This is a genomic window from Christiangramia marina, from assembly GCF_048285865.1.
GTDB classification, from domain to species: domain Bacteria; phylum Bacteroidota; class Bacteroidia; order Flavobacteriales; family Flavobacteriaceae; genus Christiangramia; species Christiangramia marina.
The window spans coordinates 860,261-903,707 of record NZ_JBLVTK010000001.1; the positions used below are offsets into that span (position 1 = coordinate 860,261).

Here is a 43,447-nt window from a genome sequence, read left to right on the forward strand (position 1 = left end):
CTTAGCAAAATTGTATTGGCTTCTTTGCTGTTTTTGGGCTTTACTACGGCTCAGGCACAGGATGCTGACAACCCTTGGGCAATTGGTATTGGTGCCAATGCAGTCGATTTTTATCCAACCGGTGAGGATGCTCCTCTAGGTGGATGGTTCGACCAGTATTTTAATACCGGAGATCACTGGAACATTCTTCCATCGGTTTCTAAGCTTTCTGTATCCAGATATATTGGAGCAGGATTTGTAGGAGAATTGAGTGGTACTATTAACCAAATCGACAAGTATGGTGATAGAGGAGTTCAGGATCTTTCTTACTATGGTGTTGACCTTGGATTAGATTACAGCCTTAGAGCACTACTTAATGACGGATGGATTGATCCTGTTGTTGGAGTTGGTGGTGGTTACACCTGGATTGGTGACCAGGATGGGGAAGATATTTCTAACCTAGATGCTGCAACCCTTAACGGTAAAGTAGGATTGAACTTCTGGTTTTCAGATAACATCGCTCTTACTGTAGAATCTAAGTACAAGCACGTATTTGAAGCTGAAATGGCTTCTCACTTCCAACATGCTGCTGGTGTTAAGTTCATGTTCGGTGGAACTGATACTGACGGTGACGGAGTATATGATAAAGATGATGAGTGTCCAGAACAACCAGGTCTTGCTGAATTCAACGGTTGCCCAGACTCTGATGGTGACGGGATCGAAGATCGTCAGGATGCATGTCCTAACGAAGCTGGTCTTGCTGAATTTGACGGATGTCCTGATTCTGATGGTGACGGTGTAGCTGATCCTGATGATGATTGTCCTGAAGTTGCAGGTCTTGCTGAAATGAACGGTTGTCCTGATGCTGATGGTGATGGTGTAAGAGATGACGAAGATGAGTGTCCTGAAGAAGCTGGTCCAGCTGAAAACAATGGATGCCCATGGCCTGATACTGACGGTGATGGAATCCTTGATAAGGATGATGACTGTCCTGAAGTAGCTGGTGTTGCTGCATCTAATGGATGTCCAGAACCAACTGCTGAAGTAATTTCAGAACTTAACGAATATTCTAAGACTGTACTTTTTGACTTAAACAAAGCAACTATCAGAACTGAATCTGAAGAAGCTCTTAAGTCTATCGTAGATATCATGAATGAGTATCCACAAACTATCTTCCACATTGGAGGTCACACAGATAGCTCAGGAAGTGATTCTTACAACATGAATCTTTCTAAAGAACGTGCTGCTTCTGTAGCTACTTTCCTTGAAGAGAATGGTGTACCTTCTAACAGATTGACTTCTGAAGGATATGGTGAAACTCAACCAATTGCTACTAACAGTACTGCAAAAGGAAGACAGGATAACAGACGTGTTGAAATCTCTCTTGACAAAGACAAAGAAATGAAAGACAAGTCTAATGAAGAGTCAATGAACTAATTATTGAATTATTCATATAAGAAAACGCTCCGCATTGCGGGGCGTTTTTTATTTTAGGGCTATGAAATCATTCATCTGCGAAGTCCTGGAAAACCTAAGGGCTACCAATCCAAATATCTCTGAGCTGGTCATTATTCTTCCCAGCAAAAGGGCCGGTGCTTATTTACTTAAAGAACTGGCTGCGATCACAGAAGAAACCATCTTCGCACCTACGATCTATAGTATTGAAGAGTTTACAGAGGTCATCTCGGAACTACAGGGAATTGACAATACCGTCACACTTTTCGAATTTTATAACGTTTATAAAGAACTGACTCCTGAAAATGAACAGGAAACATTCGAAACCTTCGTGACCTGGGCGCAAAGTCTTATTCATGATTTTAATGAAATAGACCGATACCTGATCGATCATAAACCTTTCTTTGATTACCTCTCGGGTATACAGGATATAAAACACTGGTATCTTCAAGAAGAAAAAACAGAATTGATCGAGAAATACCTCGCTTTCTGGAAAAGACTTCCAGATTATTATAAATCCCTTGCCAACAGGTTGCTGGAAAAAGAACAGGGATACCAGGGCCTTATTTATCGGAAGGCATCAGAGAATATCGAGGAATATTCAGCCAGTATAACTTTAAAGCACGTTTTTATTGGTTTCAATGCTTTAAATGCTTCAGAACAGTATATCATTCAATTCATGCTGGAGAAGAATAAAGCTGAAGTTTTCTGGGATCTTGACGAGCATTTCTACAAAGATCGTGCACATGGTGCTTCTTTGTTCCTGCGGCAATACCTCGAAGACTGGAAATTTTACCAGCAGAACCCAAAGCCTGAATTCAACGATAAGTATTCCGAAGAAAAGGATATCCAGCTCATTGGCGTACCAAAAAATATTGGACAGGCGAAGTACCTTGGCGAGATCATTACCGCTCTCACTTCCGAAGAACTGGAGAACACGGCGATAGTACTTGGCGAAGAAGACCTCTTATTACCCGTTTTAAGCTCACTTCCAGATCATATAAAAGATTTGAATGTAACTATGGGTTTTCCCATAGATAATGCACCTGTAAGCTCTCTTTTTGAAAATATCTTTAATATTCATATCTCAACAAGCAAGGATCATTACTACAAAGATGTTCTTGGGATCGTAAATCATCCGGCTTTGTATGAAATTATTTCAGCTGATGCAGATAGGTTGATAAAGAAAATCAATAAAGACAACCTTGTTTATTTGAAGTCTGAAGAAATTCTGGGAGAATTCAAAGGTGAAAATCGAAGAATAGCTGAACTTTGCTTTAGATCGAAAAATGATTCGGTTACCAGGTTTTGTAAGGATGTACAGGAACTCATACAGATCCTCAAAGCACATTTAAAGGCGAAAGAAGATATGCTCTCTCTAGAGTTCTTATATCATTTCTACCAACTCTTCAATAAACTGGAAACTCTGAATGAGAAGTTCACCCACATAAAAACGATCAGGTCTTTACATGACTTTTATAAGGAACTGGTAAGTACTGAAACGCTGGATTTCCAGGGTAGACCTTTCAAAGGATTGCAACTAATGGGAATGCTGGAATCAAGGGCGCTTGACTTTGAAACTGTGATCATAACCTCTCTCAACGAAGGGACACTGCCTGCTGGAAAATCAGATAATTCTTTTATTCCCTATGATCTAAAACAAGAATATAAACTACCAACCTACAGGGAAAAGGATGCGGTGTATACATACCATTTTTACCGCTTATTACAACGTGCGAAAAAGGTTTTCCTACTATATAATACGGAGGCCGATGGGCTTAATTCTGGTGAGAAATCAAGATTCATAACTCAGTTAGAAATAGAAAATACTCCAGCACATCATATCACTCAGCATCTTATTAGCCCTATGGTACCAGCTAACCACCATAAGTTAAGAGAGGTGGAGAAAACTCCGCAAATAATGGAGAAGATCAGGAGTCTTGCTGCCTCAGGATTTTCACCTTCAGCATTAACTACGTATATGCGCAATCCACTGGATTTCTATAACCAGTATGTGCTGGGAGTGAGAGATCAGGAAGAAGTAGAAGAAACAGTGGCTTTTAATACCCTTGGAACAGTAGTGCATAACGCACTGGAAAACCTATACAAACCACTGGAAGGAGAATTACTATCCACAGAACTTGTTGAAAGATTCAAAAAAGAAGCAAACACCCAGATCGAAAAAGAATTTGCAGAAAATTATAGCAAGGCGCCATTAGATAAAGGCCGGAATTTACTGATCTTCGAAGTAGCTAAAAGATATATGCGCAATTTTCTGAATTTTGAAATTAAGAGACTGGAAAATGGTAGTGATATTCAAATATTACAGATCGAAAAAGATCTTAAAGTCCAATTACCAGTAGATCATCTGCAATTTCCGGTTTATTTGAGAGGTAAAGTGGACCGGGTTGAAAAAACGGATGGAGTGACCAGAATCGTGGATTACAAGACCGGAAAAGTCCAATCGAAAGACCTGATCGTAAAAGACTGGAGTGAAATAACAAAAGATTATGACAAATTCGCAAAAAGCTTTCAGGTTTTAACTTACGCCACCTTGATATCCCTTGAGAAAGATCTTAAATTCCCCGCTGAAGCAGGAATCATATCTTTCAAGAATCTTAGATCAGGAATTCTTAAATTTCAGCTGAAAATTGACAAAAAACCAGACTATTTGATTCAGGAAGAAACCCTGGAAAATTTTCAGAAAGAGCTAAAAAAATTAATAATGGAGATCTGCAATCCAGAAATTCCATTTATTGAAAAAGAAATTAAAAAACATTATGGAAGTTTCTAAGGAACAGAATATCATCATCGAGGGTCGTCACAACAAACCAATTCCAATGGACCTTATTTTTAAGGATGATGGAAAACCAAAACCAATGGTGATCTTTTGTCACGGATATAAAGGTTTTAAGGACTGGGGTGCCTGGGATAAAATGGGCGAGCTGATTGCTGAAGCAGGCTATTTCTTTGTGAAGTTTAATTTTAGTCACAATGGAACAAGTCCAGAAAATCCAACCGAATTCTACCAGATAGAAGCATTTGGGGATAATAATTATACCATTGAGCTGGACGATCTACAATCTGTTATTGACTCACTTCTATTACCAACTTTCAAATTCGGGCAACACCTGGATCCTTCAGATATTAGTTTGATAGGTCATTCCAGAGGTGGAGGAATCACTGTATTAAAGTCGGCTCAGGACAAACGAATCACCAAACTTATTACTCTTGCTTCAGTTTCAGATTTTGGATCAAGATTTCCGGAAGGAAAAAAACTGGAAGCATGGGAGAAGAAAGGGGTGCAGTACATCGTAAATTCAAGAACCGGGCAGCAACTGCCTCACCATTACCAGTTCTACAAAAACTTCAAGGAAAACAAAGAGAAGCTCAATATTAAAAAGGCGGCTCAAAAACTGAAAATTCCTCATTTGATCGCCCATGGAAGTAGCGATACCAGTGTATCTATTGGAGAGGCCGGGAATCTTTTTGAATGGAGTCCTGCTCCAAAACTATTATTAGTCGAAAATGCTGATCATGTCTTTGGGGTATCTCATCCCTGGAAAGAGGAACAAGAACTTCCAAAGGAATTTAAACATGTGATCAATAAAACGATCGAGTTCCTGAATGCTGATGCGGAGGATCTTTATGCCGAATATGCCGATAACGATTAATCCTGAAAAACAAAAAACCACTGAAATTCAGTGGTTTTTTTGTGGAGAATATCGGAGTCGAACCGATGACCTTTTGGCTGCCAGCCAAACGCTCTAGCCAGCTGAGCTAATCCCCCGTAGCTGAGCAAATGTAATGATTTTTCATAAATATGAAAATGTTTATTTTATTAGCACGAAATGATCAACAGAGCTAAAAATAGCGACCTCCAGGAGATCAAAAAACTAACTGAAGCCTGTGCCCAAGCGATGATCGAACTGGGAATCTATCAATGGAATGAATACTATCCTTCCATAGCAAAACTACAGGCTGATGTTGAAAAGAAGGAACTATTCAAGTTAGTTTCAAATGATGAAATTCTAGGCATCATTGTCCTGACTCCAGTGAAGGACAAGGAGTATGATCCTATTGATTGGTTGAGCAAAACAGAGAATAACCTTTATGTTCACAGGCTGGCTACACATCCTGAACATTGGGGTTCTGGATTAGGACAACAGTTAATGAACTTTGCCGAAAACCTTGCCAGAAAAGAGAATTATGAGTCGGTAAGACTTGATACCTTCAGTTTAAATAAGCGGAATCAGAAATTTTACGAAGCCCGCAGATACCAGCGATTGGGTAATATTTATTTTCCGAAGCAAAGCGGAGCTCCTTTTTATTGTTACGAGTTGCTTTTGTAATATAAAGGCTTCTATATTTGCTGCATATGGCCTCAAAACCGGGAAATTCAGTAAGTTTTGGTAATATTAATAAAATCGCGATCCCAGCGATCATCGCAGGTATTGCAGAACCTTTAATTTCACTAACCGATATTGCAGTTATTGGGAATGTGGAGGAAAACTCTATAGAAGCCCTGGCCGCAGCAGGAATTGTAGGTTCCTTTCTTTCTGCTATCATCTGGATCGTAGCGCAAACCAAAACTGCCATTTCAGCAACCGTTTCTCAGCATCTGGGAGCAAACCGATTACATGCTGTCAAGACTCTAATTCCTCAAACTATCCTTTTTAATTTTCTGTTCAGCCTGGTAATTTATGCTACCACGGCGATCTTTGCTGAAGCAATCTTCAGCGCGTATAACGCTGATGGTCTTATTCTACAATATTCTGAAAATTATTATAAGATCAGGGCACTTGGATATCCCCTTACACTGGTAACATTCGCGATCTTTGGCGTTTTTCGAGGTTTACAGAATACGCTCTGGGCAATGAAATGCAGTCTTACCGGAGCGGTGGTAAATATAGTACTGGACTATATTCTGGTTTATGGAATTGAAGGACTGGTGCCAGCAATGCATCTTGAAGGTGCTGCGTATGCCAGTCTTGCTGCGCAGGCGACTATGCTTATCATGGCTCTCTTGTTCTATTTCAGGAAAACACCATTTCATTTGAAGTTGAGTCTAAAGATCAATCCGCAAATGAAACCTTTATTGCTTATGGCAGCAAACCTGTTCATAAGAACTGCTGCACTTAATTTTGCGATTTACCTGGCAAACGCTTACGCCACAGATTATGGTAAGAACTACATCGCGGCACAGAGCATTCTTATGAACATCTGGCTGTTTTTCAGCTTTTTCATAGATGGATATGCCAATGCGGGAAACGCAATAGGCGGAAAATTACTGGGTGCCAGAGATTATAAAAATCTATGGGAACTGAGTAAGAAAATAAGCAAGTATGCGGTACTTATTGCGCTCATTCTAATGGGAATTTGCTTCGCATTATATGACCAAATTGGCTTGCTATTCAATAAAGAAGCAAGTGTACTGGCATTATTCTCCTCAGTTTTCTGGATAGTTTTGATCATGCAACCCGTAAATGCAATTGCCTTTATGTTCGACGGAATCTTTAAAGGACTGGGAGAAGCAAAATATTTGCGAAATGTCTTACTGGTCGCGACTTTCCTTGGCTTCACTCCTGCCCTCTTGCTTGCAGATCATTTCGGACTCAAACTTTATGCGATCTGGATCGCGTTCTTTGTATGGATGCTCATTCGAAGCAGTACATTAGTGATATATTTCAGAAGAAAATATCTTCACAAAGAAGTCTAAAGACGATCAAGAGATATACTTAGAAATCTTATTTTTGAGTAAAATCGTAATACATTATGAGTACCAACCGCGAGAACGGAAGTTTATTTACCAATATAGACCAGAAGATTGCAACACTGGAATTTGGCCACCCAGCCAGTAATTCATTTCCGTCGGTGCTTCTGAAGAGACTGGAAGATGAGATCCATAGCCTTTCTGAAAATAAGGAGGTGGCTGTGATCATTTTAAAATCTGAAGGTGAAAAAGCCTTTTGTGCCGGTGCATCTTTTGATGAACTTATCAATATCGATAATCTTGAAAAGGGTAAGAAATTCTTTTCAGGTTTTGCAGGAGTGATCAATGCGATGAGAGTTTGTAAAAAACTGATCGTTGGAAGAATTCATGGTAAAACAGTTGGTGGAGGTGTTGGACTTGCTGCTGCCTGTGATTATGCATTCGCTACGGAAGCCGCTTCGATCAAACTTTCAGAATTAAGCATTGGAATTGGTCCTTTTGTGATCGCTCCGGCGGTAGAAAGAAAAATGGGTACTGCTGCACTGGCAGAACTCACTCTGGCTGCTCATGAATGGAAGAATGCATATTGGGCCAAAGAAAAAGGTCTATTCGCCCGCGTTTTTGAATCCACTAAAGATATGGACAAGGAATTATCACTATTTACTGAAAAGCTCGCTTCCTACAACCCTCAGGCACTTACTGAAATGAAACAGATCCTCTGGAAAGATACCGACCACTGGCCACAACTGCTGGAAGAAAGAGCTGCTATTTCTGGAGAACTGGTACTTTCAGATTTTACAAAAAATGCACTTTCAAAATTCAGAAAATAGATGAATTGGATTCAATTTATCAAACCGGAAAAAGATGAAGCATATGAGCTGGGTTACACAATAGGAACTTTCCTTGGTGAGAACATCTATCTGTTAATTGCCCTTGTTATTGGATTGATCGCAGTAATATTCATGTGGAAATACGTTAAAAACACACCCGATGCAGGAACACCTCCCGAAAGATAAAGATCCAAACGAGTCCCAGGAATGGGGCTGGACGTTTCAGGAATTTATCACAGAAAACCTGTGGTACCTACTGGCAATACTATTTTTAATAGTCATATTCGTTTACGCGCGTTACCGCTGGAGAGTTCGTAACAATCGAAAATACAAGAACTAATGGAGCAGGATACCTGGGAATTTCTGAGTTTTTTAAGCGGAATGGGTTTCTGGATCCTTCTCGCCATCATTCTTGTCGTAGTCGTACTTTACAAAAAGTTTAAAAAGTAATTACCTCGTTTTCAACCAGCCCGTAATGCTCAGCCTTGGAACTCTGACGGTTTTGACTTCATGTTCCAGCTCCTGACTTTCAAAAATCACCATTCTACCAGGTAAAGGATAGATTTTCAACTCCTCTTCCTTGCCGTTGTTGTTAGTATAAATACTTAATTCGCCGCCATTTTCAGGGGTCCAGTCTTCATTATTCAGGTAACAAACCATGGATAATTTACGTCGCCCGTCATTTTGAAAGGTATCTAGATGCCGCTTGTAGAAAGTTCCTTCCGGATATAGCGCATAATGAAACTCTTTATGGAGTATTCCCATAAAACAGGTACGATTCAGGTATTGCACCAGATCATTAACCTTTTCAAAAAAAATGGATTCTGCAGGTTCTGCTGTAGCCTCATTCATCCATAGAATAAAATCTCCCCGAACCGATTTTTCAATAAGCTCATTGGTTCTATTCCCAATTGCAGCTTTCTTAAAAGCATCTTCCTTATGTTTTGCAATGAGTGTTGACCTGAGCAGGTCTACCTCAGCAGGATTGAAGAAAGTATCAACGATGCTATATTTTTGCTGCGCTATGTCATCAATGATCGTCTCGTAAAGCTCATTGAGCTCGAAATCTACCTGTTCAAATAATTCCTTTTCTTTAAGGATCATGTGCGAAAAATTTCGCAAATGTAAATTTTAATTCAATTCGTTGGTGTTAAAAATTTCGCCTTAAAAATTCCAATTATCTTTGTGCAAAATAACTGTGTAATGAGCAAGATTCGAATCACCAAACAATTCACTTTTGAAACCGGTCACGCCTTGTATGGATACGATGGTAAATGTCGTAACGTGCATGGGCATTCCTATAAGCTTGGCGTCACAGTTATTGGCGAACCTATCACAGACCTCGAACACGTAAAATTGGGGATGGTGATCGATTTTGGGGATCTTAAAAAGATCGTGAAATCTGAGATCGTAGACCAGTTTGATCATGCGACCGTATTCAATAAGAATACGCCACATTTAGAGCTGGCAAAAGAGTTAAAATCCCGTGGTCACCATGTGATCCTGGTCGATTACCAGCCTACCAGTGAGAATATGGTAATCGATTTTGCAGCCAAAATTTCCAGACATTTACCTGAACATATTAAGCTTCACTCTTTGAAATTACAGGAAACTGAAACTTCATTTGCAGAGTGGTATGCCAGTGATAATAATTAGGGCGCACCCCTTCGGGCCGGGCTATACGCTACAAGTCCCGTGAAAAACGGGAGCTTTTCGCTGCTATCCCTTGCGCATATACTGAATTATGCCTTTTTCAATTCTCCAAGTTGCAGAGCTTTGTCATAATTGGCACTTACAGATTTCTTTAGACCAAGGATCTTAGCACTATCTACCCGCTGTAGTGTTACCATGCTTTCACCTTTTTTGTTCTGCGAGATCTTCACCACCTCAACCAGGGTGTTTTGAACCGACTTATAATTAGCCACTCCACCTTTCTTCACAACGAAGTTAAGCTTTGGCATATTCACGGCTGTATATGTAGTATTTTCCGGGGACTGTATTAGAAGACGATCACCAATTTCCGGATTAGTGTCGATATTTGTGGCATTTACCTGATAACTCACTAAACCACAAATCATTAAAAAAGCGATTGAAAATAGTTTCGTAAATTTCATATTAGCAATATTTATGGATTTAATCTCTAAAATAATAATTTCTGAGCTTCTGGCGATGCGTTTTTAGAATGCTTTAAGTCTTACTTTAAAAATGAAGTTTCAGTAGAATTTCTATCTTCGCTGTAAGTTGTAAAACATGAAAGTTTCCCCGGGAAAAAAAATATATTTCGCCAGTGATAATCATCTTGGTGCACCTACTCAGGAAGAAAGCAGGCCGCGCGAAGCCAGGTTTGTGAAATGGCTTGATGAGATTAAAGAAGATGCAGAGGCAATTTTCCTTCTGGGAGACCTCTTCGATTTCTGGTTTGAATACAAACACGTGGTTCCTAAAGGCTTTGTTCGAACTCTTGGAAAACTTGCTGAAATTAGAGATTCAGGGATTCCTATTTATTTTTTTGTAGGAAATCATGATTTATGGATGCAGGATTATTTTCAGCAGGAATTGAATATTCCAGTCTATCATAAACCTGAGGAGTTCGAATTTTCAGGCAAAAAATTTCTCGTTGGTCATGGAGATGGATTAGGACCCGGAGATCATGGCTATAAAAGAATGAAAAAGGTATTTACCAACCCACTTTCCAAATGGTTTTACCGCTGGCTTCATCCTGATCTTGGAGTTCCCTTAGCACAGTATTTTTCAGTAAAGAATAAAGCGATCTCAGGAGAAGAAGACATGAAGTTTCTAGGTGAAGAAAAAGAATGGCTTATACAATACTGCAAGCGTAAACTGGAGCAAAAGGACTATGATTACTTTCTTTTTGGTCACAGGCATTTACCTATGGAGATCGATCTGGACGGCAAAGCAACCTACATCAATACCGGCGATTGGATCAATCATTACACCTTTGCGCAATTCGACGGAAAGGATCTTAAGCTTGAAAAGCTCGTTTTCTAAATACTTTCTCGTATATCCTTCAGTCTAAGCTGAATCGTGGTATTACCATTCCAGGTATTTTCATCGAGACTAAAAACAGCGTCAAACGTCTTTCCCTGTTCTATCAAATTCAGTTTTTCACCAAGGTTAAAGCCAATCACATCAAATTTTACGTTCGAGCCTTCCTGTTTTACCTGGCATTTAAGATGAGTTTTATCTGCGCCCACACATTTTCCGAAGCCAGTATCAGTTAAGTTCCGGGTAAGAAAAACAGGCGACATATTTCCTGGCCCAAAGGGAGCGAATTGCTTCAGGATCCGGTAGAATTTTGGCGTAATATCTTTAAGGTCCAACTCGGCATCTATGGCAATTTCAGGAGTAAGAAGCTGCCTGTCGATCGTTTCGGAGACGACCTCTTCAAATTTTCTTTTGAAATTATCGTATTCGGCTTCAAGAAGGGTCAATCCTGCTGCGTACTTATGTCCACCAAATTGCTCAATATGTTCACTACAGGCTTCCAGAGCTTCATAGACATCAAAACCTTTTACAGATCTCGCAGAGGCGGCAAGACGTTCCCCACTCTTTGTAAAAACGAGCGTTGGGCGATACCAGGTTTCGGTTAACCTGGAAGCTACGATCCCAATCACACCTTTGTGCCACTTTTCATTATAGACTACGGTGGTTAGTCGGTTTTCTTCCTGAAGCTCCAGAATTTGCTGTTTCGCTTCTTCTGTAATACTTTTATCGGTACTTCGCCGATCGGTGTTATAGGTCTCAATTTCTTCCGCATAAGTTGCAGAGATAGCTTCATCTTCTTCAGTAAGCAGATTTACCGCATGCAAACCATGTTTCATTCTGCCCGCAGCATTAATCCTTGGAGCTACGATAAAAACAACATCTGTAATACTTACATTTTTACGTTCACCTAGCAAACTCTGAATCCCTTTTCGGGGTGCGACATTGATCACATTTAAACCATGATAAGCGAGAATCCTGTTTTCGCCAGTGATGGGAACAATATCTGCTCCAATGGCCGTAGCAACCAGATCGAGGTAAGGAAGTAATGTTTCTTCAGGTTCATTATTCTTAATTGTAATCGCCTGGATTAATTTAAAACCAACACCGCAGCCACATAGTTCGTCATAAGGATAATTGCAATCGCTCCTTTTTGGGTCAAGTACCGCAGCAGCATCTGGAATTTCCTTGCCTGGGCGATGATGATCACAGATCACAAAATCGATTCCCTTTTTTTTGGCATAAGCTACTTTATCGATCGCCTTGATTCCGCAGTCTAAGGCAATAATGAGACTCACGTCATTATCTTCAGCATAATCGATTCCCTGGTAGGATACACCATAACCTTCAGCATACCTGTCTGGAATATAAGTGGTCACATTGGGATATCTGAATTTCAGAAATGAAGACATTAGCGCGACACTGGTAGTTCCATCTACATCATAATCTCCATAGACCATGATATTCTCTCCAGCTTCCATCGCCTGTTCTATCCTGACCACCGCCTTGTCCATATCCTTCATCAGGAAGGGATCATGTAAACCATCTAATTGTGGCCTGAAAAATTTCTTTGCTTCTTCAAAGGTGGTAATTCCCCGCTGAACCAGTAATTTCGATACTGCCAGTCCGGTTCCAAGCTTTTCGGCAAGAGCCTGTGCTGTGATAGGATCGGGTTTTGGCTTCAGAGTCCAGCGCGTCTTCATAGTCGTTCAAATTTCAGCCGAAAGTAATAAAATTCTACTTCTAATCTAAGCGGCTTATTCCCCTATTATCGAGCTGATCTTTTTCTGAAGTGCAGGAACTATGGCCGACTCAAATACCGGATTTTTCATTCTCCAGAATCGGTTTACCGGGGAAGGATGCGGCAACGGCCAGTAATCTGGAAGGTATTGCTGATACTCATGAACTTTAGCCGTTAGATTATTGTTCTTTCCAAGGTAATAATTGGAAGCATACGCACCAATAAGGATCTTCAGCTTCGCATTTTTTAAATACTGAAGAACCTCCTCATGCCATAAAGGAGCGCATTCTTTTCTGGGCGGTAGATCGCCAGTCTTTGCTTTCCCGGGATAGCAGAAACCCATAGGTAGAATAGCAAAATTGTCGTGATCATAAAAGGTATCGTCATCAACTCCCAGCCATTCCCTTAGTCTTTTACCACTCTCATCTTTCCAGGCTACACCAGATTCGTGCACCACTCTTCCCGGCGCCTGGCTAATAAGAATGATCTTAGAATTTGATGTTGCTTCAATAATAGGTCTTGGCCCAAGTGGTAAATGTTCTTTACAAACCTTGCAGTCTCGTATGGTGGATAATAAGTCTTCCAAATCAGGCTTTTCCTGCAACTATTACTACCAACTCTCCCTTTGGCGGATTTGCGGTATAATGTGCATGAACATCAGGAATACTTCCACGAACGGTTTCTTCATGCATTTTGGTGATCTCACGGGAGACGGAAACACGACGATCCTCACCAAAATATTCCTGAAAATGGCCTAATGTTTTAAGTAGTTTATGTGGTGATTCGTAAAAAATCATCGTGCGGCTTTCTTCAGCCAGTATTTTGAGTCTCGTTTGCCTTCCTTTTTTCACCGGAAGAAAACCTTCAAATACGAATTTATCGTTTGGAAGTCCGCTATTAACCAGCGCCGGAACAAAGGCCGTGGCCCCGGGAAGGCAATCTACTTCAATACCAGCTTCCACACAGGCTCGGGTTAATAAGAACCCAGGATCTGAGATCGCAGGAGTTCCGGCATCACTAATAAGTGCGATGGTCTGGCCAGCTTTAATTCGGGAAACAATATGATCTACTGTTTTATGCTCATTATGCATGTGGTGACTCTGCATGGGAGTTTGAACTTCCAGGTGCTTTAGTAGTTTACCACTATTTCGGGTATCTTCAGCCAGAATAAGATCAACTTCCTTAAGAATACGAATCGCTCTCAAAGTAATATCCTCGAGATTCCCAATTGGCGTGGGAACCAGGTACAGTTTACCCATAATAATTTATTTCCCGAACTTGTTTTCTATATGAGCTCTAAAACGCTCTTCGTATGCTTCCTTACCCTGCCAGTTGTTATAATCTGGCTTTACAACCAGGTCTATGAATTTTGAAGCTTCTTCCAGGCTGGTAAAAGTATTTAATTGAGATAGTACGCGGTTATAATCTGCCGTATCCCCACCAAAAAGATGCTTTATATAGGCAAGACGCTCATTTAGACCGATATTAATCCCTTTTCTCAATCGATCATTTAAGGATCTTGGTTTATCATTGGCTGGAACATGCTTTACCGGCTCAAAATCTGGTAAATTATCATAATCCACACCTATATTTCTGAAATCTTTCTTCTCCTCAACCTGTTGTGAATAGGGTGCCGAATTAGAAACTTCTGGCGCATCGTTAATATGATTCATAAAAAGATCTACAGACTGACTTTCAGGTGGCATTTGCGCTACAATATCTTTGATTTTTTCAGTATTAGGTTCGGTAATCGCGTCTGAATCTTCATTGAATTCAGTTCCATCCGGATAAAATTCATCATATGCAGATAATTGTGCTGGAGGCTCAGGCAGATCTTTCACTTTAGGTTTCGGAGTAGCCACTTCTTCCCGTTTTGTAAATTCTTTTTGCTGAGGAACTTCTTCGGAAAGATGTTTTTCAGTAAAAGCCAGAACAGTCAGTTTTTCATAGAGATGCAAAGCATTTTCCTTGAGCTCCATCGTGTTGAAATTCCCTTTATTCTGAAGGATTTTTTCCGCGATCTCCGCCAGATCAGCCTCAATTTTCTTTTTCATCAGTTTAATTTTATATGTTTTCTATCGGTCAGAAGCAATTCGCAAATAATGATATTTATAGGTAGGCAAATTTGGTTACGACTCATTTCATAACTTTCAAGATTCGCCCCGTCTCCGGGTTGTATTTTTAATAAATTTGTTCCACCTTTATACGAAAGAGGTATTTCCCGTTTCGATTTGAAAAATACAAAATGTTTCTCGAAAATACAGTAAATCACGAAGAGCAATTTGGGTGGATTGAGGTTATTTGCGGGTCAATGTTTTCCGGAAAAACGGAAGAATTGATACGCCGACTCAAACGCGCAAAATTTGCAAAACAGAATGTTGAGATCTTCAAACCTGCCATTGATATTAGGTATGACGAGGAAATGGTCGTATCTCATGATTCCAATGAAATAAGATCTACTCCTGTACCTTCTGCTTCCAATATCCGTTTGCTTGCAGATGGATGCGACGTAGTAGGAATCGACGAGGCACAATTCTTTGATGATGAGATCGTGACGGTTTGTAATGATCTCGCCAACCAGGGAATTCGGGTGATCGTGGCCGGACTGGACATGGACTTTAAAGGAAATCCTTTTGGCCCTATGCCCAATCTAATGGCTACTGCAGAGTACGTTACGAAAGTGCATGCTGTTTGTACCAGAACGGGAAATCTTGCTCAGTTCAGCTATCGTAAAGCTATCAATGACGACCTGGTTTTTCTGGGTGAAAATGAAGAATATGAACCATTGAGTCGGGCTGCTTACTACAAGGCTATGCTGCGGGAGCGAGTGAAGAAGCTTGATGTTAATGCTGAAGAATTGAATGCTAAAAAGACCGAAGAAAATGCCTGAAGCCAAAGAGACCGTTCTTGAGATTGATCTTGGAGCACTGGCACATAATTACAGATATTTAAGAGCAAAGATCGATGACGGAGTGAAGTTCCTGTCTGTAGTGAAAGCTTTTGCTTATGGGAACGATTCAGTTATCATTGCCAGAAAACTTGAAGAGCTTGGCACCGATTATTTTGCCGTTGCCTACGTGGAAGAAGGAATCCATCTTCGTAAAAATGGGATCACCAAACCTATTTTAGTGTTGCATCCACAATTCACACATTTCGAAGATATTATCGAGCATTGTCTCGAACCTAATTTATACAGCGAAAAAATTCTACGCTCTTTTGTAGAGACTGCTGAAGCTAAAAATCAAAAAAATTACCCTGTTCATATCAAGCTGAATACCGGCTTGAACAGACTTGGTTTTGATCATCCAGAGATTGGAACTGTCAAAGAAATCATTAGTAGTACTTCCAGCCTGAAGATCGCTTCTGTTTTTTCCCATCTCGCTGCAAGTGAGGATTGGAAAGAACGTGATTTCACGGTGGGCCAGATCGATCTTTTCAGGAAAATGACCTGGGAATTAATTGCCGACCTGGACTACGAACCAATACTCCATATTTGCAATACTTCTGGCGTGATCAATTACCCGAAATCGGCTTTTAGTATGGTGCGTAGCGGGATAGGCTTATATGGTTATGGAAATGATAAAAATATAGATCCTGAACTAAGACCAATTTCTACACTTAAAACGATCATTTCCCAGATTAGAAGTCTGGACAAAGGTGATACGGTAGGTTACAACCGCGCGTTTAAAGTGGAGAAACCTACTCGCATTGCAACATTGCCATTGGGTCACGCTGATGGGATCAACAGGATCTATGGAAAGGGAAAAGCCGGAGTCTTTATAAATGGACAATATGCTCCTATCGCTGGTAACGTTTGCATGGATATTATCATGGTAGATGTCACCAATATTTCCTGTGAAGAAGGTGATGAAGTGATCGTCTTTGGAGGACCTCAGCATCCAGTGAAGTTTGCTGAAGCTGGAGGCACTATTTCTTATGAATTGATCACTGGAATACAACGCAGGGTCTCGCGATTAGTGATCCCTGAATAATTAATATACCAGACTTTTCAAAATTTTTATAAATTTGGAAATCAACTAACAACTATAATTCATGAGTTTTTTTTCAGATTTTAAAGCATTTCTGCTTAAGAAGGATATCGTAGCACTGGCTACTGCAGTAATAATTGGAGCTGCTTTCAACAAGGTTATCTCTTCTGTTGTTGCAGATATTTTTATGCCTATCATTGGTTTACTCACCGGTGGAGCAGATCTAACCCAGCAATTTATTTCCCTGGATGGAGTAGAATACGAAAGTCTTGAAGCTGCAATAGAAGCTGAAGCTGCAATCCTTACCTACGGAAATTTGATACAGGCGATCATTTACTTTATTATCGTTGGTCTCTTCATTTTCATATTCCTGAGAGCTTATGAGAAGACCAAGAAGAAAGAAGAAGTTGCAGCTCCAGCAGGACCATCGAAAGAAGAAGTTTTACTTACTGAGATTCGTGACGAACTAAGAAAGAACAATATTTAATACGTACGCTTACCGCTACATTACTCATTCTTAAACTAAACCCCTGGCAAAAACCAGGGGTCTTTTTTTAACAATAATCCAAAATTGGTTCAATTTTCTAAAATTCCTGAAATTTTTATAGGGGAAGCAGTCAGAATAATTTCCAAGCAATAACTTTGCAATTCACTTTTTAAAGTAAGCAAATTATGAAAGTAGCTGTAGTTGGAGCAACCGGGATGGTAGGAAGCGTAATGCTTAAAGTACTGGAAGAACGTAATTTTCCACTTACCGAACTTATTCCTGTAGCTTCTGAAAGATCTGTAGGTAAGAAATTGACCTATAACGGTAAGGATTTCGAAGTAGTAAGTCTTGAAACCGCAGTTTCCATGAAACCGGAAGTAGCCATATTTTCAGCTGGTGGAGACACTTCATTGGAATGGGCTCCAAAATTTGCTTCTGCAGGAACTACAGTGATCGATAATTCTTCAGCATGGAGAATGAATCCGAAAAACAAACTTATCATTCCCGAGATCAATGCTAACCTGCTTTCAAAAGAAGATAAGATCATTGCGAATCCTAATTGTTCTACAATACAGTTGTTAATGGCTTTAAAACCGTTGCATGATGCGTATACTATCAAGCGAGTGGTCGTTTCAACCTACCAGTCTATCACTGGAACTGGTGTGAAAGCCGTACAGCAGCTGGAGAACGAGTATGCGGGTAAGAAAGAAGAAATGGCTTATCCTTATCCAATTCATAAAAATGCGTTACCACATTGCGATGTATTCCAGGAAAATGGATACACCAAAGAGGAGATGAAGTTAACGAACGAAACCAAGAAAATTCTCGGTGATGATTCCGTAAACGTGACGGCAACTGCGATTAGAATTCCGGTGGTTGGAGGACATTCAGAATCGGTGAACATCGAGTTTCATAAAGAATTTGAGGAAGCAGATGTTCGAAAGATCCTGAGTGATTTCCCAGGGATCACCGTACAGGATAACCCGGAATTGAATACTTATCCCATGCCTATTTATGCGGAAGGAAAAGATGATGTTTTTGTAGGTAGAATTAGAAGAGATCATTCCCAGCCAAATACACTAAATATGTGGATCGTTGCTGATAATCTCCGTAAAGGTGCCGCGACAAATGCAGTGCAGATCGCAGAATATTTAGTGGAGCAGAAACTACTGTAATCCACAATTTTAAAATTTTACTTAAAAGCCTGAAACTCTACAAATTCAGGCTTTTTTATTCTTATTTTAGGTGTCTAAACTAAGAATTGTATGAAGAAAATCTATTCAGGCATTATTGGGCTGGGGTTAGTTGCCGGCTCACTAAGTGCGCAAAGTCAAAACCAAAGCAAATTGAACTATCCTGAGACCAAGAAAGTTGATACTGTAACAGATTATTTTGGAACCGAGGTAAAGGATCCATATCGCTGGCTGGAGGATGATCGTAGCGAGGAAACCGAGAACTGGGTAAAAAGACAGAACGAGGTAACTTTCGATTACCTTGAGAACATTCCGTACAGAAATAAACTCAAGGAACGTCTTACCAAGTTATGGGATTATGAAAAATTGAGCGCTCCTTTTACTGAAGGTGAAAAGATCTATTTCTTTAAAAACAACGGACTTCAGAATCAAAGTGTTTTGTATCGCCGTGAATCAGAAAAAGCGGAAGCAAAAGTATTTTTAGATCCGAATAAATTCAGTGAAGATGGTACTACTTCTCTTGCGGGAATGAGCTTTTCCGAAGATGGAAAAAAGCTGGCCTATGCTATTTCTGAAGGTGGAAGCGACTGGAGAAAGATCATTGTCATGAATGCTGATGATAAAAAAATCCTTGGCGATACCATTAAAGATGTAAAGTTCAGCGGAATTTCCTGGAAAGGTAATGAAGGTTTTTACTACTCCAGCTATGACAAGCCTGATGGAAGTGAACTTTCAGCAAAGACAGATCAGCATAAATTATATTATCATAAACTGGGAACTCCGCAAAGTGACGACCAGATCATCTTCGGAAATTCTGAAGCACAAAAACGTCGTTATGTTGGAGGAAGTGTTACTGAAGATAATCGTTACCTGATCATTTCAGCACGTAATTCAACTTCTGGAGGGGAACTTTACATGATGGACCTTCAGAAGGAAAATCCGGAACTGGTTACAATTTTAGATAATCAGGATACCGATTCTTATGTGATCGAAAATGAAGGTAGCAAATTATTTATCGTGACCAATCTTGATGCTCCAAATAAGAAGATCGTGACCGTTGACGCCAGCGATCCAAGTCCGGAGAACTGGGAAGATTTTATTCCTGAAACCGAGCATGTATTGAGTCCTTCAACCGGTGGTGGATATTTCTTTACAGAGTATATGGTAGATGCCATCTCAAAAGTGAAACAATATGATTATGACGGAAAACTTGTACGTGAAGTAGAACTTCCAGGTGTAGGTTCTGCCGGAGGTTTTGGAGCTAAAAAAGACAAAGATGTACTTTACTACAGCTTTACAAATTACGTGACTCCGGGTACTATTTATAAATATGATATTAAAAATGGTACTTCTCAAGTTTACAATAAACCAAACATAGATTTTGATCCGGAACAGTTTACCAGCGAACAGGTATTCTATGAATCAAAGGATGGTACGAAGATCCCAATGATCATTACCTACAAAAAAGGAACTCAGCTTAACGGAAAGAATCCAACGATTCTTTATGGTTATGGAGGATTTAATGTGAGCCTGACTCCAGGTTTTAGCACTGCGATGAGCGTATGGCTGGAGCAAGGCGGTGTTTATGCTGTACCTAACCTTCGTGGTGGTGGTGAATATGGGAAAGCATGGCATGATACAGGTACAAAGCTTAAAAAGCAAAATGTATTTGATGATTTCATTGCTGCTGCGGAATACCTGATCGACAATAATTATACTTCCAGCGATTATCTTGCTGTAAGAGGTGGTTCTAATGGCGGACTTCTGGTAGGAGCTACGATGACTCAGCGACCTGATCTTATGAAAGTGGCATTGCCTGCAGTTGGAGTAATGGACATGTTAAGATATCATACATTCACTGCCGGTGCAGGTTGGGCTTATGATTATGGTACTTCGGAAGATAATAAAGAAATGTTCCAGTATCTATATAACTATTCTCCAGTGCATAGTGTTGAGGCGGGTACCGAATATCCTGCGACGCTTGTAACTACTGGAGATCATGATGACCGTGTAGTGCCTGCGCATTCTTTTAAATATGCTGCAGAACTACAGGATAAGCAAGAAGGAACTAATCCTACGCTTATCAGGATCGAGACAAATGCCGGTCATGGTGCAGGAAAGCCAACCAGTAAGATCATTGAAGAATATGCAGATATCTTCGGGTTCACTTTATATAATATGGGGTTTGAAGCACTTCCAAATGAACTAAAAGAGATTTCTAAAGATTAATATTGTTGATCAACTGGATCACAAAAAAAAGCGCGGCTCTTCAGCCGCGCTTTTTTTGTTTTATTTCAGGAAGCTTTAATTTACCTGTTTTAATTCCCCAGACTCTTCGTCAACTAGAAACCCTTTCTCACCTTTATGCAGGATCTCTTCATCATCATCTGAGAAAGCTTCAAGCAATTCATACTCTCCAAGCGCTTCGTCTAAACGTCTTATTTTCTCTTCATCATTACAAGCTTTGCCTTCGATAGTATAATTACCATTTTTATAGGTTGTTCTTGTTCCAAGTACCTGAACGGGAAGAATTTTTTCCAGATATTTCGTGTAGACTTCGAATCCGCCGGTGACTACAAACACCTTGATACCCTGCTCATCAAATTTCTGAATATCTTCCAGCATTTTATTTCTGAAGAATTCCGGGTATTCCAGGTTCCAGAATTGCTCCGCATACTTTTTCACCGTTTCAGGATCAAGATCTTTGAGATAATCGTAGAAGTTCTCCTTGAAATCAGTTTTGCTGACAAGCCGCATGTTTCCGAGCATTTTCAACCATCCAAGCTGGGCAAGTCTTATCAACTTATACCCATTTTTATAACATACGAATTTGAAAAATTCATCTTTGGAAGATTTTTGATATAAGGTCTTATTGAGATCGTAAACGACTATTTTTTGCATTCGATGATTCTATTCTAATTTATGTTCTTTAGCTTTAAGATAAGTTACATAAATAGCCATATCCGGAAACTTATATTATGATAATTTCAACAAGAATTTAACCTATGCTTCAGCTTAAGAACGTCTCCTTCACCTATGATGAGCCTGTATTAAAGAATATCAATATGAACATAAAACCGGCTGAGAACATCTCGATCATTGGTGAAAGTGGCTGTGGTAAAAGCACCTTGCTTAAACTCATCTACGGACTCCTACATACAGAAGGAAAGATCACCTGGAAAGATAAAGAGCTTCTGGGTCCTAATTTCAACCTGGTTCCCGGAGAAGATTTTATTAAATACCTCGCCCAGGATTTTGATTTGATGTTACCACTAAGCGCTGCTGATAATGTTGGGAAATATCTAAGTAATTTTTATCCTGTCAAGAAAAAACGCCGAATCAAAGAATTGCTGGAGGTTGTAGAAATGACCGACCTTGCTGATAAAAAAGCGAAATTACTAAGTGGCGGGCAGCAGCAAAGAATCGCTTTGGCGCGTGCTCTGGCTAAAGAACCAGAAATCCTCTTGCTCGATGAACCGTTTAGCCATATTGATCACTTCAGAAAAAATAAGTTGAGAAGAAAGCTATTCGCTTACCTGAAGGAGCAGAATATCACCTGTATCATTGCCACACACGACAGCACCGATGCACTGGCTTTTGCCGATAGAACCTTTGTTCTAAAAAACTCAAAGATCTATGCTCAGGGAACTCCGCAGGAATTATATGAACAACCGAAAAATCACTATGTCGCCAGCCTGTTTGGAGACGTAAACTATATTCCTGTCACATTACTGAAAGCAGATCATAAAAAGAGTGACAAAGTTGTGGTATATCCTCATGAATTAAAGATCGCAGAATCTGGCATCGAAGCTACAGTAAGCAAATCATATTTTAAAGGAGAAGTTTTCCTGGTCGAAGTTTCAGCAGGAAATAGTACGATACTAATAGATCACCATGAAGAATTAATCGCCGGCAAAAAGATTTGCTTTAAAGTGAAAGATGGAGTGTTGGAAAGCCGAATTAAATAATCTTTTTAATTAGGACATTTTGCTGATTGAAAGTGTAGCTGTCGTTCTCAGTTTTTCCAAGCATGGCGATGGCAACAGGAGCTTTGCTACCTATGGCATAGAATCTTGTATCCTGAACGATGATTTCCCCAGCTGGAATAGAAATAAAATAATTAGCATTTTCAGTAAATATGATACTGCCTGCTTTTGCAATCCCAGAGTCTGCCTGTACATTGATCCGCTTTAAAACAGACTGCATTTGCTCATATTGCTGTAATTGGTTGCTGAGTTTGTTCCATTCAATATTGATCATCTCTCTGCCAGTTTCAAACTTGTCACCGGCACTACTCTTGGATTCATTTTCCAGATCCTGTTTTAGTCCCTGCATCGCATTTTGCAAAGCAGCTGTTTTCTGCTGAATAAAATGCTCACATTTTTTTAGCAACTCCTGTTTAAGCGTTTCCATTTAGTCTAAGCTAAGTTTACCAAGATTTTGCATTTGTCTTACGATCCAGTTTTTTCTATTGTTAATAAAAGAAGATGCGGGACTTGCACGATATACCCTTGGATTCGGTAAAACAGCGGCAATGGCCGCAGCTTCATACGCACCGAGCTTTACCGCGTCCTTACCAAACCAGTGCAATGACGCCGCTTGCGCTCCGTAAACTCCTTTACCCATTTCAATACTATTCAGGTAGACTTCCAGAATTCGTTCTTTACCCCAAATTATTTCGATCAGAAATGTAAAATATGCTTCCAGACCTTTCCGAAACCAGGTTCTTCCCGGGTACAGGAAAACATTTTTCGCAGTTTGTTGTGAGATTGTGCTGGCTCCACGAATCTTTCTTCCATTGCGATTATCTTCCATAGCTTCCTTGATCGCTTCAAAATCAAAGCCACTATGAGTAGGGAAATTCTGGTCTTCACTAGCGATAACCGCTTTTTGGAGATGGCCTGATATTTCATCCATTGCTACCCAGTCGTGCTTAATATCTTCCTGTGGATTTTCAAAGTAACGTATCACCATTAAAGGAGTAAAAGGAACTGGCACCCATTTATAGATCACTACGATAGTAATACTAAACAGGAACAGTCCAAGAAGTATCTTGATGATAAATCTGAAAAATTTTCTGATCATGAATTCAATGTTATTTCGGCCAGGTCTCTTCCAACCAGGCTACCAATTGCGATGCCCATTCCGCCAAGGCGAACTCCGCAGCTTACATTTCTGGAAAGTGCCTTCACTATAGGTTGCCTTGAGGATCCAATCCCCATGATTCCGCTCCACTTTCTGTCTATTTCAAATTTGGTTTCAGGCAAGATACAGGTTTTTAATAAGTGCTCCAGTTTGTTCTGGACAAGCAGGGTTGTGCCCATGTGTTCGGTCTCTTCAGCTTCGAAATCCAGGTTACGACCACCTCCAATAAGCACTCGATCACCGATATTTCGAAAATAGTAATAACCTCTGTCCAGATGAAAAGTGCCTTTAAGGTTCAAATTTTGGATGGGTTTGGTGATCAATACCTGTGCACGGGCAGGTTTTACATCTTCAAGTCCAAGGCTGGATGCAAACCCATTAGTGGCGATCAATAATTTTTTAGCTGAAATTTGAAATTTATCTGTTTCGATCCTGACGGAATGTTCTTCATCGAAAAACGAATTTACTTTGATACCGCTGAGCACCTGTATATTTTCACAAGATACTTTTTTCAATAGTGTTTGCATCATCTTACCGGTATCGATCTGTCCCTCAAATTGATTCTCAATAAGTCTCGGCATGATATCACTAAAGCCAAAAGAATTGGAAGTTTCTCTAAAAACGGACTCTCCAAAAACAGGATTCAGAATTTTATTAATTCGCGGAATAGCCTCCATACTGTGCTGGTACAATTCTTTATCTGCTCTGGTAAAAAGCTCGTATCCTCCGTTCTGCTGAAAATCGATCTGTGTATCACCCAGATTTTTCCGAAGTAATGAGAGTCCGTTACGACGCTTTTCTACTAGCTCAACCACTTCATCTTCAGATAAAGTTTTAAGATCATCAAGGATTTCAGAAATACTTCCGAAGCAGGCAAAACCGGCGTTTTTGGTGCTAGCTCCTTCTGGAAGCAGCCCTTTCTCAAGAATAATAATTTTAGCCGATGGTCTTGATCTTCGCAGGTGCAGAGCACAGTTTAAACCTGTGATCCCATTGCCTATAATACAATAGTCGATATTATTGAACCAGGATTCATGTTCCCAGAAGGAAAGATTCATGTTCGTTTTCAGTTTCAGGTCAAATTACAAAAAGTTGCGCATAAAAAACCCCGGAAGTTCCGGGGTTAGTTTTTATTCTTCCAGAGGTTTCATTTTAAAATCCTCCATGAATTTAGTAGTATAATTACCTTCAATATAATCTGGATGATCCATCAACTGGCGGTGGAATGGAATCGTGGTTTTCACACCCTCGATCACAAACTCGTCCAGTGCACGCTTCATTTTGTTGATCGCTTCCTCTCTTGTTTGAGCGGTAGTGATCAATTTCGCGATCATTGAATCATAATTTGGAGGAATCACATAGCCACTATAAACGTGGGTATCGATACGAACTCCGTGTCCTCCCGGTGCGTGAAGATTAGTGATCTTCCCAGGTGATGGTCTAAAGTTATGATATGGATCTTCTGCATTGATTCTACACTCGATAGAATGCAACTGCGGAATATAATTCTTTCCTGAAATGGGCACTCCAGAAGCTACAAGGATCTGCTCACGAATAAGATCGTAATCGATCACCTGCTCTGTAATTGGATGCTCAACCTGGATACGCGTATTCATTTCCATAAAATAGAAATTTCTATGCTTATCAACAAGGAATTCAACAGTACCAGCACCCTCATATTTAATATATTCAGCAGCTTTTACTGCAGCATCACCCATTTTCTTACGGAGCGTATCTGTCATAAAAGGTGACGGAGTTTCTTCAGTAAGTTTCTGGTGACGTCTTTGTACAGAACAATCTCTTTCAGAAAGGTGACAGGCTTTACCGCTGCTGTCTCCTACGATCTGGATCTCGATATGGCGAGGCTCTTCAATAAGCTTTTCCATATACATCCCATCATTTCCAAAAGATGCGGCTGCTTCTTTACGGGCAGATTCCCAGGCTGGTTCCAGCTCTTCTTCTTTCCAGATAGCTCGCATCCCTTTACCTCCACCTCCGGCAGTTGCCTTCAGCATCACAGGGTATCCAACTTCCTTAGCCAGTTTTTGGCATTCTGTAAAATCCTTTATTATCCCTTCAGATCCAGGAACACAAGGAACACCAGCCGCTCTCATTGTAGCTTTGGCTGTTGCCTTATCTCCCATCTTACTGATCATCTCTGGTGAAGCTCCAATGAATTTAATATCATGCTCTTCACAGATCTTGGAAAATTTAGCATTTTCAGAAAGGAAACCGTATCCTGGGTGGATCGCATCAGCATTGGTAATCTCTGCTGCAGCGATGATATTCGAAATTTTAAGATAGGAAAGGTTACTTGGTGGTGGTCCAATACAAACCGCTTCATCTGCAAATCTAACGTGTAGACTTTCAGCATCTGCAGTAGAGTAAACCGCTACCGTTTTGATTCCCATTTCCTTACAGGTACGAATCACACGAAGTGCAATTTCTCCCCTGTTTGCAATCAATATTTTTTTAAACATACCTAGTTGCTTTTAAAGTTCTGAAGCCCATAAATGGGCTTACAGGTGTTAAAATGGGCAGTAATTTATGACGGATCTACCAGGTAAAGTGGTTGATCGAACTCGACAGGAGATGAATCATCTACCAGTACTTTTACGATCTTTCCAGATACTTCACTTTCGATCTCGTTGAAAAGTTTCATCGCTTCAATGATACAAAGCACATCACCTTCTTTTACAGAGTCTCCTACCTCAACAAATGTTGGCTTGTCTGGAGATGGCTTTCTGTAGAATGTCCCGATAATAGGAGATTTTACAGTGATGTATTTAGAATCATCATCTGCGGCCTGCTTTTCTTCAGCAGCTGGAGCAGCTTCCTGAGGAGCAGTTTGTTGAGCTGGAGCCTGCTGTTGTGCTGGCATTTGCTGAAGTTGTTGTCCTCCCATAGGAACCTGTTGTACTATGGTAGTTTCCTTATCGTCTGAACCTGTTTTAATTGTGATCTTTACATCACCTGTTTCAAGTTTAACCTCACTTGCGCCAGATTTGGCCACAAACTTAATCAGATTCTGAATTTCCTTTAAATCCATAATATTGGTGTTGGTTTTTATGAGTTATAAGCCCATTTAAGGTAAGTAGCTCCCCAAGTGAAGCCACCTCCGAAAGAGGCAAATATTAAATTATCTCCTTTTTTAAATTGTTTTTCGTAATCACTGAGTAACAAAGGTAAGGTTGCAGCAGTAGTATTGCCATACCTCGCTATATTCATTAATACCTTGCTCTCCTCTGTAAGGTTCATTCTCTTGGCAGTCGCGTCTACAATGCGCTTATTTGCCTGGTGAGCCACCAGCCAGTCTACATCTATATTCGTAAGATTGTTTCTTTCCATGATCTCGGCACTAACCTCAGCCATGTTCGAGACAGCAAATTTGAAAACGGTCTTTCCATCCTGCTGTACATAATGAAGTTTTTTAGCGACAGTTTCTTCAGATGGTGGTAATAGAGATCCACCTGCAGCAATTTTAAGAGAATTACGTCCAATGGAATCACATCTTAGTAATTCATCCTGTAATCCCAGACCTTCAAAATTAGGTTCCATTAGCGCCGCTCCCGCTCCATCACCAAAAATAATACAGGTTGTTCTATCTGTATAATCAAGGATAGAGGACATCTTATCTGCACCAATAACCAGAACCTTCTTATATCTTCCAGATTCTATGTAAGCCGCTCCGGTAGACATTCCATAAAGGAAACTAGAGCATGCCGCCTGCAGATCGTAGCCAAAGGCATTTACAGCACCAATCTCAGAAGCCACATGAACGGCTGTAGCCGCTACAGGCATATCTGGAGTTACTGTTCCCAAAATGATTAAGTCTATTTCTGCCGGATCAAGATTTGTCTTATTAATCAAATCTTTGGCTGCCTCTACGGCTAGGTAAGAAGTTCCCTTAGAGGGATCTTTGAGTATTCGTCTTTCTTTAATTCCTGTCCTGCTGAGAATCCACTCATCTGTGGTATCCACCAATTCTTCCAACATTTTGTTGGTCAAAATATCTTCAGGTACATAAGCACCTACAGCCGTAATCGCTGCTGTGATTTTGCTCATAAATTTGGATTTAATTCACCCCTCATCGGCAGGAAATATAATATCTTCATTCTTAGAAAATTACTAAATATTAATCAAACCGGCGTGCAAATTAAGGTCTTTTTGGGACTTAATCAACTAAAAACAAAAAACTCCCACAACGTGAGAGTTTCCTGTAATTCTTGAAGCTCTAAGACTTTACTAAGCCTCTACTTCTTCTGCGTTATCAATTAAGATCTGACCACGGTAGTAAAGTTTACCTTCGTGCCAGTGAGCTCTGTGATACAAGTGTGCTTCACCTGTTACAGCATCTACAGCAACTTTTGGAGCTGAAGCTTTATAATGTGTTCTTCTCTTATCTCTTCTGGTTTTCGAGATTTTTCTCTTTGGATGTGCCATGGCTTCCTATTAATTATTCGTTTAATAAATTTTTTAATTTGTCCCAGCGAGGATCTATATCATCCTCATTTCTCTTTTTCTGACTTTTCAAACTGTGTTCTTCCAACTTATCAAGTACATCAGATTCTAATGTGCCGTCTTCAACACCCGGATGAATTCTCTTTGCCGGTACTCCAAGTACCACCAGCTCATAAATATATTGCTGGATATTCACCTCATATTCTCCATGGGGAATAATAAGTAGATCTTCATCTTCATTGTCGAATTCATCGCCAAACTTAATCACCAGAAAAAGCGTGTTTTCTATTGGTTGATCATAAGGCTCATTAGTAAGATCGCAATTAACATTTACTGTTCCCCCTGCGTTGAAAGTAAGCTCCATCATAGTGCTTTTCTTTTCAAACAGCAGGTCGATCTTTACATCTGCACTATTGAATTCCTCGTACTCAAAATGTTTAAAGAACCTGTTATCTAACTCATACTCAAACTGGTGCTTCCCAAGCTTTAATCCCTTGAAGGGGATCGTAAACTCCGCTAAATTCCTCATCTCTCCTCAGTTTTGAGTGCCTCACGTTTCCGTTAAGGCGGGTGCAAAGATATAAAAATTAATGAATTATGCTCTTTTTATAAACAAATTTTTGTTTATATCTTCCTGCCTTGTTTCTTCAACGGATTTTCTGTGAGCACCTTATATTCTTCACGAGCTTTATAGATCTCGATCCCTTTGAATACAGCCTCTTTAAAAGAATTAATATTTGCTTCGTTCTTCCCCGCAATATCGAAACCTGTTCCATGATCTGGAGAAGTTCTAACCTTTTTCAATCCTGCTGTAAAATTTACTCCTCTTCCAAAGGATAGCGTTTTAAAAGGAATTAAACCCTGATCATGATAAGAAGCCACAACGGCATCAAAATTCCTATAATTTTTTGAGCCGAAGAAACTATCTGCAGAATAAGGGCCGAATACCAATTGTCCTTTATCTCTCAGCTTTTGAATTGTAGGCTTTAAAGTTTCCTCGTCTTCTTTCCCAATCACACCATTATCACCGCTATGCGGATTGATGCCCAGCACAGCGATCTTAGGTTTCTGAACCCTGAAATCCTGTTTTAAGGTCTTACTGATGGTATTAATCTTTGATTCTATGAGTTCCGGAGTTATGACGGAAGCGATATCTTTCAACGCAACATGATCTGTAAGTAAACCAACCTTCAGGTTATCTGTGATCATGAACATTAGGCTTTCACCTCCCAGTTCCCTGGCTAAATAATCTGTATGTCCCGGAAACTTAAAATCTTCAGACTGAATAGTCGACTTATTAATAGGTGCGGTAACCAGCACATCGATCTTATCATTTTTTAATGCTGAAGTAGCCGCAGCAAGAGATTTAAATGCAAAACTACCAATCTCATTATCTTCTTCACCAAACTTGATATTTACATTCTCTTTCCAGACATTCATCACATTGATCTTTCCATCAATTGCTTTCGAAGGATCGTCGATCCCCTGGAAGTTCAATGAGAGCTTGTAATGTTTTTTAAGAAAATTGATGATCTTAGAAGATGCGAATATAATAGGAGTACAAAATTCCAGCATTCTCGCATCGTCGAAAGTCTTCAGTACGATCTCACTCCCAATCCCATTCAGATCTCCAATACTAATCCCCAGTTTGATCATTTCCTCCTGTTTCATAAACTTTCCCGATATAATATTTTAATTTTACACACAAATGTAACCATTATTATAGAATAGCATGTTCACAGGGATCGTAGAAGAAATAGGAAAAATTGTAGCTATAGAGAAGTTGGAAGGCAATATGAATCTTAAGGTTTCTGCGGAAATGACTCCGGAGTTAAAGATAGACCAGAGTGTTTCTCATAATGGTGTTTGTCTTACAGTGGTTTCTATTGAAGATAATACATATACAGTTACCGCAGTTCAGGAGACCTTAAACAAGACAAGCATAGGAAATCTGAAGACTGGTGACGCTGTGAACCTGGAACGCGGAATGAAACTAGGTGCACGTCTTGATGGGCATATAGTGCAGGGACATGTTGACCAGACAGCGACTTGCACAGAGGTGAAAGAAACAGAAGGTAGCTGGCTTTTTACATTTGAGTACGACCCGAGGATTGGAAATCTTACGATTGAGAAAGGATCTATTACAGTTAATGGAGTAAGTCTTACAGTGGTGAACAGTAAGGCGACAGAATTTTCTGTAGCGATCATTCCGTATACTTATGAGCATACGAACTTTAAAGATCTGCAAGAGGGAGATACCGTTAATCTTGAGTTTGATGTGATCGGGAAATATGTCAAGCGAATCACCGAGCTTTCCTAGGCGAGATCAAATTTTCTAAACTGGTAACAACCAACTACCAGACCCGCACCCATTAAAATATATACATAACCATCTATTGGAAGGCAAAGCCCTACAGGTGGTGGAACGCCATTTCCGTTTCCATTACCGCCGGGACCGTTCCCGTTCCCGTTACCAGGATCACATGGGGGACCTTTACGATTTTCATTGTTGCTTTTCGCCATAGGTTCTGGAGGTGACATCTGGGCATAGACCGATCCGGCAATTCCAAAGAATAAACCTAAGCTAAGAAGCAAAATTCTCAAACGGCTCATAATTAAAAGTATAACACCTAAAGCTTCAGGCTGCTAACCCGAAAACACATACTATTAAATGAACGATATGTCATTTGTTAGCGAGTGAATTTCTGAAATATTTACGTAAATACGTAAAGATCAGTTTAGAATTAAAATTTCATCTATGCATCACCCTAAATTACAGTGACATAAAAACTCTCTGTCCTTTCAAAAATAGGCAATAAAAGCCTTTGTAACAATAGACTGCGTCTATATTTTACTTTCGGGTCAGAACTTCTACTTCAGCAAAACCGGGGATTCTGTTTTCCAGTTCTGCGTGAGAAGCTATACTTTTCAGTGATTTTATATTAGGCAACTGAATAATCGGTATTCACTTAAGCATTATTCAGAACAATATTTATTCATAGCGCACGAATTGAAGGTCGGGTTCAAAATAAATGTTTTAGTTTTAAGGTTCCAATGTACAGCCCCAACATTTGTAACCAATGAATAATATTCCCATTCCTGAGAATGACAAGAGAAGAAATCTCGAAGTCGAAAAATACAAACCACAACAAAAAATCGATGATGAAGATCTTGATTTTTTGAGCGCAATGGCTGCTGAGATTTGCGGTACTCCCAGTGCCCTGATCACTTTAATTGGCCAGAATACACAATATATAAAGTCGGCTTATGGTATGGACCTCGAAACAAGAGAGTTGCCGAGGGAGTTTACTTTTTGTGCTCATACTATTAGCTCTCCGGAAGGATTTATGGTGGTAGAAGATGCAAGGGAAGATGAGAGATTCAGAAATAATCCATTTGTAACGGGAGAAAATCCAATTCTTTCCTATGCAGGTGTTCCGCTTTCCAATTCTGCCGGTTATTCCATAGGTTCTTTATGCACTATAGATTTTAAACCTAAAAGCTTTTCCGAAGAACAAATAGAAAAGCTTAAAAAGGTAGCGAACCAGGTGATGAAGTCAATCGAGCTTTCCCGAAGGACCAATGAGTTGAAACAGCTCAATGAAAACCTGCTCAGGGAGCAAACAAAAAACAATTATATAATCGAAGGTACCGAGACTGCCACTTTTGACTGGGATATCGTAAATGACCAGATGAGCTTTAGTGATGTCTGGTTTCAAATTTCCGGCTACTCTCGAAGCGACTTCCCTAACCAGATGGTTGATTCATGGAGAACGATCGTGCATCCTGAAGACCTCCAGCCTCTTCAGCAGCAAGTACAACTACATTTTGAAGGAAAGAAGAAAAAGTTCAGCAGTGAATTCAGAATAAAACACAAAAATGGGGAGTATCTATGGATATCAAGCCAGGGTAAGATCTTCGAAAGAGATGCCTCTGGAAGACCAACCAGAATGTATGGCTTACATCGTGATATTAGTGAAAAGAAGAAAGTGGATGTTGAGATACAATTTAGAGAAAAACTGCTTGAATCTCTATACAATTTGTCTCCATTAGGGATCGCCTTAAACGATTACGAAACTGGAGCTTTTATCGAAGTTAATAACAGACTGGTAGAGCCTACAGGTTACAGCCAGTCGGAATTTCTAAATCTCACCTATTTTGAGTTGACACCGGAGGAATATCTGGAGATGGAGAAAGAGCAACTTAAAGAACTGGATGATACAGGTAAGTACGGGCCTTATGAAAAAGAATATATAAGAAAAGATGGAACCAAATACCCGGTATTGTTGAGAGGGGTTTTAGCCAAAGATCCCAATGGTAGGAAGATCATTTGGAGTTTTATTGAAGACATCTCTGAGCAAAAAGAAAATGAAGAGTTACAGGAATTGAACCTTCAAAAGATCGAAAAGTTACTTTCCATTACCGAGAAGCAGAATGACAGATTGAAAAATTTCGCACATATCGTTTCTCATAATTTACGTTCTCATTCCAGTGGTATATCATTATTACTTGATTTCTTAAGTGAGTCCAACCCGGAGATCAAAGTAGAAGAACCTTTCAAACATCTTAAAACAGCCTCAGGAAACCTGGAATCTACCATTCATGATCTTAATGATATTGTGAAAGTAAATGTATCCGGACAGGAAGATTTCCAAATCGTGCAATTAAAAGCTGCAGTAGACAAAATCGTGGAAAGCGTAGAACCTCTTACGAAAACCGGAAATATTGATATAAGTACTGAAATTGAGGAAACAGTTAATGTGTATGGTCTCAGGGCTTATATTGAGAGTATCCTGCTGAACCTGGTTACTAATGGAATCAAATATTCTTCGCCAGATAGAGATAGTACGATTAAGATCACTGCAAAAGAGGATCTTCAGAATAAGCTGGTAAGAATCGAGATTGAGGATAATGGAATTGGTATCGACCTGGATACGCACCGCAAGGATCTTTTTAAAATGTATAAAATCTTTCATAAACATGAGGATGCGAGAGGCGTAGGTTTATTCCTGGTAAAAAATCAAGTTGAAAATATGAACGGATCTATTGATATTGAAAGTACCGTAGATGTTGGAACAAAATTTATAATCAAACTACCTAATGAGTAAAATTAATTTAGCCTGTCTTGTTGAAGATGACCCGGTTCATATCTACCTTTCTAAAAGATACCTGGAATCTTCGGGATATATAGATAATATCCAGATCTATAACAATGGAAAAGAAGCCTACGACGGACTCAAAGCCGATTGGGAAAGCAAGAAAACACTCCCAGAAATCATTCTTTTAGATCTCACCATGCCGGTATGGGACGGATGGAAATTTTTAGATGAATTTACCAAATTACCTATTGAGAAGCAGATTACAATCTATATCTTGACCAGTAGTATCAATGAAGCCGACAGGCAAAAGGCTTCTGATTATAATGCGGTAAAAAATTATCTGGTGAAACCAATAACCATGCAGGCTTTGGTGGAGCTTATTGAAAGAATGGAAGACTGATGGCGAATACCAAATTTGATAGAATTTTTATAATTGATGATGAATCAATCATCAACTCGATACAAAAACTTTTTATTCAGGAATTTTTTCCTGAAAATTCTCTGGAAAGATATGATGATTCCAGCCTGGCGCTGGATAAACTTACTAGCCTGGATGAGGAGGTAAAAGAGGTCTTGATTTTCGTTGATCTCAACATGCCTATCCTTTCCGGGCAGCAATTACTGGACAAATTACAGGAATCTGGAATTCATTATAATGTAATTGTTTACGTACTTACCTTTTCCAGTGATGCTGAAGAAGTAGAGAAAATCCGCTCGCATCCATATGTTCGGAAAGTAATTAGAAAACCTCTTACGAGGGAGAAACTAGCAGAACTGGATATCGTGAGGTCTAGGGGTATTTAAGTCGTTCATATTGTAACAGACTCATAGATACATTTACCCCTTAACAATTGAGGTCTATTTTATCCATTACACTGCCTTTATGAGGGCAACGCTTATCCCATAATCGTAGTTGTCCTCTTTTGACTATAAAAACAAATATTCCAGTCATAGAATGGCGATTTGTGATCTTCGATTTTAATATCAGTTTCTTTACTAACTGTACATATCTACCACTGTTCCAATAAATAATTGACTTAATCAGCAAAACCTTTAACGCATATTTAGCAATTCTTTTACAGTATAAATTTTATAAATTAAGGCTTCAGAAAAATATAAACAATGCATCAGTTTTTACTTAATCATTTCGCTCTTTCTGTCCGTGACGTCGATAAGTCTTTCGATTTTTATCAGAAGGTGTTTCAGTTTAAAGAGATCGAGAATACGGCTTCTAATTCCAGAACTCGCTGGCTCTCGATTGGTGAAGGCAGACAATTACATCTTATCCCTCGACCTGATGCCGCAATAAGAACAAATAAAGCGGTGCATTTCGCATTTTCAACCGCAAATTTAGAGACCGTGATAGAGCACCTTAGAGAGTTGAGTATTCCATATTCCGACTGGCTGGGAACCCCGGAAAAGGATTATGTGAGGGATGATGGGATCAAACAGATCTATTTTCAGGATCCTGATTCCTACTGGATTGAGATCAATAATGATATACCGTAATATCCTGATTTATACGGCAGATTCCAGAACAAATTGCATTGGTTCTGGAAATAATAAACCTTCAACACGATCCATCATAAGGTCTGCCGAAATCTTACCTTGTTCAGATCCATTTTGAGATAGAAATCTTATTTTAGAGGATGACATTTGCAAAGTATTGCCCTGATTGAGACAAACTACTTCAACTTCTTTGTTACGTTTGCTTCGGATGGAACTCAATTCTTCTATTTTTAACGCCAGCAATGCATCACATACGATCAATGCATCAGGAAGCTCTTCCTGAATAAAATGTTTGTAGGATTTTGAACCGGTAGTGGCTTCAGCATTAAAAAATAGATCCGGCTGCCCGGTGTTTTGAATTGCATTATAATAACCGGTTTTGCATTTATTAAAAGCATCTTCATCCATACAACTCGCTATAAAACCAACTCTTTTATAACCATCCTTCTGTAGCTTTAAAACTTGCTGTTCAACCATGAGATCCAGGTTGATTGAGATCTTATCGCAATCAATGTTGTTTGAAATACGATCGAATAGCACAAGAGCTTTTTTAAAATCCTGTACTGAAGTAAGATGGGAAAACTTCTTTTTTTGATAGGTTTCTACGGCGGGTGATATGATAATGCCATCGACCTGTGACTGCACCAGTTTATTTACGCAGCTTACTTCTTTATGGTAAGATTCATTGCTAATGCAAAGGATAAGCCTGTAATTTCGGTCGTCGGTTTGCTGCTCGATAGCATTAAGTGCATCTGTATAAAATTTGGAATCAAGCGTTGGCATCACCACGCCTATGCTCTTAGTTTTATAACCTTTCAGGATCTGTGCAGAAACATTGGGAATGTAATGTTTAAGTGCAGCCGCTTCATGAACTCGCTTTTTAGTGTTCTGACTGATTTCAGGACTATTATTAAGAGCTTTAGATACTGTACTTGCAGAGAGATTCAGCGATTCTGCAATATCCCGGAGTGTAATCGATTTTTTCATAATTTCCAGCATTTTCAGTCTACTCGCTCTTATATCCCAGATTAAAATTGAGATAAGAAACTTTCAGCTTTTTCCACCATATCCTTATTTCCACATATAAATGGAATTCTTTGGTGTAATTCCTCTGGAATAATATCCAGAATCCTTTCGGAACCATTAGTAGCCTTCCCACCAGCTTGTTCCGTTAGAAAGGCCATTGGATTACTTTCATATAGCAATCTTAATTTTCCCTGCGGCGCTGTAGTTCCCTGCGGATAAAGGTAAATTCCACCCAGTAACATGTTTCTATGAAAATCTGCCACCAGCGATCCGGTATATCTGGACGTAAATGGACGTTTTTCCTCTTCATCCAGCTCTTGAACCCATTTCAAATATTTTTTGATTCCGTCTGGAAAATGCACATAATTCCCTTCATTAATAGAATAGGTGTTTCCTTTCTTCGGAAATTTAATATTGGGATGCGATAGGAAAAAAGAGCCAATTCCAGGATCGAACGTAAAGCCATTTACACCATTTCCACTGGTATAGACCAGTATGGTGGAAGTCCCGTAGATAATATATCCGGCAGCAACCTGATTTCGTCCCGGCTGAAGGAAATCTTCGGGAGTAACCGGACTACCAACTTCAGAAATCCTTCGATAAATACTGAAGATCGTACCAACGGTAATATCAACATCGATGTTTGAGGAACCATCTAGAGGATCTATAAGGATAATATATTTCGCTTCCCGATGAATTTCATCATCAAAAATAACCACATCTTCCAGTTCTTCTGAACCAAGTCCGCACACTTCGCCTCTATTCCTGAAAGTGTCTATAAAAATGTCATTGGCAATAACATCAAGTTTGGCCTGAGCTTCCCCTTGAACATTCTGCTTTCCTATCTTCCCGAGAATTTCAGCAAGCCCTGCCTTATTGATCTGTTGGTTAACGAGTTTACCGGCAAGTTTTATAGAGCTCAACAAAGCACTTAGTTCACCTTTGGCGTATGGAAAATCCTTTTGATTCTCGATGATAAATTCTCCTAGTGTAAAATGTCTTTCCATAAAACTGCAGATTGTTTTCTGAGAATAATGAGCCTGATTATTTTTTTAATTTCTTGATGGTTTCCATGCATTCCCTTGTCACAGCCTCAATCTTTTCCAGGTCAAACTTTCCCGATTCGTTTTTGATAAACAGTTTGGAACCCATTCCCACACAGGTACAACCGGACTCAAACCATTTGGTGAGGCTTTCTGTTGTTGGAGCCACGCCACCAGTGGGCATAATACTCGTCCATGGTTGCGGTCCTTTAATAGCCTTGATAAACTCTGGTCCATAAATAGCTCCTGGAAAAAGTTTGACGATCTCACAACCTGCTTCTTCGGCCTTTGCGATTTCTGTTAAAGAACCACAACCCGGGAAAAACGCGATCTTTCGGCGATTGCAAACGATCGCTATATCTTCTCTAAACACAGGCGTCACGATAAAATCTGCACCTAACTGAATAAAAAGAGATGCGGAAGCAGCATCGGTTACCGAACCAATTCCAATCGCCATATCTGGATAATTCTCACGAACATAGGTTGAAATCGCTTCAAATACGGTGTGTGCATTATACTCTCTTGCGGTAAACTCAAGAACTCTTGCACCACCTTTATAGCAGGCATCAATAATCTCTTTTGAAGTTTTCACGTCCTGATGACTGAACAAAGGGACCATCCCTGTTGTTTCCATGAGCTCATACACCTGAAGCCTTGATAATTTTGCCATTATATGATCATCTTTTAATTAATGCTGATAATTCTCCATCCATGATCGCATGTACCTCATCGAGACTGGCGATATTGATATCTCCACTCATGGTATGTTTATAAGCGCTCGTTGCTACCGCGAAATCGAGAGTTTTTTGAAGACTCAAATTATTATACAGGCCGTAAATAATCCCGGCCATAAAAGCATCCCCGGTTCCAAGTCTGTCTACCACAGGCAGAATTTCCTTAGTTTCAGAGTTGACAAGCTCTCCTTTTGCATACATAATTCCACCAATCTTCTGGTGCGAAGCATTCAGCGAATATCGCAAGGTCGTAGGTAGATATTCCAGCTCTTTACAAACTTCAAGAACTTCCTCGTAATATTTGCCTAAGGTTTCTGGCTTGAGGTAGTCTGGTTCGATTTCCCGTTTCCCAAGCATTTTATACAATGTTGCCAAATCTCCAAGAATCACGTTGGTGATACTCAAAATTTCTGGTAGTATTTCCTCAGGATTTTTACCCCATTTCCATAACGTAGATCTGTAATTGAGATCACAGGAAATTTTTAATCCCATTTCACTGGCTACTTTACAGGCTTTCAGGCATTCCCTTGCTGCTGTTTCTGAAATTCCTGGAGTAATACCAGACCAGTGAAACCAAGATGCATTCGCAAAAACCTGCTTCCAGTCAATCTCACCTTCTTGAATTTGAGCCACTGCACTTTCAGCCCGGTCATATATGACCTTACTGTGTCTTATGGCGCTACCTTTTTCCAGGAAGTAAATCCCGAGTCGGTTTCCTCCTCTGGCTACATATTTGCTTCCAACCTGATACCTGCTCATTTCAGAAATCGCTTTATCTCCAAAATCGTTAGCCGGTAGTTTGGTTACAAACTGCGTGGGTAGGCCCCATCTTTGCAGGGATGCCATAGTATTGAACTCGGCGCCACTATAAGATGCATCGAATGAGCTTGCCTGAAAAAAGCGTAAATTATCTGGTGGCGATAGCCGCATGAGCATTTCTCCAAAGGCTACGATATTTTTCATAGATATTGATTTCTGAAAAGTAGTTTTCCACGAAAGGTGACTGGATCTACTTTCACTAACTTTCTTTTAATACTAAATTCCAAGAGCCTGTCCTCCACCAACCTGAACGGTTTCAGCAGTCAGGAATGCAGCATCTTTGCTCACTAAGAATGATACTACAGAGGCTACATCTTCTGGCTGTCCCAAACGACCTAACATGATATTGTTTTTCCAGGAAGCAAATACTTCAGGTTTGGTTGATTTGATTTGTGAATGGAAAGGAGTATCGATCGTTCCCGGAGAAACGGCGTTAACGCGAATTCCGTATTCTGCAAGATCCTTAGCAAGTGCTCTGGTTAAAGTATGCACGGCTGCTTTTGAAGTTCCGTAGATACCAGCACCAGGACCACCAGCATTCCATCCCGCATTCGAAGTGTAATTAATAATAGTTGGATGATCTCCTTTTTTCAGAAATGGAATAGCAGCTCTTGAAACAAAGAATGCAGAATCTAGGTTAAGTGCCATAACAGACCTGTAAAACTCAGTCGTCATTTCTTCAAATCTGGATCTTCCACCAAGACCTCCAGCGTTGTTTATAACCGCATCGATCTTACCGTACTTTTCACCAATTTTTGCAATATTAGCATTCACCGCATCTTCGTCAGTAACATCGAAACCATAATATTCTGCAGTGATACCTTCTTTCTTAAGTTCTTCTATTTTTTCAGCACCATGATCGTCCTGAATTCCGTTCAGGATCACAGTATATCCATCCTGTCCTAGTCTTTTAGCCACGGCAAAACCAATTCCACCTGTTGCACCGGTGACAACCGCTACTTTCTGATTTGAGTCTTTCATAATTCAATAGTATTTAAGATTATTAGTAGTTATTTGTGTGTTTGATTTCAACCGGCTCGATCTTCCTTATCAGGATATAGATGGAGAGTACTGCGAGTGGAGCAAGAATCGCAATGATGATAAATGCCGGCGTATAGGAAATCTCTGTGATTTGTGGGATAAGCCAGTTCATGATAATTACTGAAACTGCAGCAACCGTTCCTGCCAGACCTGCAAGCGTTCCAACTGAAGGACCCTTAAGAAGATCGCTCGATAGCGTCTGAATGTTTCCTATGGCGAACTGAAAACCAAAAAGTACAATGGAGACGATGTAGATAAATGTCATTGCATTATCGCCATCTACCAGGAAAATAATTCCCATTAGCCCCAAGAATATAAGGGCGCCACCTATGAGTATTGATAATTTTCGGGCGAAGTCAAGAGAATATTTCTCCATAAGTGTTCCAGAAAACCATCCTCCTGCCAGGCTACCTGCCATACCTCCCAGATAGGAGATCCATATAGTAGACCCAATTTCTTCAATGCTAAATCCAAATTCAGAATTTAGATAGAGAGGCATCCAGCCTACGAAAAGCCACCATATAGGTTCTATGAAAAATCGTGAAACCAAAACTCCCCAGGATTCTCTATAACTTAATATTTTGGCGACTGACATTCCCTTTTCCTTTTCGTTCACCTCATCTGGCTCGATCCTCCCCGAGAGAATTAGATTACGTTCTTTCTCTGTTAACCAAGGATGTTTCTTTGGTGTTGATTTATTGATTATGAACCAAGGAATGATCCACACGAAACCAAGTAATCCTAAAATGATAAAGGTCGTTCTCCATCCAAATTGTGCATACAGGAAAGCTATTAAGGCAGGAGCAACAACACTTCCCAGAGAAGCCCCAGCATTAAAAATTCCCTGTGCAATGGCTCTTTCCTTCACCGGAAACCACTCGCCATTACTTTTAACGGCACCAGGCCAGTTCCCTGCTTCACCAAATCCCAGCATGGCTCTTACCATGGAAAGTGAAACCAGACCTCGGGCAAAAGCATGCAGAATAGCTGCTGCAGACCATAAGGTAATCGAGAATATAAAGCCTAATCGGGTCCCAATTTGATCGTATAATTTTCCTGAAAGAAATTTACCAAGGGCATACGTGATCATGAAGACATTAAGCATTACTGCATAATCAGACTCATCCATCCCAAGATCTTTCCCCATCTCGGGCCACATGACACCAAATGCCGTTCTATCTATATAATTGATGATGGTAGCCAATGCGATCAAAGCAATAATCCACCATCTTAAACCCTTTAATTTCATATTATTAAATTTAAAGCCTGTAAGTGAGACTCGATTTTCAGGAAAAAGATCCCTGGTACCATAGATTTTATACCCATGGAGGTTTATTTTTAATTAATACGGAATGAGGATATAGCTTTATTGGAAGGTATATCAAGTAATCCCGGTTTAAACTTTTCTCTCAATTAATATCTGAAGGGAGCGTGCAATCCCTTATGCTTTCAGATATCTACGTTATAGCAATACTTATATAAACTTTTGAAGTGAATTTTCATTTGTTCCTTTGCCTTGACCGGATCTTTAGCTTCAATAGCATCCAGAATAGCTTTATGTTCTCCGATTCCTAGAAATGCCTGATTTTCATCACAAACATGATATTTAGCAAAATTCGTGATGATCTCTGGAGTAATGGTAAGCATGAACGTATTCATGGTACTGTTTCCACTGGCTTTCGCAATTGCCAGGTGGAATAAAAGATCTTCCTGTACGGCATCTTCCCCGTTTTCTGCTTTGACTGTATACGCCTCCAGAGTCTCTTTCATGTGTTCCAGTTGCTCTTCAGTACGCCTTAGGGCAGCTAAACGAACTGTTTTGAGTTCCAGAAGAATCCTGGTTTCCACCAGTGATTTAAAATCTGGATCTGCCAGGCTTAATATATCGGAGATCATCCCATTAAGAGCAACCACACCAATATTGGCTAGATAAGTACCACTTTGTGGAACACTTTGTAATATTCCGTAGAACTCCAGTGTCTGTATAGCTTCCCTGAGATTGTTTCGGCTAACACCAAATTTGTCAGAAAGCATTCTCTCAGAAGGCAATTTATCACCCGGCTCGAGATTCTTGAAGTTTATATACTCTCTTATATTACTAATGATCTCGTTCCGCGTTTGCTGCTGAAGTTCGATTTTCGTATATCCGTCTACATTCATTTGCCGAATTTCTAAGATGCTTTAAAACTGGTTAACCAATCTGGTTATTCAAATTTATAAAAAATAATCTGAGCTGGAAAGCATTAAGCGTTTAAAAAAGACCAATCTGGATTAATTAGCGGTCCTGCCGACATTTCAGCCGGAAGGAACACTAAGACCAACTCAAACAATATGTTATCCATGCTTAATGAGTTACCTCAAGTTCGTAGAATTTAACCTTCGAAAAGGCATTCTCATCTGTCGTTACCAGATAATTACCAGCCTTGAAATAATTCTCAAACACATTCCACTTTCCCATATGTATACTCTCGTAGATCACTTTTTCATCATCGTTCAGAATAATTTCCATTTTTCCTTCTGAAGCAATTATCTCCAGTGTAAATGGATCTGAATCTACTCTTTCTGAAAAATTGAAACCTTCATCATCTCCCCAGGCACTGGTATGTAAAATTTCCTCTTCTGAAGCATTTAAATCCTTAAGGATCTTCGTTTTGACCCTTACCTTCCCATCATACCAATAAATTTTGAGAATTGGTGGTGCGTTATTATCATCTTCTCCAATCTGGTCACGCTGTGCGTTGGTTAATCTCCCGTGAATTTGCATGATGATCACTCGGTGAAAATCACCTTCAGAATCCCTGGAAATTTCTGGAACAGCAAGGGTTCCTCGCATACGGCCACCTTCTTCAAAAGTCCAGTTGACATCATTGCTTCCTGGTTCGATTTGTTCCCGCAATTCTGTTCGGGAATATGAAGAATTTGCCGTAGAAGATTCAGGGTAAGTATAAAACACCAATGACCCGTCAGAGGAATCGTTATACATAAAAGCTTTAAGTCTTTCATTTGTGGCATATTCCAATATCTCTGGTGGCTCAACTTCCGAAGGACTTCCAACGGGAAGGGTCACTTTCCAATGACTCAAATCAATTTCCGGTAACATATAGTCCTTCGCAACAGGTTCTTCCGGCTCTTCACCACCTACAACCACTGGAGTTTCTAACTCTTCTGTAACGCTGTCATCTTTCTGGCATGAAATCAGACTCATGCTGCACAGGCATAAGAATAAGATACTAAAGCGTTCAAAGTTGAAAAACATATTAATGGGTGACATTTAGTTCGTAAAATTTGACTTTCGCGAAAGCGCCATCGTCCCGGGTTTGCAAATAATTCCCTGCTTTAAAGTAGTTTTCAAAGATTCCCCATTTTTGCATATGGACATTCTCATACACTTTGAATTCATTATCATTTAACGAGACTACCATTTTACCTTCAGAAACATCAATTTCTAAGTCAAATTTTTTGAAACCTACTTCCTCTTTAAAAGTATAGCCTTGATCATCTCCCCAGGCTTCCTCATATAGCAAACCTTTGGGCTGAGTTCCCAAGAATTTAAGCTCCTTCGTTTTTACTCTTATTTTACCTTTGTCCCAGTAAATTTTGAGGATGGGAGGTGCATTATTGTCCTTCTGACCGATTTCAGCTTTCTGCTCGTCAGTTAATCTTCCATGAATTTGCAGGATGATCACCTTGTGATATTTACCATTCTTATCCCTACTAACATCATCCATTGCGATACTGGCCCTGAGATTTCCGCCGTCTTTAAAAGTCCAGTTGATATCATCATCTCCAGGTTCCATCTGTTCTCTTAGCTCAGACCTCGAATACTTGGTGTTTGCAGTAGTAGCGTTGCTTGGATATGCATGGAAAACTAGAGCGCCAGAAGTGGAATCATTATACATGAACGGCTTCAGAATTTCATCTTCAGCATAGTTCATGATCTCTGGTGGCTCCACACTAATGGCACCTCCTTTACCTTCGCCTTCAGGAATAGTAACTTTCCAGTGACTTAGATCAATCTCTGAAACTTTGTAATTCCCAGTAGAATTCGCTATTGGATCTTCACCATTTGAAGATGAGGCAGGAGTTTTACACTGAGTTAAAGTCCAGGCTGCTCCTGCCGCAATTCCAAATAAGCATAATTTTCTGGTGTAAGTACCTAAGAATTTGATCATGCTCCTGT

At 39.8% G+C, this 43,447-nt stretch carries 47 protein-coding genes and 1 tRNA gene; 21 read left to right on the forward strand and 27 right to left on the reverse strand.

Annotation, left to right across the window (positions count from 1 at the left end; all coding sequences use genetic code 11):
- The 3 genes from ACNKXS_RS04055 to ACNKXS_RS04065 all read left to right on the forward strand — a co-directional run.
- The coding region (locus ACNKXS_RS04055) for an OmpA family protein (RefSeq protein WP_417919738.1) at positions 1–1,416 on the forward strand (1,416 nt) is incomplete at its 5' end.
- Positions 1,417–1,477: 61 nt separating this feature from the next.
- On the forward strand, positions 1,478–4,228 hold the full coding sequence (locus ACNKXS_RS04060; protein ID WP_417919739.1) for a PD-(D/E)XK nuclease family protein: 2,751 nt from the start codon (positions 1,478–1,480) through the stop codon (positions 4,226–4,228).
- Positions 4,215–5,108, forward strand: coding sequence for an alpha/beta hydrolase family protein (locus ACNKXS_RS04065; RefSeq protein ID WP_417920139.1), 894 nt, complete (start codon positions 4,215–4,217; stop codon positions 5,106–5,108). Before ACNKXS_RS04060 ends, ACNKXS_RS04065 begins: the two co-directional genes overlap by 14 nt.
- Before the next feature lie 42 nt (positions 5,109–5,150).
- Here ACNKXS_RS04065 and ACNKXS_RS04070 read toward each other — a convergent pair.
- A tRNA-Ala gene (locus ACNKXS_RS04070) sits at positions 5,151–5,224 on the reverse strand.
- Positions 5,225–5,285: 61 nt separating this feature from the next.
- Between ACNKXS_RS04070 and ACNKXS_RS04075 the strand changes: the two genes are divergently transcribed.
- The 5 genes from ACNKXS_RS04075 to ACNKXS_RS04095 are packed head-to-tail and all read left to right on the forward strand — an operon-like array spanning position 5,286 to position 8,317.
- Positions 5,286–5,786: a GNAT family N-acetyltransferase gene (locus tag ACNKXS_RS04075; protein ID WP_417919740.1), complete on the forward strand. Its 501-nt coding sequence runs from the start codon at positions 5,286–5,288 to the stop codon at positions 5,784–5,786.
- A gap of 26 nt (positions 5,787–5,812) precedes the next feature.
- The gene (locus ACNKXS_RS04080) at positions 5,813–7,153 is read left to right on the forward strand and encodes an MATE family efflux transporter (protein ID WP_417919741.1); all 1,341 of its coding nucleotides are present in this window, start codon (positions 5,813–5,815) and stop codon (positions 7,151–7,153) included.
- Between the two features lie 56 nt (positions 7,154–7,209).
- On the forward strand, positions 7,210–7,977 hold the full coding sequence (locus ACNKXS_RS04085) for an enoyl-CoA hydratase/isomerase family protein (protein ID WP_417919742.1): 768 nt from the start codon (positions 7,210–7,212) through the stop codon (positions 7,975–7,977).
- On the forward strand, positions 7,978–8,163 hold the full coding sequence (locus ACNKXS_RS04090; protein WP_417919743.1) for a hypothetical protein: 186 nt from the start codon (positions 7,978–7,980) through the stop codon (positions 8,161–8,163).
- Positions 8,138–8,317, forward strand: coding sequence for a hypothetical protein (locus ACNKXS_RS04095; protein WP_141876305.1), 180 nt, complete (start codon positions 8,138–8,140; stop codon positions 8,315–8,317). The genes ACNKXS_RS04090 and ACNKXS_RS04095 overlap by 26 nt, the downstream gene beginning before the upstream one ends.
- 110 nt (positions 8,318–8,427) lie before the next feature.
- Here the strand turns inward: ACNKXS_RS04095 and ACNKXS_RS04100 are convergent, their stop codons facing one another.
- Positions 8,428–9,081: a 2OG-Fe(II) oxygenase gene (locus ACNKXS_RS04100; protein ID WP_417919744.1), complete on the reverse strand. Its 654-nt coding sequence runs from the start codon at positions 9,079–9,081 to the stop codon at positions 8,428–8,430.
- A 99-nt stretch (positions 9,082–9,180) separates the two neighbouring features.
- On the opposite strand from ACNKXS_RS04100, the gene ACNKXS_RS04105 reads away from it, so the two are divergent.
- Positions 9,181–9,633, forward strand: coding sequence for a 6-pyruvoyl trahydropterin synthase family protein (locus ACNKXS_RS04105; protein WP_417919745.1), 453 nt, complete (start codon positions 9,181–9,183; stop codon positions 9,631–9,633).
- 86 nt (positions 9,634–9,719) lie between these two features.
- Here ACNKXS_RS04105 and ACNKXS_RS04110 read toward each other — a convergent pair whose 3' ends face one another.
- Positions 9,720–10,091, reverse strand: a complete 372-nt coding sequence (locus tag ACNKXS_RS04110; RefSeq protein ID WP_417919746.1) for a hypothetical protein — start codon at positions 10,089–10,091, stop codon at positions 9,720–9,722.
- A 136-nt stretch (positions 10,092–10,227) separates the two neighbouring features.
- On the opposite strand from ACNKXS_RS04110, the gene ACNKXS_RS04115 reads away from it, so the two are divergent.
- Positions 10,228–10,986 (forward strand): UDP-2,3-diacylglucosamine diphosphatase, encoded by a 759-nt coding sequence (locus ACNKXS_RS04115; RefSeq protein ID WP_417919747.1) that lies wholly within the window; start codon positions 10,228–10,230, stop codon positions 10,984–10,986.
- On the opposite strand, the gene recJ is transcribed toward ACNKXS_RS04115, so the two are convergent.
- From recJ to ACNKXS_RS04135, 4 genes are read right to left on the reverse strand one after another with little or no spacing between them, the layout of a single operon-like run.
- Positions 10,983–12,683, reverse strand: a complete 1,701-nt coding sequence (gene recJ / locus ACNKXS_RS04120) for a single-stranded-DNA-specific exonuclease RecJ (protein WP_417919748.1) — start codon at positions 12,681–12,683, stop codon at positions 10,983–10,985. The two genes, ACNKXS_RS04115 and recJ, sit on opposite strands and share 4 nt — an antisense overlap.
- Positions 12,684–12,737: 54 nt before the next feature.
- Positions 12,738–13,307 carry a uracil-DNA glycosylase family protein gene (locus ACNKXS_RS04125; protein WP_417919749.1) on the reverse strand — a complete coding sequence of 190 codons (570 nt, stop codon included), beginning with the start codon at positions 13,305–13,307 and terminating at the stop codon, positions 12,738–12,740.
- A gap of 1 nt (position 13,308) precedes the next feature.
- A complete protein-coding gene (gene rsmI, locus ACNKXS_RS04130) occupies positions 13,309–13,980 on the reverse strand; it encodes a 16S rRNA (cytidine(1402)-2'-O)-methyltransferase (RefSeq protein WP_417919750.1) in 672 nt (223 codons plus the stop codon).
- Between the two features lie 6 nt (positions 13,981–13,986).
- A complete protein-coding gene (locus ACNKXS_RS04135) occupies positions 13,987–14,775 on the reverse strand; it encodes a hypothetical protein (protein WP_417919751.1) in 789 nt (262 codons plus the stop codon).
- Positions 14,776–14,966: 191 nt separating this feature from the next.
- Between ACNKXS_RS04135 and ACNKXS_RS04140 the strand changes: the two genes are divergently transcribed.
- The 5 genes from ACNKXS_RS04140 (at position 14,967) to ACNKXS_RS04160 (ending at position 20,619) form a co-directional block, all read left to right on the forward strand.
- Complete coding sequence (locus tag ACNKXS_RS04140; RefSeq protein ID WP_295180693.1) at positions 14,967–15,611, forward strand: thymidine kinase; 645 nt, start codon at positions 14,967–14,969, stop codon at positions 15,609–15,611.
- On the forward strand, positions 15,604–16,713 hold the full coding sequence (gene alr / locus ACNKXS_RS04145; RefSeq protein ID WP_417920140.1) for an alanine racemase: 1,110 nt from the start codon (positions 15,604–15,606) through the stop codon (positions 16,711–16,713). The genes ACNKXS_RS04140 and alr overlap by 8 nt, the downstream gene beginning before the upstream one ends.
- Positions 16,714–16,774: 61 nt before the next feature.
- Positions 16,775–17,197 (forward strand): large conductance mechanosensitive channel protein MscL, encoded by a 423-nt coding sequence (gene mscL / locus ACNKXS_RS04150; protein WP_417919752.1) that lies wholly within the window; start codon positions 16,775–16,777, stop codon positions 17,195–17,197.
- A gap of 185 nt (positions 17,198–17,382) precedes the next feature.
- Complete coding sequence (locus tag ACNKXS_RS04155) at positions 17,383–18,372, forward strand: aspartate-semialdehyde dehydrogenase (RefSeq protein WP_417919753.1); 990 nt, start codon at positions 17,383–17,385, stop codon at positions 18,370–18,372.
- Positions 18,373–18,462: 90 nt separating this feature from the next.
- The gene (locus ACNKXS_RS04160; RefSeq protein ID WP_417919754.1) at positions 18,463–20,619 is read left to right on the forward strand and encodes a prolyl oligopeptidase family serine peptidase; all 2,157 of its coding nucleotides are present in this window, start codon (positions 18,463–18,465) and stop codon (positions 20,617–20,619) included.
- Between the two features lie 75 nt (positions 20,620–20,694).
- Here the strand turns inward: ACNKXS_RS04160 and ACNKXS_RS04165 are convergent, their stop codons facing one another.
- Entirely contained in the window at positions 20,695–21,291 is a 597-nt protein-coding gene (locus ACNKXS_RS04165; RefSeq protein ID WP_417919755.1) for an HAD family hydrolase, read from the reverse strand.
- Positions 21,292–21,395: 104 nt separating this feature from the next.
- On the opposite strand from ACNKXS_RS04165, the gene ACNKXS_RS04170 reads away from it, so the two are divergent.
- Positions 21,396–22,358, forward strand: a complete 963-nt coding sequence (locus ACNKXS_RS04170; RefSeq protein WP_417919756.1) for an ABC transporter ATP-binding protein — start codon at positions 21,396–21,398, stop codon at positions 22,356–22,358.
- On the opposite strand, the gene ACNKXS_RS04175 is transcribed toward ACNKXS_RS04170, so the two are convergent.
- From ACNKXS_RS04175 to pdxA, 9 genes are all read right to left on the reverse strand, one after another.
- Positions 22,351–22,803 carry a transcription elongation factor gene (locus ACNKXS_RS04175; RefSeq protein ID WP_417919757.1) on the reverse strand — a complete coding sequence of 151 codons (453 nt, stop codon included), beginning with the start codon at positions 22,801–22,803 and terminating at the stop codon, positions 22,351–22,353. The genes ACNKXS_RS04170 and ACNKXS_RS04175 overlap by 8 nt on opposite strands.
- Entirely contained in the window at positions 22,804–23,475 is a 672-nt protein-coding gene (mtgA, locus tag ACNKXS_RS04180) for a monofunctional biosynthetic peptidoglycan transglycosylase (RefSeq protein ID WP_417919758.1), read from the reverse strand. It abuts the gene before it with no gap.
- Positions 23,472–24,593: an NAD(P)/FAD-dependent oxidoreductase gene (locus tag ACNKXS_RS04185; RefSeq protein WP_417919759.1), complete on the reverse strand. Its 1,122-nt coding sequence runs from the start codon at positions 24,591–24,593 to the stop codon at positions 23,472–23,474. The genes mtgA and ACNKXS_RS04185 overlap by 4 nt, the downstream gene beginning before the upstream one ends.
- Before the next feature lie 72 nt (positions 24,594–24,665).
- Positions 24,666–26,015 (reverse strand): acetyl-CoA carboxylase biotin carboxylase subunit, encoded by a 1,350-nt coding sequence (accC, locus tag ACNKXS_RS04190; protein ID WP_298529350.1) that lies wholly within the window; start codon positions 26,013–26,015, stop codon positions 24,666–24,668.
- Positions 26,016–26,080: 65 nt separating this feature from the next.
- Positions 26,081–26,584 carry an acetyl-CoA carboxylase biotin carboxyl carrier protein gene (gene accB, locus ACNKXS_RS04195; RefSeq protein ID WP_417919760.1) on the reverse strand — a complete coding sequence of 168 codons (504 nt, stop codon included), beginning with the start codon at positions 26,582–26,584 and terminating at the stop codon, positions 26,081–26,083.
- 17 nt (positions 26,585–26,601) lie between these two features.
- A complete protein-coding gene (locus tag ACNKXS_RS04200; protein WP_298246947.1) occupies positions 26,602–27,600 on the reverse strand; it encodes a beta-ketoacyl-ACP synthase III in 999 nt (332 codons plus the stop codon).
- 180 nt (positions 27,601–27,780) lie between these two features.
- Positions 27,781–27,978 (reverse strand): 50S ribosomal protein L32, encoded by a 198-nt coding sequence (rpmF, locus tag ACNKXS_RS04205; RefSeq protein ID WP_141876327.1) that lies wholly within the window; start codon positions 27,976–27,978, stop codon positions 27,781–27,783.
- 13 nt (positions 27,979–27,991) lie between these two features.
- A complete protein-coding gene (locus tag ACNKXS_RS04210) occupies positions 27,992–28,525 on the reverse strand; it encodes a YceD family protein (RefSeq protein ID WP_298246946.1) in 534 nt (177 codons plus the stop codon).
- Positions 28,526–28,620: 95 nt separating this feature from the next.
- A complete protein-coding gene (pdxA, locus tag ACNKXS_RS04215) occupies positions 28,621–29,667 on the reverse strand; it encodes a 4-hydroxythreonine-4-phosphate dehydrogenase PdxA (RefSeq protein ID WP_417919761.1) in 1,047 nt (348 codons plus the stop codon).
- A 61-nt stretch (positions 29,668–29,728) separates the two neighbouring features.
- On the opposite strand from pdxA, the gene ACNKXS_RS04220 reads away from it, so the two are divergent.
- Positions 29,729–30,316, forward strand: a complete 588-nt coding sequence (locus ACNKXS_RS04220) for a riboflavin synthase (protein WP_417919762.1) — start codon at positions 29,729–29,731, stop codon at positions 30,314–30,316.
- On the opposite strand, the gene ACNKXS_RS04225 is transcribed toward ACNKXS_RS04220, so the two are convergent.
- Entirely contained in the window at positions 30,313–30,609 is a 297-nt protein-coding gene (locus tag ACNKXS_RS04225) for a hypothetical protein (RefSeq protein ID WP_417919763.1), read from the reverse strand. The genes ACNKXS_RS04220 and ACNKXS_RS04225 overlap by 4 nt on opposite strands.
- Positions 30,610–31,076: 467 nt before the next feature.
- Here ACNKXS_RS04225 and ACNKXS_RS04230 point away from each other — a divergent pair, with 467 nt between their 5' ends.
- The 4 genes from ACNKXS_RS04230 (at position 31,077) to ACNKXS_RS04245 (ending at position 34,604) form a co-directional block, all read left to right on the forward strand.
- On the forward strand, positions 31,077–33,104 hold the full coding sequence (locus tag ACNKXS_RS04230; RefSeq protein WP_417919764.1) for a PAS domain-containing protein: 2,028 nt from the start codon (positions 31,077–31,079) through the stop codon (positions 33,102–33,104).
- Positions 33,097–33,495 carry a response regulator gene (locus tag ACNKXS_RS04235; RefSeq protein WP_417919765.1) on the forward strand — a complete coding sequence of 133 codons (399 nt, stop codon included), beginning with the start codon at positions 33,097–33,099 and terminating at the stop codon, positions 33,493–33,495. Before ACNKXS_RS04230 ends, ACNKXS_RS04235 begins: the two co-directional genes overlap by 8 nt.
- Positions 33,495–33,899: a response regulator gene (locus ACNKXS_RS04240; protein WP_417919766.1), complete on the forward strand. Its 405-nt coding sequence runs from the start codon at positions 33,495–33,497 to the stop codon at positions 33,897–33,899. The genes ACNKXS_RS04235 and ACNKXS_RS04240 overlap by 1 nt, the downstream gene beginning before the upstream one ends.
- 318 nt (positions 33,900–34,217) lie before the next feature.
- Positions 34,218–34,604, forward strand: coding sequence for a VOC family protein (locus ACNKXS_RS04245; protein ID WP_417919767.1), 387 nt, complete (start codon positions 34,218–34,220; stop codon positions 34,602–34,604).
- Positions 34,605–34,613: 9 nt separating this feature from the next.
- On the opposite strand, the gene ACNKXS_RS04250 is transcribed toward ACNKXS_RS04245, so the two are convergent.
- From ACNKXS_RS04250 to ACNKXS_RS04290, 9 genes are all read right to left on the reverse strand, one after another.
- Positions 34,614–35,591, reverse strand: a complete 978-nt coding sequence (locus ACNKXS_RS04250) for a LacI family DNA-binding transcriptional regulator (RefSeq protein ID WP_417919768.1) — start codon at positions 35,589–35,591, stop codon at positions 34,614–34,616.
- A 41-nt stretch (positions 35,592–35,632) separates the two neighbouring features.
- A complete protein-coding gene (gene fbp / locus ACNKXS_RS04255) occupies positions 35,633–36,637 on the reverse strand; it encodes a class 1 fructose-bisphosphatase (protein WP_417919769.1) in 1,005 nt (334 codons plus the stop codon).
- Positions 36,638–36,674: 37 nt separating this feature from the next.
- Positions 36,675–37,343, reverse strand: coding sequence for a bifunctional 4-hydroxy-2-oxoglutarate aldolase/2-dehydro-3-deoxy-phosphogluconate aldolase (locus tag ACNKXS_RS04260; RefSeq protein WP_417919770.1), 669 nt, complete (start codon positions 37,341–37,343; stop codon positions 36,675–36,677).
- A 7-nt stretch (positions 37,344–37,350) separates the two neighbouring features.
- Complete coding sequence (locus tag ACNKXS_RS04265; RefSeq protein WP_417919771.1) at positions 37,351–38,370, reverse strand: PfkB family carbohydrate kinase; 1,020 nt, start codon at positions 38,368–38,370, stop codon at positions 37,351–37,353.
- A 72-nt stretch (positions 38,371–38,442) separates the two neighbouring features.
- Positions 38,443–39,207, reverse strand: coding sequence for an SDR family NAD(P)-dependent oxidoreductase (locus tag ACNKXS_RS04270; RefSeq protein ID WP_417919772.1), 765 nt, complete (start codon positions 39,205–39,207; stop codon positions 38,443–38,445).
- Positions 39,208–39,229: 22 nt separating this feature from the next.
- Positions 39,230–40,516 carry an MFS transporter gene (locus ACNKXS_RS04275; protein ID WP_417919773.1) on the reverse strand — a complete coding sequence of 429 codons (1,287 nt, stop codon included), beginning with the start codon at positions 40,514–40,516 and terminating at the stop codon, positions 39,230–39,232.
- A 200-nt stretch (positions 40,517–40,716) separates the two neighbouring features.
- Positions 40,717–41,427, reverse strand: a complete 711-nt coding sequence (locus ACNKXS_RS04280) for a FadR/GntR family transcriptional regulator (RefSeq protein ID WP_417919774.1) — start codon at positions 41,425–41,427, stop codon at positions 40,717–40,719.
- A gap of 184 nt (positions 41,428–41,611) precedes the next feature.
- Positions 41,612–42,472, reverse strand: a complete 861-nt coding sequence (locus ACNKXS_RS04285; protein WP_417919775.1) for a polysaccharide lyase family 7 protein — start codon at positions 42,470–42,472, stop codon at positions 41,612–41,614.
- A 52-nt stretch (positions 42,473–42,524) separates the two neighbouring features.
- The gene (locus ACNKXS_RS04290) at positions 42,525–43,439 is read right to left on the reverse strand and encodes a polysaccharide lyase family 7 protein (protein WP_417920141.1); all 915 of its coding nucleotides are present in this window, start codon (positions 43,437–43,439) and stop codon (positions 42,525–42,527) included.
- Positions 43,440–43,447: the final 8 nt, after the last annotated feature.

What these genes read in the sequence shown, in the direction of transcription:
- ACNKXS_RS04060 (WP_417919739.1), top strand. Translation starts at nt 1,478, where the DNA reads ATGAAATCATTCATCTGCGAAGTCCTGGAAAACCTAAGGGCTACCAAT.
- ACNKXS_RS04065 (WP_417920139.1), top strand. Translation starts at nt 4,215, where the DNA reads ATGGAAGTTTCTAAGGAACAGAATATCATCATCGAGGGTCGTCACAAC.
- ACNKXS_RS04075 (WP_417919740.1), top strand. Translation starts at nt 5,286, where the DNA reads ATGATCAACAGAGCTAAAAATAGCGACCTCCAGGAGATCAAAAAACTA.
- ACNKXS_RS04080 (WP_417919741.1), top strand. Translation starts at nt 5,813, where the DNA reads ATGGCCTCAAAACCGGGAAATTCAGTAAGTTTTGGTAATATTAATAAA.
- ACNKXS_RS04085 (WP_417919742.1), top strand. Translation starts at nt 7,210, where the DNA reads ATGAGTACCAACCGCGAGAACGGAAGTTTATTTACCAATATAGACCAG.
- ACNKXS_RS04090 (WP_417919743.1), top strand. Translation starts at nt 7,978, where the DNA reads ATGAATTGGATTCAATTTATCAAACCGGAAAAAGATGAAGCATATGAG.
- ACNKXS_RS04095 (WP_141876305.1), top strand. Translation starts at nt 8,138, where the DNA reads ATGCAGGAACACCTCCCGAAAGATAAAGATCCAAACGAGTCCCAGGAA.
- ACNKXS_RS04100 (WP_417919744.1), bottom strand. Translation starts at nt 9,081, where the DNA reads ATGATCCTTAAAGAAAAGGAATTATTTGAACAGGTAGATTTCGAGCTC.
- ACNKXS_RS04105 (WP_417919745.1), top strand. Translation starts at nt 9,181, where the DNA reads ATGAGCAAGATTCGAATCACCAAACAATTCACTTTTGAAACCGGTCAC.
- ACNKXS_RS04110 (WP_417919746.1), bottom strand. Translation starts at nt 10,091, where the DNA reads ATGAAATTTACGAAACTATTTTCAATCGCTTTTTTAATGATTTGTGGT.
- ACNKXS_RS04115 (WP_417919747.1), top strand. Translation starts at nt 10,228, where the DNA reads ATGAAAGTTTCCCCGGGAAAAAAAATATATTTCGCCAGTGATAATCAT.
- recJ (WP_417919748.1), bottom strand. Translation starts at nt 12,683, where the DNA reads ATGAAGACGCGCTGGACTCTGAAGCCAAAACCCGATCCTATCACAGCA.
- rsmI (WP_417919750.1), bottom strand. Translation starts at nt 13,980, where the DNA reads ATGGGTAAACTGTACCTGGTTCCCACGCCAATTGGGAATCTCGAGGAT.
- ACNKXS_RS04135 (WP_417919751.1), bottom strand. Translation starts at nt 14,775, where the DNA reads ATGAAAAAGAAAATTGAGGCTGATCTGGCGGAGATCGCGGAAAAAATC.
- ACNKXS_RS04140 (WP_295180693.1), top strand. Translation starts at nt 14,967, where the DNA reads ATGTTTCTCGAAAATACAGTAAATCACGAAGAGCAATTTGGGTGGATT.
- alr (WP_417920140.1), top strand. Translation starts at nt 15,604, where the DNA reads ATGCCTGAAGCCAAAGAGACCGTTCTTGAGATTGATCTTGGAGCACTG.
- mscL (WP_417919752.1), top strand. Translation starts at nt 16,775, where the DNA reads ATGAGTTTTTTTTCAGATTTTAAAGCATTTCTGCTTAAGAAGGATATC.
- ACNKXS_RS04155 (WP_417919753.1), top strand. Translation starts at nt 17,383, where the DNA reads ATGAAAGTAGCTGTAGTTGGAGCAACCGGGATGGTAGGAAGCGTAATG.
- ACNKXS_RS04160 (WP_417919754.1), top strand. Translation starts at nt 18,463, where the DNA reads ATGAAGAAAATCTATTCAGGCATTATTGGGCTGGGGTTAGTTGCCGGC.
- ACNKXS_RS04165 (WP_417919755.1), bottom strand. Translation starts at nt 21,291, where the DNA reads ATGCAAAAAATAGTCGTTTACGATCTCAATAAGACCTTATATCAAAAA.
- ACNKXS_RS04170 (WP_417919756.1), top strand. Translation starts at nt 21,396, where the DNA reads ATGCTTCAGCTTAAGAACGTCTCCTTCACCTATGATGAGCCTGTATTA.
- ACNKXS_RS04175 (WP_417919757.1), bottom strand. Translation starts at nt 22,803, where the DNA reads ATGGAAACGCTTAAACAGGAGTTGCTAAAAAAATGTGAGCATTTTATT.
- mtgA (WP_417919758.1), bottom strand. Translation starts at nt 23,475, where the DNA reads ATGATCAGAAAATTTTTCAGATTTATCATCAAGATACTTCTTGGACTG.
- ACNKXS_RS04185 (WP_417919759.1), bottom strand. Translation starts at nt 24,593, where the DNA reads ATGAATCTTTCCTTCTGGGAACATGAATCCTGGTTCAATAATATCGAC.
- accC (WP_298529350.1), bottom strand. Translation starts at nt 26,015, where the DNA reads ATGTTTAAAAAAATATTGATTGCAAACAGGGGAGAAATTGCACTTCGT.
- accB (WP_417919760.1), bottom strand. Translation starts at nt 26,584, where the DNA reads ATGGATTTAAAGGAAATTCAGAATCTGATTAAGTTTGTGGCCAAATCT.
- ACNKXS_RS04200 (WP_298246947.1), bottom strand. Translation starts at nt 27,600, where the DNA reads ATGAGCAAAATCACAGCAGCGATTACGGCTGTAGGTGCTTATGTACCT.
- rpmF (WP_141876327.1), bottom strand. Translation starts at nt 27,978, where the DNA reads ATGGCACATCCAAAGAGAAAAATCTCGAAAACCAGAAGAGATAAGAGA.
- ACNKXS_RS04210 (WP_298246946.1), bottom strand. Translation starts at nt 28,525, where the DNA reads ATGAGGAATTTAGCGGAGTTTACGATCCCCTTCAAGGGATTAAAGCTT.
- pdxA (WP_417919761.1), bottom strand. Translation starts at nt 29,667, where the DNA reads ATGAAACAGGAGGAAATGATCAAACTGGGGATTAGTATTGGAGATCTG.
- ACNKXS_RS04220 (WP_417919762.1), top strand. Translation starts at nt 29,729, where the DNA reads ATGTTCACAGGGATCGTAGAAGAAATAGGAAAAATTGTAGCTATAGAG.
- ACNKXS_RS04225 (WP_417919763.1), bottom strand. Translation starts at nt 30,609, where the DNA reads ATGAGCCGTTTGAGAATTTTGCTTCTTAGCTTAGGTTTATTCTTTGGA.
- ACNKXS_RS04230 (WP_417919764.1), top strand. Translation starts at nt 31,077, where the DNA reads ATGAATAATATTCCCATTCCTGAGAATGACAAGAGAAGAAATCTCGAA.
- ACNKXS_RS04235 (WP_417919765.1), top strand. Translation starts at nt 33,097, where the DNA reads ATGAGTAAAATTAATTTAGCCTGTCTTGTTGAAGATGACCCGGTTCAT.
- ACNKXS_RS04240 (WP_417919766.1), top strand. Translation starts at nt 33,495, where the DNA reads ATGGCGAATACCAAATTTGATAGAATTTTTATAATTGATGATGAATCA.
- ACNKXS_RS04245 (WP_417919767.1), top strand. Translation starts at nt 34,218, where the DNA reads ATGCATCAGTTTTTACTTAATCATTTCGCTCTTTCTGTCCGTGACGTC.
- ACNKXS_RS04250 (WP_417919768.1), bottom strand. Translation starts at nt 35,591, where the DNA reads ATGAAAAAATCGATTACACTCCGGGATATTGCAGAATCGCTGAATCTC.
- fbp (WP_417919769.1), bottom strand. Translation starts at nt 36,637, where the DNA reads ATGGAAAGACATTTTACACTAGGAGAATTTATCATCGAGAATCAAAAG.
- ACNKXS_RS04260 (WP_417919770.1), bottom strand. Translation starts at nt 37,343, where the DNA reads ATGGCAAAATTATCAAGGCTTCAGGTGTATGAGCTCATGGAAACAACA.
- ACNKXS_RS04265 (WP_417919771.1), bottom strand. Translation starts at nt 38,370, where the DNA reads ATGAAAAATATCGTAGCCTTTGGAGAAATGCTCATGCGGCTATCGCCA.
- ACNKXS_RS04270 (WP_417919772.1), bottom strand. Translation starts at nt 39,207, where the DNA reads ATGAAAGACTCAAATCAGAAAGTAGCGGTTGTCACCGGTGCAACAGGT.
- ACNKXS_RS04275 (WP_417919773.1), bottom strand. Translation starts at nt 40,516, where the DNA reads ATGAAATTAAAGGGTTTAAGATGGTGGATTATTGCTTTGATCGCATTG.
- ACNKXS_RS04280 (WP_417919774.1), bottom strand. Translation starts at nt 41,427, where the DNA reads ATGAATGTAGACGGATATACGAAAATCGAACTTCAGCAGCAAACGCGG.
- ACNKXS_RS04285 (WP_417919775.1), bottom strand. Translation starts at nt 42,472, where the DNA reads ATGAGTCTGATTTCATGCCAGAAAGATGACAGCGTTACAGAAGAGTTA.
- ACNKXS_RS04290 (WP_417920141.1), bottom strand. Translation starts at nt 43,439, where the DNA reads ATGATCAAATTCTTAGGTACTTACACCAGAAAATTATGCTTATTTGGA.